The sequence below is a fragment of the Mycoplasma sp. 327 genome (assembly GCF_053851655.1).
In genome coordinates, this window is record NZ_JBSQBA010000001.1 from 57,672 (window position 1) to 115,342 (window position 57,671).

Below are 57,671 nucleotides of genomic sequence, written 5' to 3' on the forward strand. Positions count from 1 at the left end.
CAGGATAGATCTTTTTATTTTGATAACCCATTTGTACTAATGAATATTTTATTTCCTTGATGCTTATGCCCATTCCGACATAAATATTTAATAAATATTTCTTGTACTCATGTGGATTAAAAGCGCCATAAATTGCTGCAACAGATGCGACAACAATAGTGTCCCTTCTATTGAGTAATGAATTAAAAGCTGAAATTCTCATTGATTCAATTTCCTTATTAATTGTAGATGACTTTTCAATAAACAAATTATCTTTAGGCAAATAAGATTCAGGACGATAATAATCAAAATATGAAACAAAGTACTCAACTTTATTTTCGGGAAATAGTTCTTTAAGTTCGTTATATAATTGGCTAGCTAAAGTTTTATTATGACTAATCACTAAAGCGGGTCTATTGCTATTTTGAATAACATTGGCCAAGGTGAATGTTTTACCAGACCCTGTAACGCCTAATAAAACTTGATGTTTTTTGCCCTCTTTTAACCCCTGAATTAATTTATCAATTGCTTGGGGTTGGTCGCCAGATGGCTTATAGTCAGAAACAAGTTTAAAATTCTTCATAATTTAAATTATATACTAAGCATATTTATCTATCAGAAACATCCCTTCTATATAAAATTATGATACAATTAGTTAATTATGAAGATAGCAAAAAAAATATTATTAACATTAACAAGTATTTCTGTTCCTTGCATCTCTACTGCTCTTGTTGTTTCGTGTTCGAGAGGCGAATCATTGAATGATTTTGCGAAAGCCTTCGTTTTAGGAACGGCTGGTAGAGAAAACTATAAAAAAGATACTAAAACACTAGATTTAAGCAAAACTAATCTAAAGGTTATTCCAGCTGGAGCCTTCTCAGGAAATTCATTGCATGGTTTGTTTTTAAACACTAATGAACAATCGCATGCAGCTCCTGAATTTCTTGCTGCACCAGGAATCTTTGATATTAAAAAAAATGAGATTAATATAGAAAAAATTATTCTTCCTAGCAGTTTAGAAATTATTGAAAAAGGTGCTTTTGCCAATTTAGGATTAAAAGAAATTCAATTTGATATTTCTTCAAATAACCTAACAAAAATTGAAGAGGAAGCTTTTGCAAACAACAGATTAACTAAAGTAGAACTACCATCATCAATTGCAGAAATAAATGAAAAAGCATTCTATAACAATCAAATAACTTCAATCAATATCGAAGCCGCGACAAGACTAAAAAAACTAAGTTTTGGTGTTCTCGCTAAAAATAAATTAACTCAAATAAATTTAAAGAACATCAACACTATTGAAGACTCGGCATTGGCGCTAAATGAATTTACAATGCTTAACTTACCAAAAAATGTTACTCGTGTTTCAGAAAAAATGTTTTTCTTCTTTGGAAAAAATAGTGATGCTCATAGCGTAGAATTAACCATTGAAAATGATGCTGTTAAAAAACAACTAACTAACGCGCTTAAAGAAAACAATGATCTTCACTATTCAATCAAATAATTTTTGATCAGCTAAATGGCTGATTTTTTTATTTATTTTTTTGTTTTTTTGGATTAAAAACTATTTAATTATTCTGATTTTAAGCTAAAACCTAATTATCCAAAATTAATTAGGAATAACTTTATTAAATATTTGATTTATTTGATCATAAGCATTAAAATTTTTAATCTTAAAGATTGTTTTATTAAACGATATGATTTCGTAATTAAACATTAAGAAACAATATAAAAATATCCTTGCTTTATTTGCCTATTAATTCTTAAAAATTATTCATTAATCTCTATTATCTATCGCATAACAAAGAAGGCACATATATTATGCTGTTCCCCAAAAAGGTGAGGAAATATCCACGAAAAATAACATTTGCACATTATATATTTTTAAAAAAATAGTGCATCGCCATTATATTAACGCTTATTTTATACTATGAACATAACATAATAATTCTTTTTTTAAAAAATCAATAATTTAATTTTAGATATTTGCTGCTTTAAAGTTTTTTTGCAAATTTCTTCCAGGCATCTGTATTTCAGCGTAACAAATATAATAAAGTCCTAAATAGTGGATCAATTATTGCAATAGAACTTAAACTTATTAAAAATATTTCTTGACTTATATTATTGCTTCCAAAAAGAATTAGAATATATACAAAACTAGTTTGTAATCCAATCATTGTGAATATAGAAATTAAATTAGGCATTCAAACATCATTGGCTCCCCACAAAGATCTTAATGTTGTTAATGGCCCTACATCCATCAATGATTTAATTGCAAAAACGCTCATTAAAATGTAACAATATTGGTTTATTAATTTTGTCTCTATTGAATATATTTTAAACAAGGGGTAAGTTAAAATAATTCCCAAAATGCCGAATAATAGCTGAACTATAAAACCAGTTTTATAAGCCAAATTACCAATTTTTTTAGCCTTATCAAGTTTATTTTTTCCGATTTGTGTTGCCACAACAGATGAGGTAACATAACTTAACGCTAGCAAATAAGCAGCGAATAAATCATAGATATTATTCAGAGCCCTTCAAAGACCAATAAACCTATCATTTAATTTAGCGTCCGGAATAGCCTTGGATAATAAATATTGCGAAACAAATCAAATCCCTGTTTCTAGTGAGATCGGGAAACCAATTTTAAGAATTTCCTTAATATATTTATTATTCCATGTTTCTTTAAACTTAATTTTATGATTCTTGACAACATATTTTTTCACTAAGATACTAGATATCACAATATTAATTAATGAACCTATGATAATTTCAAGTGAGGCTAGGAATGCATTTTTTATTACAAATAGAATCATAAAAATTCAAATTGTTCTAACAATTGTTCCAACAATTACGCCAATTATAGCAAGTTTATTTTTCTTTATTGCTTGCAATGAAGAATTCATTATAAAGGCAATGGAAGTTATAAAAATATCAATAGTACCAATTCTTAAAAATTTTATAGCAAAACTATGTTCATTTTTAACTTCTACTTCAACATTAGTTGGAATATAATTGATCCCATCAGCAAATCCACCAACAAATATTTTATGATTTAAATCAAGTTGATAAACCTGCTCTAATTTTAAGTTAGATTTCTTTAAATTACTTATAAAATTGTTATAGTCAACTTCCTTTTTTCAACCAATAATAAAAGTATTTTTAGCACCTGAAAGTGATAAAAGTTTAGGAGCACTAAAAAATACAATTAAATATATTACGCCATTCAAAATTAGTGATAAATAAAAAGCTGATCAAAGAAGTTTTGCAATTTCTTTTTGCTTTCCTTGACCATAAAGATTGGATGCTACAACTAAAACACCAAGTTGGAATAATAAGGGTAAGAAAGTTATTATTTTATATACAACAAATATCTTTGCAAAAGTATAAAAATAATAGCCATTGTAAGACCCATCAGCATGATAAACACGATTATAAAAACTGACAGCTAATGATCCCGCAATGGTGACTGTGGCAAAAAATAATGTCTGAATAAAAATGGGAAAAGATAACCTTAAAAGATATTTGAAGTTATATTTTTGTTTAAAATACTTGTCGTTTTCAATTGCTTTAATATTCATAGTTTATCTATTAATTTTACTAAAAACATAATTATAATTTTTATAATAAAATATATAGATAAAATCATATCAAAACATATAGGAGAAATTATGGGTTTCTGGTCAAAACTAAAAGATAAACTTTTTGGAACAAAAGAGGAAAGAATTGCAAAAAAACAAGCTAAAATAGAAAGTAAGGAAAAGAAAAATCTTGCAAAAGAATTAAACAAAAAAAATAAATTAGAAAATTACATAGCAGGTTTATCTAAATCAAATTCCTCATTCATTGAAAGCATTAAACAAATACAAAATAGGCATAATAAAATTGATGATAATTTCTTTGATGAACTCGAAGAATTACTTATTATGTCAGATATTTCAATAAAATTAGTTCAAATAATAATTAATGAATGTAAAAAAGAAGTTAAAAACGAAAACATTCAAGACCCTAAATTGATTAATGAAATTATTGCAGACAAATTATTCACTTTCTATGCCTCTAATTCAATTATTGATACAAGTCTTAATGTTCAAGACAACCGAATTAATGTAATTTTGGTTGTTGGTGTTAATGGCTCTGGTAAAACTACTTCAATATCTAAAATCGCTCACAAGTTAATTCAAGAACAAAAAAAAGTTTTAATTGCTGCTGCGGATACATTTAGAGCTGCAGCCGTTGAACAGTTAGAAATATGGGCTAATAAAGTTGGCGCAGATATAGTAAAACCGCTTAACAATGAAACAGATCCTGCGGCAGTTGTTTATCGCGCAATTGATAAAGTTAAAAACGATAATTATGATGTTCTAATAATTGATACTGCAGGAAGATTGCAAAACAAAATTAACCTTATGCATGAATTAGCTAAAATTAATAAAGTACTGCAATCCAAAATACCAGGCGCTCCTCATGAAAGTTTATTAGTTTTAGATGCTACAACTGGCCAAAACGGTATTTCACAAGCAAAAGCTTTTGGCGAAGCGACAAATCTAACTGGAATTATTTTGACAAAAATGGACGGAACCTCAAAGGGGGGGATTGTATTAACAATTAAAGATGAAATTGATCTAGCCGTAAAATTCATAGGCTTAGGGGAAGGGATAGACGATTTAGCCGAATTTGATCTTGATTCATATATTTATGGTTTAATGAAGGGTATAAATGAATAATGGAAGATATTGAAGAAAGAGAAAAAATTATTAAATTGTTTGATAAATATGGGCAATTATTACCACAATCACAAAAGCAAGCCCTATATCTCCATTTAATTGAAGATTTATCTTTTACTGAAATTGCTGATGAGTTGGCAATGTCAAGACCGGGCGCATTTGATGCTGTTAAAAAAGCAAGGCAAAAACTTATATTGCTTGATAAGAAACTGGGTTAAAAGTACTTATTTTGTTGAGTTAAAATAGTTATATTAATTTTAAAAAATATATAATTTTAAAAATAGTAAAACTTTTTAGAGGAGTTATTTAATGTCTTATAAATATAAAAGGGTTTTAATAAAACTTTCAGGAGAAGGATTAGCAAATAAAGAAAAACATTTAGCTATTGACTATGAGCTAGTTGAAAAATTTGCTAAACAACTTAAAGTTATTATTGCCAATAATGTCGAGGTTGCAATTGTTGTTGGCGGCGGTAATTTTTGAAGGGGAACAAGCGCTGCGAAAAATGGTATTCAAAGAGTTAGAGCTGATTACATTGGTATGCTAGCAACGACTATGAATGCACTTGCCTTACAATCAGGTTTTGAACATAACGGACTACAAACTAGAGTATTATCTTCATTAACACTAGATCCCAAGGTTTGCGAGGTTTATATAAATGAAAAGGCTAAAAAATACCTAAAAAGTGGCGAGGTAGTAATTTTTGCTGGCGGAACTGGTAGACCTTTTTTTACAACAGACACCGCTTCAACATTATATGCTTCCGAAATAGAAGCTGATGCAATATTAATGGGTAAAAACAATATTGATGGTGTGTATGATAGTGACCCTAAATTCAATAAAAATGCAATTAAATTCAATACATTAACTTATGATGAATTGCTTGAAAAAGACCTGAAGGTTATTGATCAAACCGCTGCATCAATGGCAAAAGAAAATAATATTGATATAATAGTTTTTGATATTAATGAAAATGAAGCATTATTAAGAGCTATTGAAAATAAGATACCAAATACAATCATTGCTAATAAAAAATAGAGGAATTATGGAGTTAAGTTTTTATATAGAAGATTTAAAAAAGAATATTAAAAAAACAATCGACAATTTTGAAGTGCAATCATTAAAAGTTGCTGTCGGAAAAGCAAACCCCGCTTTGATTAATAAAATTAAAATTAATTACTATGAATCGTGAATGAATTTAGATGAATTAGCTTCAATAAGTTCAAATGGACCATTAGAATTATTAGTTAAACCTTATGATATGGCAATTCTAAAAATAGTTGAAAAAACTCTTATAGACCAAAAACTAAATATTACTATTATTAATATGGGACATCAATTAAGATTGATTTATCCGCAAATGACAACAGAAAAACGTATGGAAATGACTAAGTTATTAAATCAAATCGCTGAACAAGCAAAGGTGGGGATAAGACAAATCCGCCAGGATATTAATAAACACATCAAAGCAGATAAAGAACTGTCAGAAGATCTACAAAAGAATTATTTGGACCAAATCCAAAAAGAGATAGACAAATCAATTGAAAACATAAATTCACTAACTAAAATAAAAGAAAAAGATTTAATGACAATTTAATAAAATCAAAATAGTTCATCGGAATTACTGAGAATAAAAAAATAAGTAAATTTATAAGAAGTATACTTGTGCAAAAAGGCAAAACTATAATAAAAGATTAATGCATCTCATTAAAACTAAAAAAGTTTTGTGTAAATCTATTAGACCTTTCTTAAGAAATTTTATTAAGAAAGGTCTTTTAATTATAAAAAATAAAGAAAGAATAATTAAACCTAAATTATTAATAAATTTACAAACGGTTTTTAACAAATTGCCTCTTTTAATAAAGAATCGTTGTGCAAAATTCTAAAGGTAGTGTAAAAAAATGTGTAAGTTAATCTCTAGCTTACTTTTTAGTAAGTGATTTGAGATTAGCAATTACACAAATGTAAATTTATTATACAAAAACAGGTCCTCAATTAAAAACAACTTTATTTCATTTTTCTAACTGATTTTGGATTGCAAAATAAACTATCTTTATTAAAGAGCCATCAGTAGGAAATGAAGTTTTGTTTCTTGATATTTTTCTAATATTTCTATTTAAATTTTCGATGACATTTGTTATATAAATTAGCTTTCTAATTTCAGTTAGAAAATTAAAAAAAGCAATTAGTTCATTGATGTTTTTTTGTCAACTTTTAAGCCCATAGTGATATTTAGAATCTCTTCTTTCTTCAAAAATATCTGGGAATCTCTAGATACTTCATCTTAGGGACTATAGATATTTTTGTTTTGTTTACAATTAATGTTTTATATAGTGCATTTTCTATTAATATTACTTTAATTTATTTGCTTTATCGCTAAACATAATATAAATATAAGCTTCAATAATTTGATTTGTACGTTCATCAATAGATTTCTTTCGATTTTTAAAATCCTCAAGACATTTAATAGGTTCTCCAACTATTGGGCTAAAAGATATTTTAGTAAAATTGCCTTCTTTATCAGGTAGCAAGGACATTATTGGTGTGTTTAATGCAAAATTTGTTTTTGATACCATATTATATTTACTTGGATCTTTAACCATTTCATTACTTAATCTTGAGTTATCCGGCTTAAACATTAAATCACCATTACCAATCTTGTAAACTAATGTCATATAGTCTGTATTAAAATCGATATTCATATTTTTTAAATCTTTGCAATCTTCTGGCGAGGGGGTTTGCGGCAATATGTGTTCATAACTTAAATTTAAATAGCTTAAATCATTTTGACGTTCATCTTCACTTCTAAACTTTTCATATCAAAACGGCTGTTCGCGCTTATTTTTGAAACCGCTAAATACACGTGCAATAATTAATTTATACAGTTTATTTGACACTGGTTTAAATGATGAATTCTCATCAGTTATTTCATAATTAAATTTATTATTAAGATGTTCGCGCAATAATTTAATATTTTTATCGTCTTCATCATTTAATGATAGCATCTTAATAAGTTCTTTATAAATTTGATTAGCAAATTCAACATCTACAGGCTTATTATCTTTGAATAACAATTTATTTGTTTTATTAATTATTGATGTACTTAGGGATTGTCCTTTAAAATCAAGTTCCCATAATGTGTCAAACTTTTCAATTTTGTATAGTACTTTAGACAAAATAATAAGATTTTCTTCATTTAAATCAACATTTGGAAAAAAGTTTAATTTGTTTAGGATTGATATGATTAAAGGAACATAAATAGATTTAGAACCACCCGATGTTATATTATTGATTTGCAAATTAATAAAATTAATATATTTAATTTTTTGTATTTCATCTCTCGGACTAAAAAGGTGTGTTTTAATTTTGTAATTAAATATATTTATAACTTTAATATCATCTATTACAAAATCTACTATAAAAAAATATAAATATAAAACTTTTTTTACATCATTAATAAACTGTTAGTGTCTATAATTATTAAATATGAAAAATATTAAGCTAAGAATAAAGTCAGCAATGATTTTAGCATTAATTTTATTGCCTTTTTTATTTATAACATATTTTGGAAAAATACCAGGAAAAGTTATTGGCTTCTCCTTCTTTGCTATCATTTCTGCATGAGCAACTTATGAGGTTCTTTCTCATAACATTTTAAAAAGATGGGAAAATATTCTTATAGCTATTTTAACAGTATTAGTTTGGGCTTTTCCGTTGGATTGGTTCTCAGCGCAACCAGAACATAGTAATTTTATAGGTCTTGCAAAAACAACTGGTTCAAATATATTGATAGTGACAAAACAGATAAAAAAATCAATTTTTTTTGGATATGATAGTCTATCTAAATTTAGAGCATTACAGCTATTGCTAATAATTCTCTTTATAACTTGCATATTCCTAGTAAATCTTTTCATTACTAAAACCATAAAAAGAGACTTTATTTTTTCTTATTTTATTGCTATTTTTTCAACATGATTTATTCCACTTGCTTTTAAAAGCTTGTTTATATATAACGCTGCAAATTTATATTTTGTCTTCGCCATTATTATAATACCAGTTATCACTGATACGATGGCCTATGTCGGGGGTTCTTTATTTGGAAAAAAATTAATTAAGCGAGGGATGGCTCCTAAAATAAGTCCAAAGAAGTCATGAGAGGGCGCTTTTGTAGGTTTTATATTTGGATCGATTTTTGTATTTATAACAATGTATTTAGGCCATATAACACAAAACAAAACATTTTCTATTTTTACTAATTGAAAACAATTGATAGCTGGCATATTCCTTTTACCATTTATATCTATTCTAGGCGATCTTGTTTTTTCGCTAGTCAAAAGATTATATAGAATAAAAGATTTTTCAAATTTAATACCAGGGCATGGTGGTTTTATGGATCGTTTTGATTCAACTTCATTTGTTGTAATCATGACTTCAATAATATTATTTATCAATTAGATTTGGAGGTAATTCATATGATGGATGAATATTTTAAACAACTATGTAAAGAGGTAAAATTTGAGCCATCTAATGAATTTGATGGTGCTAAACTTTTATTAGTACATCCCGCTATTAAAGAGGGATTTGAAAACTGAGTTTTTGATGTACAATTTGATCAACATATTAACATCAATGAATATAAGAAATTTCATAAAGCTGTCGAGTCTCGATTTCCAAAATGCCGCATTAATTTAATTATTCAAAATGTTATTTTAGATAAAAAAAACATTGCTGACTATCTAAAATATGTTATTGATAAAAGTTTTCCATCATTGAATGACATTTCTGGTTTTATAAATTCGGCTCATATAGAAGTGACTGACAATGAAATAAATTTTCTTATTCCATTAAAAACTGCATATGAAAAATTCAAACAAAATAATAACCTAATTGTTCAAGGACTAGAAAAAATAGGATTTGAATTTCTTAAACCTATTTATAAATTAGCTGATAATTCAAATAATAGTAAGAAAAAAACCATAAACAATTTAATAAACTCCTACTCAATTCAGCAAAAAGAGGAATTAAGTTTTTCGCAAAAAAATCCAGATAAAAATACAACAAATAGTAACGGTCAAAAATATTACGCAAAACCTAAGGCTAAATTAGTTGAAATGGATATTGCTACCGCCTTAACAACATTTGAAGAACTAAGAGTTATTGTAAAAGGGGAAATTTATTTTTTAGAATGGAAATCGTTAAAAAATAACAAACGCCTTTTAACATTAAAAATTTCAGATTATAACGAAGCTATTTCTGTCATTTTTATTCAAAACGAATCAGAAGAAAAACCTTCTATCAATGAAGGCGATACGATTTATGTAACGGGTATGCTAACTGATGACAAATTTACACAAGCTAAGGTTATAATGGCATACGGTGCGCAAGCGTTTACCAAAACAGAGCCAATAACTTCATTAGCCGAAGATAATGAGGTTGAAAAAAGAATAGATTTAGCCACAAGAACACACATGAGTGTTCAAGACGGAATTTCTTCCCCTAATGAATATATAAAAGCTGCCATAAAATATGGCCATGAATTTATCGCAATTACGGATTTAGATAATGTACAAAGTTTCCCATCTTTCTATAATGCCTTAAAAAAAGAAAAAAGAATTAAACCTATATACGGAGCAACACTATCTACAATTTCAAAGAAAAATTTAATTTTTAAAGGATATGAAAAATTTAAGGATTTTGATTTAAAAGAAGCTGAGTACGTTGTTTTTGACCTCGAAACTACAGGACTATCATGCCGCTTTGACGATATTATTGAGTTTGGAGCTACAATAATTAAAAATGGCATAATAGTAGAAAAAATTCAGTTTTTTATCAAAACAAAAAAGACACTAAGCCAAAAAATCAAAGAACTAACCAAAATAAATGAACAACTTTTAGAAGGGGGGCTATCCCCTGAAGAGGGAATTAAAAAAATCCATTCTATTTTAAACGGGCGCATTGGTGTAGCGCACAATGCTGCGTTTGATATAAATATGTGTATGGAAAAATTTAGACAATTAGGTCTTGATACAAGCAATCTAATTTGTGTTGACTCCTTGTGGGTTTCATATTTTTTAGATAAAAGTGAAGCAAGGCATAAAATGAATTATGTATGTAAGAGACATAATGTTATTTATACATTTAGCGACGCTCATAGGGCTGATTATGATGCTCATGCTTTGGCTCAAGTCTGATTAAAAATGATCACAAGATTAGCCATTGAAAAAAACATCTTTAGTGCATCCGAGCTGTTAAATGTTGATGCTACACAATGATCAAACAGAATAATGTCTTCCGAAATAAGAGTATTAGCAAAAAACCAAAGAGGACTTAAAGAATTATTCAATATCCTATCTTCATCACTAACAAAAAATTATAATGACGGTCCAAAGTTTTACATTGAGGATAAAATAAAATACAATAATATTTTGTTTGGTTCAGGGACACATCGCTCAAAATTGTGGGACAAAATAATCCTGGGTACAAATGAATCAATAGAAAAAGAAATCATTAACTTTGATTATATTGAATTGCCACCGATTTCATCTTTTGTGTATTTAGTAGAGGGCGAGGAACTTATCTCATGAGAAAACCTTAAATTCGCATATCATGACTTAATCGAAAAATGCAAAAAGCTTAACAAAATGTGTGTCGCAACATCTGACTCAAGATATGTTTATGATTTTCAAAAAACTATTCATGCCATTTACATTAACGCTCCTTCGCTTGGTGGTGGGGTACATTGATTAAAAAGAAAAACACAACCAAAGTTGCAATATCTAACAACTAGACAAATGTTAGATGAGTTCGCTTTTTTAGGCGATGAAAAATTAATTAAAGATATTGTTATTTATAATCCCAAAAAAATTGCTAATCAAATTGAGAACATACAAGTTATTAAAGATAAATTATATGTTCCAACCTTTGATGATTCACCAACTAAATTGCGTAATTTAGTATATGAAAATCTTTATAAAAAATATGGAAAAAGTCCTGATCCAATAATCATTGAAAGAATAGAAAAAGAGTTAAACCCTATTATTAAGTATGGTTACTCAGTAATTTATTGAATTAGCCATAAATTAGTTAAACGTTCAAATGAAGATGGTTATCAAGTGGGTAGTCGTGGCTCAGTAGGTTCCTCGATAGTAGCTAACCTATCAGAAATATCGGAAGTTAATCCACTTGAACCACATTATTTATGTTTGGAATGCAAATATTTTGAATGAAATAATGATCCTAATATATATTCAGGATGGGATCTCCCTAATAAGAATTGTCCAAATTGCAATAAAAAACTCTCAAAAGATGGGCATAATATACCTTTCGAAACCTTTTTAGGTTTTGAAGCTAACAAAGTTCCGGACATTGATTTAAATTTCAGTGGTGATTATCAACCAAAAATTCACAATTTAGTTAAGGAATTATTTGGTGAAAATCATTCATTCAGGGCCGGAACTATATCTAAAATTGCCTTAAAAACCGCATATGGTTTTTGCCGAAAATATATGGAAGAAGTGCGATTAAGTGAAACGCCGTGATCAAGAACTTTTCTTGATTTCTTAGCAAATAAATCGGCCGGGGTTAAAAGAACAACAGGACAACACCCGGGAGGAATTATTATTATTCCCAAGGAATTTGATGTTGAGGACTTTACACCTGTTAATTATCCTGCAAATGATGTTAATAGTTCATGAAAAACTACACACCTTAATTTTGAATCCATTCATGATAATGTTTTAAAACTTGATTTACTAGGTCATGATGATCCAACAACAATAAAAATGCTTGAAGATTTAACAAAAACAAATGCCAAAGACATACCAAAATCTGACCCAGAAGTTATGAAGTTATTCTATACAACTGAATCACTAAAAATCGATCCAAAAATGATTGATGGTGAAACTACAGGTGCTTATGGTTTGCCAGAGTTTGGAACGGGTTTTGTTAGAAACATGTTAAGAGAAGCGCAACCACGCACATTTAATGATTTAATCTTATTAAGTGGTCTAAGTCACGGAACTAATGTGTGGGCCGGAAATGCTGAAGAGTTAGTCAAAAAAGGGTTTAAATTAAAAGATTGTGTATGCTGTCGTGATGATATTATGCAAGAATTAATAAGAAAAAATATCGAGCCATTAAAAGCCTTTGAAATAATGGAAAAAGTCCGTAAGGGTAAGGGCTTATCCGCAGAGCAAGAAGAACTATTAATAAAAAATAATGTTCCAGACTGATACATTAATTCACTAAAAAAAATTGAGTATATGTTTCCTAAGGCTCATGCAACGGCTTATGTTATTATGGCCTGAAGAATTGCTTGGTATAAACTTTATTATCCTCTACAATTTTACGCTTCATATTTTTCAATAAGACCAGATGCAATTGATATTGAAACAATGTCAAAAGGGTATACTAGCGTTGATATAAAACTAATGAATTTAAAAAAGAGAAAGAACGATATAAGTAATGCGCTTTCAACAAAAGAGTCAGCATTAATTACCACATTTGAAATAACAAAGGAAATGTATGCTCGAGGGTTTAAAATTCAAAACGTTTCTTTATCAATATCTCATTCCAAGGATTGAATTGTTGATGAAAAAACCAAATCCTTAATACCGCCATTTATTGTTGTTGATGGACTAGGTGATACCGTTGCAGAACAAATAGTTAATGCTCGAAATCAGCAAGAATTTTTATCTATCGAAGATCTTTGCCAGAGAGGAAAAGTAAATTCTAAGATTTGTTCCGAACTAAAAAAGCTAGGTATATTAGATAATTTAAATGATACAAATCAAGTTGAATTATTTTAACAAAATAACATTAATTATAATTAAAAAACGTCTTGTATGTATTCAACATAAAAGACGTTTTTATTTATTTTCTTCTTAATTTTTTCAACGCATTAATTGCAGCATTGGTTTCAGCTTCTTTTTTAGATTTACCATAACCCTCGCCATATCTTTGAGATTCATGCAATACAATAGAACCAAATTCATTGTTAGGAAGCATTTCGGTAACATACTCAATTCTAGAATGACTAAATTGTTGTAATAATTCTTGCAACTCGCTTTTAGGATGCACATGGGTCTTGTTACATTGCAAATTAAATGATTCTCATAATGTTAGGTCAGTAATTTTCTTTACCCCCTCAATACCATAAACCAAATATATAGCACCTATAAATGCTTCATAAAGATTAGATTTCGTTTTGATATTAGTTCCATTAGAAAATGCAGAATTACCATATCTTAATCATTTAAATAATGAGTACTTTTCAACAATTTTGGCAAGGTTATTTTTATCTACTATACTACTTCTTAATTTACTTGCTAAACCTGCCTCATATTGCGGAAATTTATTGGCAATTCAACTTGTTACAACAAATTGTAATACACCATCTCCAATGAATTCAAGATATTCATTATGAGGTCTTGTCTTATGTTCATTCGTAAAAGATTTATGTGTAAATGCAGTTATTAAAATAAACAAATGTTCATCACTTAATTCTTTTGTTTTTACTCCTAATTGTTTTAAAAAGGGCAAGACATTATCTAGGATTTTTAAATCACTACCATTAAATTTCATTATTTTCAATATCCCCCAATTGCTTTGAAAGGTTCTTTATAAAATCTTCCTTTTCTAGCAAAAGCTTAATTTGGTTTAATGCGTTTTCAAATGCTAATTCATCAGAACCACCGTGAGCTTTAACAACAATTTTTTCTAAACCAATTATATATGCGCCGCCAATATTTCGGTAGTCAAATTTTTCTTTAAATTTTTTCAAATCATTTTTTAAAAAAAGACCCGCTATCTTTGTTTTTATATTTTTATAAATTATTTTCTTGAGAAGTTTCCCAAAATTAATAAATGAAGATTCAAGAGTTTTTAGAAATATATTTCCTTGTTGTCCTTCAGCTAAAATAATATCAACCTTTCCGGCAATAGCATCGTTAGGCTCAATAAATCCATAAAAATTAATTTTCTTATTTTCCTTTAATAGCATGTAAGCGTTTTTGATATTTTGGCTACCCTTATATTCTTCAGTGCCAACATTTAACAATCCAATACTTGGGTTAAATTTTTTAAAAATTAATTCAAAATATTTACTAGCTACAATAGCTCAGTTGTTAATATATTGAGCTGGTGTATCAATATTTGCGCCGGCATCTAATAACAGGGAAAAATGGTCAGACATTGTAGGCAATATGGGCATAAAAGCAGGTCTAAAAACGTTTGGTAATCTTTTTGTTTTTAGGGTTGCTAATGAAATAAAAGAACCGCTATCACCGCTGCTCAAGATTGCATCAAAATCATTCTCATTTAAATAATTAAAAGCATCCAACATTGATGATGGCTTTTTTAAAACGTCTCTTATCGAAGAATTGATGGTTGCTAAATTGGGCGAATCAATAATTATAAAATCTTCTTTTTTTATTAAATAAGTATTGTTTTTAATTTCTTTTTCAATAAGTTTTTTATCGCCAACTAAGGCAATTTGATAATCCTTATTTTTACTCATAAAGGCCAATGCGCCTTGGATTGCTTCTTTATAGCCATTATCATTATTCATTACATCGAAAACTATTTTTTTCATTTCAATTCTCCTATTCCGCTGAAATTAAATAAGGATAAATACTTTGACCACCATTGTGTATTTCGATATCTACATCAAAATTTATTTCAATATAATTTTGTAATTCATCTATATCTGACTCAGTAACATCTTGGCCATAAAAAATGTTAACTAATTGCGTTTCGGGAGTAATTAATTCATGAAGCAATTTTATTGCTGCACCATTAAATGTTGGATCTGTATCTTTCAGTTTTCCTTCTTTTATAGCCATAAAATCACCGGCTTTAACCTTAATACCGTTGAGTTTAGTAGTTTTAATTGAAGGAGAAACCTCACCATAATGAATATTTAAAAGAGCATCATTCATTAGTTGTTGATTATCAGAAACACTATTTTCCTCACTATAGTTAAATAAAATGCTTAGTGTTTGGGCTTGCGATTTTGTTGGAATTACTATAATTTCTTTATCTTGCACGATAGTTGAGGCTTGTTGGGCTGAGAGGATAATATTTTTATTATTTGGAAGAATAAAAATAGTTTCAGCTCTTACGGCGTTAATAGCGGATACAATGTCATTTATTGATGGGTTGTTAGTTTGCCCGCCTTCAACAATATACGAGACACCATTTTCTTTCAAAAGATCAATAATGCCAGTTCCAGAATTGCACGAGATTACAGCGGTCTTTTTTATTGGACCGCAATCATGTTGATTATCGTCACAACATTGATCATTACTATTATTATCATTTTTATTTCTTTTACTATCATTAGCCTGCAAGGTCATATTTTCAATCTTAATTTTTATAAATTGTCCCAAGCTGTTGGCAATATTTAAAACATCACCAGGTCTAGTGACATGAATATGAACCTTTAAAAATGAGTCATCCTGCACAAGAACCATTGAACTACCATGTTTCTCTAATTTCGAAATTAATAAATCCTTTTTGAATTTTTTCTTATTTTTTAATTCGACAATAAACTCGGTGCAATAACCAAACTCACCATCAAAAACTTCATTATCAGATATAAATTTATTTACCTCAGTTTGTTTTTCCAAAAGCGTAATAGGTTGACCTTGAAAGTATAAATGCATTCCCTCAAGAATAGCATACAAACCTTCACCGCCTGAATCAGTAACCTCAACTTCTTTTAAAACCGGTAATAGATCAGGTGTATGATCGCAACTTATTCTAGCAAGTTCCACGGCGACACGTGAAACGTCAGTAATATCACTATCAATAAGAATTTTTTCTTTCAACCCTTCTGATGTTTGTCTGATAACAGTTAATATTGTCCCCTCAACAGGTTTTAAAACAGCTTTGTAAGCGTATTTATAAGCTTCCTCAAACCCTTTTACCAAATCATAAGAATTTATCTCTTTTTTATCCTTAAAAGCAACTGCGAAACCTTTAAAAATTTGGCTCAAAATTACCCCAGAGTTACCTCTGGCGGAAAATAATAATGATTGACCTATTTGACTGGAAATATCAGAAATATTGCTAAATTCATCTGCCTTAATATTTTCAACTGCAATAATTGTTGATGTCATATTCGACCCTGTATCACCATCAGGCACAGGGAAAACATTCAATGCATTAATAAGATTTTGTTTGTTGCTTAAATTATAAGCACCAGACAAAATAGCGCCCAGCCATTGTTTTCCGTTAATTTTTTTCATTACTTATTCCTTTTATAAAAACACAAAGTTTTGATAATTTTATATTTTCGCTTTTTAGTTTATAGGTTAAGATTTGGTATATTTCTTCCACTAGGTTTTTTGCATTTAAGTTTATCAAAATTATTAATCCAATAGTTACAGAAATTCCGTTTTTTTGTTTCGGCATCTTTTCCACAACTATTCCAGTATTAGCAAAATTAACCATATTTGTTTCATCCAAAGCCTTAAAATCAACTACACCAGCAATTGAACCAATTCAGTTCTTAATATCTGTTTCTAATTTTTCTAACATTGAAACCTCTAACATTAATTTTTGATGTAACTTCTTTTTATTGGAAACATATTAGTTAGTTTAGCTACTTCTTTTTTAATAACTGTTTTTAAATTCTCATTATTTGGATCTCTTAACAACTTATCCATTAGGTTAGCTAAAATGATAAATTCATCTTCGCCAAAACCACGAGAAGTCATGGCGGCTGATCCCAATCTAATGCCACTAGATACTAATGGTGTTTCTGTATCGTTCGGTATTGAATTCTTATTAACGGTGATATTGCATTCTTGTAATACTCTTGATGCTTCTTTGCCAGTTAAACCATATGTACTTTTAACATCAATCATAAAAAGATGATTTGCTGTTAAACCAGAAATAACTTTCGCCCCTTTATTCATAAAAGTTTGACAAAAAACTTTTGAATTAATCAATAACTGTTTTTGATAATCAATAAATTCAGGTTGAAGCGCTTCATAAAAAGAAACAGCTTTACCAGCAATTTGATGAAACAAGGCTCCCCCTTGGCAACCAGGAAAAACTGCCTTATCAATCTTTTTAGCCAATTCTTCATCATTTGTTAGAATAATTGCACCTCTTGTCCCTCTTAGTGTTTTATGAGTTGTTGTCATAATCACATCGGCATAACCTACTGGTGATGGATGCAATTTTGCTATCACTAACCCCGAGATATGCGATATGTCTGCAAATAAATATGCACCTACTTCATCTGCAATATCTCGAAATCTATCAAATTCTACAATTTGCGAATAGGCTGAGTATCCGCATATAATCATCTTAGGTTTAACCTTTTTAGCTATTTTTAAGACTTCATCAAAGTCTATTACTCCATTTTCGTCAACCGAATAAGTATATGATTCATAAAAAATTCCGCTAAAAGAGATTTTGTAACCATGAGTCAAATGACCTCCTGAATCAAGAGAAAGACCTAATACTCTATCGCCCGGTTTTAACAAGGCCATATAAACAGCGGCGTTAGCAACTGATCCTGAATATGGTTGAACATTTGCAAATTTAGTACCAAAGAGTTTTTTTGCCCTTTCCTGTGCTAATGTTTCAATTTGGTCAATAAATTCGCAACCTCCATAGTATCTTTTATTAGGGTATCCTTCACCATATTTATTTGTCAAACACGATCCAACAGCATTTAGTACTTGCTCAGAAACGTAATTTTCTGAGGCAATTAATTCAATATGGTCAGTTTGTCTCTTTGCTTCATTATTGATTATTTCTGCAACTTCTTTATCAATTAGCGAAATTTTTTTATACATATAATCTCCTTGGAAAGTAAATATTTTATTTTGGCTTAATTTAAAACTAATTTAGATATAAAATAAAAAACTAAACTTAATTTAGTCTAGTAATGTTCTTTTTGCTCTTTCTTCTTGTTCAAACTGTAATTTTTGTTTTTCTTTTTTCTTTTTTTCAATATGTTTAAACACAAGCAATATTGGTAACGATAAAAATGCAAGACCAACAGCTGGCATGACTCTGTAAGGCCACTCTTCAACGCCTGATGAAACTAAGAACGAAGCCATAGCAATTGCGAATGGAACTAAAAAAACGAATGAACTACTGCTATAAACCTTAAATTTAAAAACTATTAAAGAAACAACTGCAGTTTGAATAATAACAATACCAATAGCAATAGGCAAAAGCATAGACCATCTTTCCATTTTTTTTGTTATTTCAAATGCCCATCCATCTCGGCCGAGCAAAATAAATAAAATAAATGAAGGAATTGCTACTAGGAATAAACCAGTTAAAGCTATCTTTCAAGAGCTAGATAATGCTTTTCTTTGCTTTTGAACCTCAAGTGTTCTATAGTTATTAATGTTAATTTTTTTATTTTTTCATTTTTTATTATTGGACATATTGGTACCTCAATACTAATAAAGCTTTATTTTTATTAATTTTATCAAAATTAAAAAAATATTTAACTATAAGGCTTTTTACAATAAACTTACACTTCTTTTAAAAAGTTATTTTATATGTTTTAATGATTAATTTTTATTCTTATTTTTACTCTTAAAACTTTAATAAAAATTACTAACAAACTTGTATTGTAAAATGAATAATCGTGCTTAAAATAAAATGAAAACAATTTATTAATTCATTATAAGTTTATTATCAAAAATGGCTTTTATAACAACAACATTGAAAAAAATATTTTTTGCTAAGCCTTTTTAAAAATAGTTATTATAATAATTTATATTATTATTTTTAAGTCTTCATTGAAAAACGGAAAGGAAAATAATGAAATTAATTCAAGTTGAATCACATGGTTTTAAATCCTTTGCTGATAAGGTTACATTAAAATTCGACGGCGGTGTTGTTGCAATTATTGGACCAAATGGCTCAGGTAAATCAAACATTAATGATGCTATCAGATGAGTTTTAGGTGAAACTAGTTCAAAAGTTTTACGTGGTGATAATATGGAGGACGTAATTTTTGCGGGCTCAAAAACAGAAAAGGAAATGAATCGCGCAGAAGTCATACTTACTTTTGATAATCGTGATCGTGCCGCTAATATTCCCCATGATTTTTTTACAATTTCTCGTGTCTTAAATAGAGGAAAAGGTGCCAATGAGTACTATATAAATGGCGAAGTAGCAAGACAAAAGGACATTAAAGAAATTGCTATGCAAAGTGGCATTTCAAAATCATCATTAGCAATTATAGGGCAAGGAACTATTTCTGATATCGCTGAGGCAACACCTGAAAGAAGAAGAGAAATTTTTGAGGAAGCATCTGGAACATCGATGTATCGCTCAAAAAAACAAGAAGCATTGCGCAAATTAGAAAGAACGCAAGAAGCCTTAGATCAAATAGCAATTGTTGTACAGGAATTAGAAAAACAAATAAAACCATTACAAAAACAGGCTGAGAAAGCAAAGAAATATAAAATAATGAGCGAACAACTTAAAGAAGTTGAAGTCTCATTGTTAGTTCACGATTTTATGGCTCATTCAGAAAAGTTAGATGAACTAAACGCTAATTCAATGATTTATAGTCAAAAAAAAGAGGATCTTGAAATAAAAATCAAACTTTACAATGATATAACAAAGCAAAAAAACGATCTTATGATCGAACTCGATGCTGCGATTATTAATCTAACTTCTCGCATTGATGAAATAAGTAGAGAAATTAATGATTTAGAAATAAGATCTGCTAGGGAATCAAAACAACGTGAAATGCTTATTAGTGGAAGTATTGAAGCAAACGTAGAGCAAAAAAGAGAAGCCCTAAAAGACGAATTAAGTAGCCTAAATACAAAAATTTCACTTTCTAAAAATTTTATTAAACAACAAAAAGAAAAAATCAACACCATTAATCAATCTATCTTAAATATTTCAGCTCAAAAAAATGACCTTAAAAGAGAACTGGATAACGACAAAGAAAAGCTACAAAAAATAAATTCAAAATTAGATTATATTCATGAAGTAAAGCAAAGCAAAAGCAATTTACAAAAAGGGACAAAAAATATTGTTGAAAACTCACATTTATTTAAAGGATATAAGGCTCTAGTTTCAGAAATTATAAGCGTTGATGCTAAATTTGGCCTTGCTATTGAAACAATTCTAGCAGGAGCCTTACAACATATAGTTGTTGATAATTCTGAAACAGCTGTTAAGGCTATTGAATTCCTAAAAGAAAATAATGGTGGTAGAGCAACTTTCATTCCATTAGCGTCCATAAATCCTAAATACGTTTCAGAACACCATATTGTTGTAGCCCAAACTCAAAAAGGATTTTTAGGTATTGCATCAGAGTTGGTTTATACTGAACGTGAGTTTGATATTTTAAGAAAATTTTTATTAGGCAATATCTTAATTGCGGATAATATTGAAAATGCTAATAGATTATCACAGCTACTTGAAAAACGCTATATGGTTGTCACTCTCGAAGGAGACATAATTAGAGTTGGTGGTGTTTTAAGTGGGGGGCAAAAAAGCGACAACATATCAGCATTTGGCCTTGATGAGCAAATAAAAAAGATTGAATCACTGAAACCAGAACTATTAAAAATAATTTCTGAACGACAAACAAAATTAAATGATCTAGAACAAGAAATTCAAAAATTACTTAGTTTATTCTCAAACTTAAGCCTTAATCTATCAAAACAAGAGCTTATACAAAACGATGATTTGGCAAAATTTGATGAATTAAGAATTCAATATGAAAATATATCAAAAGAAAAAATAAAAGAGTTAGAGACTGTTAACATTGCATATGAAATTCAAAAACTAGTACTTGAAAGAAGCCATCTTTTAACAAACAAAACTTCTCAAAATGAATTATTACAAGTTGCTAAAAAAGAGTTTGCAGAAGCAAACGCAAAACAAAGCGCGGCTAATAATGATTTAAATAAACTCATTAGTGAAAATGCTATCCAAATAGCAGAAAAAGCAAAATCAGAAGCAGCTATTAATTATGCAAAACAAAGACTTTCAGAACAATATAATATGCTTTTTGAGACAGCAAAAGAGTTTTATATAGCAGATTTAGATTTCGAAATAGCAAGAAAAATTGTTTCTGATTTAAAAAATGATATAAAAGATCTTGGCCATGTAAGTTTAGACTCAATCGAACAACTCAAAGAAACAGAGGATAGATACGATGAAGTCAAAAAGCAAGAAAAAGATATTGTTGAAGCAAAAACAACAATTGAAGAAGTTATTAGCGAAATGGATAAGATAATAATTGAAAGAATAACCAACACCGTTGATCTTGCGAATAAGGAAATAAAGTTTGTTTTCTCAAAAATGTTCGGTGGTGGAATGGCAGAAATTAGATACACAGATCCAGAGAATCTTCTAGATAGTGGAATTGATGTTGTGGCACAGCCACCTGGCAAATCTATCAAAAATTTAAAACTTTTTTCTGGCGGTGAGAAAGCACTTATTGCAATTTCTCTATTGTTCTCGCTATTAAAAGCAAAGCCATTGCCATTATGTATATTAGATGAAGTAGAAGCTGCACTTGATGAAGCAAATGTAATCCGTTTTGCAGAATTCTTACAAAATCTTAAAGAAAAAACACAATTTATCGTTATCACCCATCGTCAAGGCACAATGGAAAGGGTGGATAAACTTTATGGTGCAACAATGCAAAAAAGAGGTGTTACAACTTTCTTTAGCGTAAACTTAGCTGAAGCATCAAGATTAATTGAAAAGAATTAAATTAAAGCAATTAAAAAGATGCAATATAGATTTGTTATGTACAAAAATAGCAAGATAAAAAAGTAGACATTCCTCCTATGAGGGTGTCTACTTTTTCCTATGTTTTCTAATTAAATCTTAAACTTTTTGTGGTTTTTTAACTAAAACAAGTTTATATTGATTTTTCGGTACCGTAGATAATTTTTATTTATTTTTATTTTGCGTTTTAGGTGTTTTTAGAAATCCAAGATGACCAACACCTGTTCGATGAAGAAATGTATATTTTATTAAAAATTCATCTGTTTCTTTATTGTCAAACGTTATTTTGGTTAAAAGAAAAATTCCTGGTTTAGTTTGGTTTTTGTATTTATGAACTCAAGCCTTAAATTCCAAAATATAATTTTTATTTCTATCTCATCTTGTATTTTTTTCTTTTGGGTCAAAAATATTTGTAAAATGTTTATCTTTATATTGAGCATAAAAGGCAGCTTCTGTTTGTTTTTTTGTTTCAGGTTTTTTTAGCATTTCAATAACTTGATCTTCAGTGTACATGGTTGTTTCTAATTTTGTTTTATCTATTTTTATTAGATTAGCACCATTTTTTAATTCATCAATAAATGTTCACAATTGTGTTAATGCAATATTGTAATCGTGCATTTTATGAATATCTAAATTTGTTGACAAGGTATAGTAAGCATCATTTTGGTTTTGTAACCAAGTTTTATATGTGATTTTTTCTCCTAATTTTTTAATAGCGTTTTTACGATATTGAATTAATTTGTCAAAATCTCCGTGGGTGATTTTTCTTTCATTTATTTGTTGCTTAGTTATAAATTTATTTTGTTGAAAAAGTGGAAATTTTTCCCCAAATTCTTTAAGATCTGCAAAACTAAATAGCAAAATGTTTAACGTTCTAAAATAGTTATTAACATCTTTTTTGTCTTGTAATAATTGTCTTATCGTTCTTTTTGATGGATCAATTTGTTTATAATAGTTATTTATGCTATTTTTAATGTCATTAGCAGCGACACCGTTAGACGTAAATAAAGACTCATCATAAATATTATTCATCTTTTGTCATTCTTTATTTATATATTCTTCAAAAGTATCTAGGATTTGTTTTTGCTTTTGTTTTTCAAATGAAGATATTAAAACCTTACTATATTTTTCACTTAAATATGTTTTACTGTTATTTTTCAAAGCAAAAACTATCTCGTCCGCTAATGAGTTTAAATGTTTTTGTTTGTTTTCGTCTACCTTAATCTTTTTGACATTAATATCTTTATTAAAGATGTATTCCTGTCCTTCTAATGAAAAAGAAAATCTAATTCCTTTTTCCTCTTTTGAGGGGTCATATTTTTGATATAGATATTGATTATAATAATTATTAACTATCTTTTGAATTTGTTCATTTGAAGGCTCATTATAATCAAAAATAATATCTGGAGCAATGTTTTTGAAAGCATTCTCGTCTAACTTTATAGATGGTTTATGAGGTTTTTTATCATCTGTTGAAGGATTCGTTTGTTTTTGTGAATTTTGTTTTCCTATTTGTCTATTAAAATCTTCTTCTGTAATCGATTTATCGATAGAAGGCTTATTTAATTCTTCTTTATCAAAACCTAACAGTTCAATTGATGAAGGTGTTTGGGGTGTCTTTTTTGGTTTTTGAGAATCTTGCGGATTAACTGGATTTGATGGGTTATTTGGTTTATTTGGTTCTTTTTTTGTAGCGCAAGATATTGTCATAATAGGAACTAATAATGCAGATGAAGTTCCTAAAAGAAAAAGTTTAGATTTTTTTGTCATCTTATTACTCCTTAATATAAAAAATATTTATTGTAATATTATATATATATATATATATATATATATATGTTGCATTTTTATGCAATTTTGATACGTAAGACATAACAAATAAAAACAATTCATTTTTTAAAAAGATTTTAAAGTCAATAATCAATTATTAAAAATATATTCTTATCTATATTTTTGTAACAAAAACCAATATTTATTGAAGCTATTTCTATGATTTACTTTGCGTTAATATTTTTTTAAAAATTAATAAAAATAAAAAAGACTTGAATTCAATAAAACTTTCAAGTCTTTTGTTTCATCAGGTTTTTTAATTTTCTTATTAATTTTTAAATTTAATAAGAAGTAACTACTTTTTTAAGGGTATATTTTTAAGGGTAATGGTGGTATAATTAAATATATATTTTTTACATTATAGAGGTATATATGTACGGTCTTGTTTTTTATCTAAAAAAAGAATTATTAATTAGAGAATATGGAGTCGGCGAGGAAAATTATAAACAAGCATATGAAGAAATAAGGGATATTTTAAGACACTATGGTTTTCACTGATTGTCAAACAGCTTTTATTTCTCGCGTTCAATAAATAATTTATTACAAATTACAAAAGCCTTACAACATATAAAAACTATTCCTTGATTTAAAAAATCACTAGTTTCGCTTCATGTTTTTAAAATGGAAGACTTATCAAACTTTACTGAATATATAATTGATGAAAAGTAAGTTTTTGACTTACTTTTTTAAATTTAAATTTTATTAAGATTTCTTTTCTAGTAAAACTAGAGTTTCAATATGTTGAGTTTGTGGAAACATATCGTAAGGCTGTACTTCTATTAATTCATATCCGAAACTTGTTATATTCTGTAGATCACGAACTAATGTTTTAGGCTCGCAACTTAAATATATTATTTTCTTAATATCAGAATCCTTAATTGATTTAATAGTTTCTGAATCTAAACCTTCTCGAGGCGGATCAAAAATCACTAGATCAATTTTTTCTTTATTTAAAATAAGCCACTTATTTGCATCATCATTTATTACTTCGATATTAGAAATTTTATTTTCTTTAATATTTTCAATAGCCATTAATGATGATTTTTTGTTTATCTCAACCGAATAAACCTTACGACATTTATGCGCAATAAAGCAAGCGATTGTACCAACTCCACCAAAAGCATCCAAAACGTTCAATTCATTACTAGGTATTCAATCACTTATCTTTTTATATATATTATTCATAACTGTTTCGTTTATTTGATAAAAAGTATCATTAACAACATTAAACACTAATTTTCCAAGTTCATATTTTATACCATTATGATTTAGCAAATTAATCCACTTATTAGAAGTTGTATTAAAGAAAGTTACTTTATAGCTTAGATTGTCCTTTAATAAGGCTTCAAATAATTTTATATTTTCAGGACTTAAATCTTCCTTAATATGAAGAATTATTTCAATACAACAAAATGAGCTTTTTGGCGATCTTAAAGTAATTTTAAATGGTTTAACCTGAAATATAAGATTTTTAAAATCTTTTTCAAAATCTGTTTTTGGACTAATTAGCACTTTTTTATAAAATTCCCTAATTGCAACAACCGCAAGTTCCATTTCTGTTTGCTCAACTAGATCATGGCTATATTTTTTAAAAAAACCTATTTTTGGACCTTTTTCATCATATTTTATTTGCAACGAAATTTTATTGCGGTAAAACCATTGGCAATTTGATTCAAGTATAGGTAAAACTTTTGTGTAATTTAAATTTCTTTCAAATAAATTCTTAATAATATATTGTTTAAATTTTAACTGGTTTTCATAATTAATCCCAGCTAGTGGAGTAGAACCTGTTTCATATAATAAAACTCTTGAAGGTTCCATTTTTTCTCTCAATAATGAACAAGTTCTATATTTTTTTACTTTTGCAAAACAACATTTTTTAGAGCAATATGTTATTTCGATATCGACTTCTTCATCAGGCAGTAAATTATAAACAAATATAGGAATTTTAAAATCTCTTATTATCCCTAAACCTTCATATGAAAGGCCTAAATAAAAGGGTTTTGATTCATTTTTAACCCATTTCAATATTTGGCCTTCTTTTAGTTCGACTTTTCTACTATAACCCATTTTTCACCTTTTTTTACTTTCCTAAACAAAATTTATTAAACATATTATCCAATAGAGATTCGTTATCATGCTCTTTGTTTAAAATTTCTCTAAGTAGTGACCACGCTTTATTAATATCTAGTATTACAATCTCAGGGCCGAAACCTTTATCCATGCTTAAAATCGCATTATTTAATTCAATATAGCATTGCTTTAACAAACCTAATCTTCTAGTATTATAAATTAATTCCCTGTCATTATAATCAAGATTTAAATAGTTTTTTACCAAACTATTCTTTAATTCTCAAATATTTTTATTTTTTGCTGATGTTAATATATAATCAGATGAAACTTTATCATTTAATAAATCACTTTTATTCAATACTGGAATATATATTTTTCCTTTTGACATTTCTTTTATTAATTCATCTTCTTTGTTTTCTTTTTGACCTGGGTTAAATAAATGGACAATAATTTTTGCTTCTTTAATTGCATTTAATGAACGATCTATTCCGATTGATTCTATTTTATCTTGAGTTTTTCTAATTCCTGCAGTATCTATTATTTTAAAAGGAATTCCATTTATTTCATAATCGCCTTCAATAATATCTCTTGTTGTTCCTTCGATATCTGTAACAATTGCTTTTTCTTTATTTAATAATAAATTTAAAATTGAAGATTTCCCGGTATTAGGTCTTCCGACGATAGCCACTTTTATTCCATTATATACATCAGTTGCAAATTCTGATTTTTTTATTATTATTTCAATATATTGTTTTAAATTTGTTATTAACTTTAAAAGTTTTGTTTTATCCATTTGCTCAATATCATTATATTCTGAGTAGTCAATGTTTATTTCTATAATTGAAATAATATTAATTAGTTGTTCTTCTAATTTATTAATTAATTCATTATCTTTATCTTCAAATTGATTAATAGCAATTTCTGCTTGTATATTAGTTTTTGCATGTATTAGAGAATTTATTGCTTCTGCTTTTTCAAGACTAATTTTGCCATTTATAAATGCTCGTCTTGTAAACTCACCGCGAGTTGCTAATCTTGCTCCATTTGAAATTATTAAATTTAAAATTTTATTCGTAACAATTATTCCACCATGAGCATTTATTTCGATTGTATCTTCTCCTACATAGTTTTTATTACCGATAAAAAAACTAACTAATACTTCATCTATTTTTTTGTTAGTTATTGGGTCTATTATAAATCCATAAGTTATTGTTTTATCTTTTCCGATTTTTCCTGTATAAATTTTTTTAATTATACTTATTGCCTCAGGTCCTGATATTCTTATAATTGATATCGCTTGATTAATATTGCCAGAAGAAATAGCTGCTATAGTATCATTGTAATAATTAATATTCATAGAATTTTAATTATATTAAAATTATTAGAAAATAATTTAAAATAAAAAAGAAAAATATATGTTTATTCTTTTGTTTAATTAATAATAAAGATAATAAATGTCGATAAGTCGAAAAAAATAAAAAAACCTTAATTTTAAAAGAAAAAAAGTTTTTTTAGTGTCAATTGTTTTGTTTTTTATTTGCTATTTAATAACATTTCTATTCTTTGTTACTTTATTGCTAAAAACAGAATTATTTTTTTAAAAAGCATTTTGTTAATTAATGCTATACTAATATAAGCAATGTGAAAAAAATGTAAATATTTTTTGTATGTTTTTTTGATAATAAGTATTATGCTATTTATCTTAAGTTTTTCGATTATGTTGCCAATAGTTATTAAACCTTTTTACTATTATCATTTATCTAATCTGGATTACAAAAATATCAAATTTAATAATGGTGAGCTAAATTATGATCAACTTAAATTAGCATATAACGAACTTTTTGATTATTTAGTCTTATTTAAGAAATTTGGGACTGGGAAATTAGATTATTCATCTTTAGGGATGGCGCATTTCGCAGATGTCAAAAGACTGATTTTAATAGATTTTATTATTTTAGGTTTTTCTTTATTTACAATTCTTTTAGTTTTTTTAATATCAAAATTTACAAAAATAAGAATAAAAATTATTAAATCTTGTTTTATTGCTTCGACAATTTTACTAGGGGTGCTGATTATTGTTATAGGGTTGGTAATTAGTAATTATGATGTTGCTTTCCGTAAGTTTCATGAATTATTTTTTGCTGGTAAAACAAATTGAATATTTGAACCTTCAAAAGATGAAATTATTAAAATTTTACCTTCTACTTTTTTTAAGAACAGTGCTATTTTTATAGCATCAGTAATTATTTTTTGAATTTCTCTTTTTATTTTTTTACAATTAATTTTATTTTTAAAACGAAGGAGAAAACAATCTGTTTTGTTACATTAAAAAAACCTCCTTCTTTTTTAAAATACAAGAAGGAGGTTTTAATTATCAAATTTTTACTCTTTTTTTCGGGCTTAGGAACATTTGGTCAGACTCTGATATTTTAAAAGTCTTATAAAAATCGTCAGAGTTTTGTACCTGAATGTTTGTTCTCAATATAGCAGGAGCATGAACATCAGAAGCTAATAGTAATTTTTGAAGTTCAGGTCTTTGTTTAGATCTTCAGGTGATAGCATAGTTTATGTAAAAATGTTTTGGGTTGTAATCTTTTTCGCTTTTTGCTGCTTCAAGGGCACATGATAACCCACCTGCATCTGCGATGTTTTCGGATACTGTTAGTCTTCCGTCACATTTACCAACTTCTGTTTTTTTATTATCAAATAATTTAACCATTTTTTCAGCTCTTTTGTTAAATTCTTTTTTATCATCTTCGGTTCACCAATTTACCATATTACCTACTTCATCAAAGTTAGCCCCATTATTATCAAAGGCATGTGATATTTCATGAGCAATAACTGCCCCTATACCACCGTAGTTTGAAGAAGAGGATTGTTTTGAACTATAAAATGGAGATTGTAAAATGCCTGCTGGGAAAACTATTTTATTACTTGAAGGGTTATAATAAGCATTAATTATAGCCGGAGACATTGACCAAAGATTAATATCTTTCTTTTTACCATATTCAGCAAATTTCGCTTTTTGAACAGCCATTGTGAAATTAAGGGCATTTGTTATTAGATCATCATAGCCATTATACTTTTGAACAATAAATTCCTTATAAAAATCTTCAATAATTTCTGGGTAGCCTACATAAACGCCGATTTTAGAAAGTTTTAATATAGCTTTGTCTTTTGTTTGTTTTGATAGTCAGGTGTTTTCTTTTAGGCGGTCCTCGTATATTTTGACCATTTTATGAATCATTTGCTCGACATTCTTTTTGTTTTGAGGACCAAAATATGTTTCGCCGTAATATTTACCAAAAGGCATAGAAAAAACGTTATCAACAACAAATTTTACGGCTATTTTTTTCTTGCTAAAAGGTTTTCTTTGACCACTTAAAGCTCTTGAAAATTCCCCGGAAATTACTAAGCTTTCATAATCTAATAAGCGAGATAATTCAATTAATGATGAAATGTATAGAAAAGCTTTATAAAGTTCAAAATTTTCTTTTGTTAATAATTTCGAATAATTGTCAACTAAATCTTTCGAAACGCAAATAACTTCACTAATGCTATCATTGATTAATGAATTCAAAATATTAGATAAATTTATTTCTTTTATTTTTTTATTGAAATCATCAACTTTTCTAGGGTGATAAATGTTAGTTATAATTGCTCATTCTTGTGCTGAAAGAATATATTTTGATGCCTCGTTATCTCATAGGAGAGCTTTGTTAACTAAATCATTTGCTCATTTTTCATCATTATTTACTTTTAACAGCATTTTTTTAACCATATTAACTCAAATTCTATAAAATGAGTTCTTTTTTTCTTCATCACTATAATAACTTTTTTCTGGAAGGATAACAGAAGGGGTCGAAACAAAAAGGGTTTGTTTTTCATGGTTTTTAAAATCTGTGTGTATAAAAAAAGGAATAGGAACTTCAAAATTTCTTAAGCATAAGCTAGTATAGTTATTTTCAATATCATTTCATGATTGATATGACTCTATTTCTTTTAGTATTGGAATAATAGGTTTTATTGAGTGTTTTTTTCTATCATTTCAATTATTAACTAAATTATAAAATTTAACCATTTCTAGAAGAATTTTATTTTCAGTTATTTCGGATGAGTCGATTGATCATTTTGTTATAAGTTTAGTTTTTAATCTTGTTAAACTTTCATCTAATCTTTCAAACGTGCCGACTGAGGTTTTGTTATCAGCAATTTTATGCTTATTTAATCATTCTCCATTAATTGCCTCAAAAAAATTTTCTTTAATTTTAGCTTTATTCATAATTTACCTTTCAAAATTAATGTTATTTTTTTCTTTCGCTTGAGTAAAACATTTTAATTTTTTTGTTAAATAAAACTTTTTTATAGTTTTTGAAATCTAAATTCTCAAAAACAATTGAGATTTTTAAATGCTCTGCCTTTTTGAGTATAAGACCAATATATAACATTGTTTCTGGGTTATTAAGCATTTTGGTAAGCGACTTATCAAATCATATAATTCCCACTCATTTACCAATTAGTGAAATAATATCATTATTGATTTCGGTTAATTTTATTCCTATAGCCGCCTTTGGATAGTTTTCTTTAATTTGTTCTATTTTTTTCTTAACTCTTAACATACTTTTTTTTGAATTAAGTGAAACTAATTGGACAAAGGAACGATCAATTTTAATAGAATTTTCAATACTTTTATTATCAATATAATTAAAAATAAAATCTTGTATATTTAAAACTTTTCCATGAATATCTTGTGATTTGATGTTTTCATATATTTGCATAAAAAAATTTTTATAAATGTCTAAGGAAGCTATGATATTCTCATCTTTTATATTTAAAATTTCAAATTTTCTTTTAATTAATAATAAATTGAGTTTAGTATTTTCATCGCCAAAATTATTTATAGACACAGTTTTAAAATCAATATTATTACTTTGTTTTATTTCATCAAGTGTATATTCATATTTTTCTTTAAAAATTTTAAAATCTTTGTTATCTTCTATGTTATTTGGAATTCAATAATCAACCATAGGTGTAAGTGTTTTGACAAAGTCAAAGACCGTTTCATAATACAATTGATTTTTGTTGGTTAAAAGCTCATTGTTAAATGAAAAAAAGGTAGAGTAAAGATTTTTGTAAAGAGTAGCAGTGTTTGCAAAGATTTTAGTTGCATAGTAAGAATGCCCGCTTTGAAATCTATCAGAGGGAAAGACGAAAAAGATCTTATTTCAATCAAGAAAAACCTTGACGCCTTTTATTTGATTATAAACGCAACTATCTTGGAAAAGTTTTATAAAGTTATTAATACTATTAATATTTTTTATATTTAAAATAAAACCACATGCTATATATTTGCTGTTTGGCGAAAAAAGGTAAGAAATGTTGGTGTTTAAAGCTTCGAAAACTTCATTTTTAATAGTATCGTTTCTGTTTCAATTAACTGTCATAAAAGCTTTTTGATCATTTATAAAATTTATTTCAAAACTAACCTTTGTTTTGTATGTTGAATGCTTGTTATGTGTTGTTTCAAAACTAATAATCGTATTTTCTTTATTTTTTAAAGCACTTAAAAAAAGAAGTTTATATTTTTTTTCTAAAATCTCACATAAGTCATCTAATTTCCTTCATTTATTATTTAGAAGGTTTAATTTTTTTATAAATGTGGGTTCATTTGAAATGTTAGGAATACCATTCAGATGTTTAATTCTATTTTGTTTCAAATCGATTTCTAAACAGAGGAAACCACTTTCGTTTTTAATATTATTTTGTGTTCTTATTAAAAATAAAATAAATCAAAAAGAAAAAATGAATATTATGGAAGAGAATGCAATAATTCAGATTAGCAAATTAAATTAACTCCTTAGTCATTAAGGTCACCATCTCATTTTTTAATTGAGTGATGCGATTTTTCAAATTGTTTTGTGGTTTTTTGTTGTGGAAAGGTTACAGTAATTATTGAGTCAACCATATCAATAATTTCGCCGCGTCCATAGATTTTATGCATTATATAATCTCCGACAACTAAATGGCTGTTGTTTTGGTGATTTTCTTCAGCAATAGAAAAATCATTTGCAAGTGTTACAGAACCATTTTGTTCTTTTATACCTGCCTCTGATAAAAACCTGCTACGTTTAGTAAAACCAGATCTATTAATTGCAAATGAAAGGAAAAGCTTTTTCTTAGCTCTTGTAATTGCAACGTATGCAAGCCGTCTTTCTTCTTCAAGACCTTCAATATTTTCTTCATGTGTATTTGAATTAGTTAAAAATGTAAAATCTTTACTTGGTGAAATAGAAATTGCTCTTTTTAGAGGGAATAAACCTTCAGCAAGCCCACAAATAAAAACATAATCAAATTCTAATCCCTTAGCATTGTGCACTGTCATCAATGAAACAAAACTTGTTGCATCGTTTTCGACGTCTCTATCTGTTATTAGTGTAATTTCTTGTAGATATTCATCTATAGTACCGTGGGAATTGTTTTTTTCCCATAACTCAATAGCATTTATTAAACTTTGAAAATTTTCTTGTTTTGATTCATAATCTTCTTCGGAAATTTTAAATGTATCAAAATAGTTTATTTTTTTATACATAAACTCTTTGAGCGTGCTGCTTATTGAATTAGTTTTTAAGGCTGCTCTTGCTCACCGAATATCATTAATTAGTGAAGCTAATTTTTGAAGTGTAGTTGTTGAAATACTTAAAGTTTCTTGCAGTTCATCAATATGCGCTTCAATTGCATTGAATAATGTTGTACCTTTATTTCTTGCAAATTCAATTAACTTATCAACGGTTACCTCTCCAATTTTTCTTGAAGGTTTATTTATGATACGTAGAAGCATAATTTCACTACCATCATGAATAACTCTTAAGTATGCTAAAGCATCTTTAATTTCTTCACGTTGATAAAATTTGATTGAGCCAAAAAGCTTGTATATTGTACTTTCTCTAATCAAAGCTTCTTCAATTGCTCTTGAGTAGCTATTGGTTCTAAATAAAATAGCAATATTTTTTAATTGCACTCTCGAACGTTTTAATTCTGAAATTTTTCGTGCTATTCACCGGGCTTCAGCTTCTTCGCTATGACCACAGTAAAATTCAACATCTTCTCCTTCTTCATTTTCTGTGTATAAGTTTTTTTCTAGTCTTAATTTATTTTTAATGATTAATTTATTTGCGTGATAAAGAATTTTTTTAGTTGATCGATAATTTTCTTCAAGTTTAATTGTGATAGCATCTGGATAATCCTTGTGAAAATTAATAATTATATTGATATCAGCATTTCTTCAACTATAGATTGTTTGGTCGGGATCTCCTACAATTGTTAATTTATTTGTTGAACAAAGTTTTTGTAGTATTTTGTATTGAATAATGCTTGTGTCTTGAAATTCATCAATTAATAAATAGTCATATCGTTTAGCCCATTTGTTGGCTATATGCTCATATTTTGGATCATAAAAAAGTTTGTAAACAAAAACTAGTAAGTCATCAAAATCAAGCGCTTTTGATCGTTGCAATCTTTCTTGATAATGCTTGTAAATCAATTCCTTTGTTTCGATAGCTTTTCTTTCTTGTAGAGATAAAGATGTATCAATATTTTCGTTTTCAATATTTAAAAATTCAAATAATGAATTCTTTTTGTTTTGAATGAATGAAATGATTGAACTATAACTGAATTCATTATTAGATATTTCCAATTCATTATAGACTGATTTAAGGATTGCTTTTTGGTCTATTTCGTCAATAATTTGGAAATCATTTTCATAACCTAGCAAATGAATTTCATATCTTAATATTTTTGCACAAATAGCATGGAAAGTACTTATGACAGGAAGTTGTTCAGGATTATTCACCATTGTGATAACGCGTTGTTTCATTTCATTTGCTGCTTTGTTTGAAAAAGTTAGAGCTAAAACGCGTGAAGGTTTTATTCCCAATTCATCAATTAAATATGATATTTTATATGTTAAAACTCTTGTTTTTCCTGAACCGGCACCAGCAATTATACGAAGTGGTCCGTCATTGTATTCTACTGCTTCTCGTTGTTGTTTATTTAGTTTTTCTAGTTCTATCATCTTCACCCCTTATAATTAAATATACTTTATAATTATAACCTAATTAAACCTATTAATATTTAGTAATAAAAAATAGCCTTAATTTTTGGCTATTTTGTGATATTGATTTTAGGAAGTTCACGTTTTTTTGGTTTAATTTTAAACGTTAAATTTTCATCTTCAATAATATCTTCATATCTATTTTTTCAAACGGTTTTTGTTCGCGATAATTTATCATTTCAACTTAGTCTTGTTGATGAAATACCAGAAATAATTAGCAGTATTTGAAGATTTATAGAAATCGTAGCTAGTGCTGTTGGTAATATAACAACAAGCTTTTCAACATTATTTAATTTTCCACCGCGAGCAGCTTTTAAAAATGCATCAGTAGACATTAACATGAAACTCATAAAAACAAAAATTCATAAGAATGCAAATAGTCTTTGCCGATCAAAAATAAATTTGGAAGTTCTTCTTTTTTCTTCATCGGAAAGAATTTTGATTTTACATATTAACATTCCAATTGTTTGGCCTTTTAGTATTGTTGGAATAACAATGTATTCAAATATACATAAAAAAATCATCAATAATAACCAAAGGCGAAAGTATATTTCTTTTAGTGTGGTACTTTGTGTGCGAAATTCAGCTTTTTTGTAATTGAATATTATAAAAGAAGTCGCTACAATTAAAACTATGAAAATAAGAAGATCAATTAATGTAGCTAATAATCTTATTCAAAAATTAGCCTTAACATTTTGCTTTATGGTCATATAAATTTTTTAATAATGTGGTCTCATTTTTTACTAAAACCAGACGTTAAATCATAAAGTTTTTGAATATTAAATTCTTTAAAAAAATGATTTGCTTGGAGTTGCTCTACTCAAAAGGGTCTTAGTATTGAAATTTCTTGAATAAGAGAGTTTTTAATGCTAATTAGTGTTTTTTCATCTAATGGATTCTTATTATGTTTTAATGAGCCGACAATTGCAGCAATATAATAGCAATAATTTAGACATTTAGCCAATTCAAGAGCATTTTTAGTTTCAATATCTATTGTATTAAAGGAATTGAATATATTATTTCAATTGCGAGTCAAGGATTTAGGGTTAAAAATTAATGGATTATCATTATTATTAATGATTCATGTGTCTTCAAAAAAAGCATATGTTTTTGAATAAAGAAGGCTTTGAAAAACAGGATTAGGTGAATATTCTAGATTGAGATCCTTTGTTTTAGGTAAGAAAAAAACTTTCTTTAAAATATTTGTCTTAACAATTGAATTGAACATAAAAGGGCTAGTTAATATAAAAGGTAGTTTATTGGTTTCTAAATTGACTAAACCTAACATTGATAAGTGGGCTGACTTGAATAATAATTTGTTTATTACTTGGTTATATCCGGGAACTTGTATGAAATCTGCTTTTTTGGGCGAAGATTTAATAAAATTATCAAATCTTTGAATAAACTCATTTTTTAAATTGGCATATGAGTAAAGAATGAACGTATAAGGGGTTTCAATAAGATCTAAAGCTTGTTTTATTACAACATCGAAATGTTGATGACCCGAATTAAAGATAATTTTTAACCTTTCGCCTAGCTTTGATTGTAGTTTATCAATTTCTATATAATCCTTTTCTTTCGGTCTATCAAAGGTCAAAATGATATTAAAATTTTGTGATTTTTGTTTATAGATATTGTAAAAAATTTCATTTAGAGGTATTTTTACGTTGTAAATAGGAATAATTATAGTTAGATTTTTTTTCATTAATATCCTTGTTACATTTTAATTTGTCCAGCAACTCTTGGGAAGGGGATGACATCCTTAATGTTAGCAATACCTGTCACATACATCACTAGTCTTTCAAAACCAATGCCAAAACCACTTGATGGTGCATATCCAAATCTACGCAAGTCTATGTATCATTGCAAGGGTTCTTGTGAAATTTTTAAGTCATGCATTCTTTGAACAAGTTTGCTATATCTTGATTCTCTTTGACTACCGCCAATTAATTCCCCTATCCCTGGAACTAATAAATCAAAAGCTGCAACAGTTTTGTTGTCATCATTTTGGTACATATAAAAAGCTTTAATATCTTTTGGATAATTTGTAACAGCGACTGGCCCATTTACAATTTTTTCAGAAAGGAATTTTTCATGTTCTGAAGCTAGATCCATACCAAAAAAAATGTTTTTTTCTTCAAATTGGTCGCTAAAAGGTTTAAGTTTTTCAACCACATCTTTATAATCAATAACTGTTAGTTTGTTATCAAGAAATCTATTTAATGTTTCCAGTAGATCAGGATTGTAAGATTGCAATACCTTCATTTCATCTAAATGTTTGCTTATAGTGTTTTTAATGACAGTTTTTAATAAATCATCTGCAAGGTTAATAATATCCTTTAATTCATAAAAAGCAACCTCAGGTTCAATCATTCAAAACTCAGCTAAATGGCGTGATGTGTGCGAATTTTCGGCTCGAAATGTAGGCCCAAAGGTATAGACCTTCTTAAAACTAGCCGCATATGCTTCAGCATGAAGTTGCCCCGTAACTCCTAGGAATGCTTTTTGCTTGAAAAAGTACTCTTTTGTTTCATCATCAACCAACAAAGTTTCGCCAGCTCCTTCACCATCATTTGAAGTGATAATCGGTGATGCCATGTAAAGAAATTCGTGTTCTTGAAAATATTTGTGGATTTCAAAAGAAAGAGTATTTCTTATTAACATTATACTTTTGAATAAGCTTGTTCTATTTCTTAAGTGAGGAATTTCTCTTAAAAAATCAAGTGAAGTTTCTTTTTTTTGTATAGGAAAATCGTTGTCAACTTGATTGATAACAATTAATGTTTCTAAAATAAGTTCAAGCGGTTGTTGGGCATCTGGTGTGAGGTGAATAATTCCTCTAGCAATTAATGAGGTTCCTAGTGAAATTTGCGCGACATTGAGTTTTTGAATCATTTCTCCTTTAACTACTATTTGTAATGTTGCAACAGTACTACCATCATTAATAGTTAAGAATCTAATTTTTTCATTTCCTCTGTTAGAAACTAATCAACCTTTAACCTCAAACTTTTCATTTTCTCTTATTGTTTCAATGTTTTGTAATAACTTTTTAATTGTCATAACATTGCTCCTAACCAATTCTTTTAATCTAATTTATAATTTATAATTATACTTAAATTTTGTTACTATTTAATTTTTGATAACATTATTAAATGTTTAAATGTTTTTATTCTTAAATTTAAAAGAAAAAATAGGATTAACCTATTTATGATTTTGTTGCTTCGAAATAGTAGGCTGCAATCTTTGTTCGCAGGTTGTTTTCGATAATTGGATATGTGAATAAATGATAATTCTCATTTGTCGAGGGTTGCTTGAAAATAGATTTGGCAATTTCATCATTTCCAAAATACCATTCATCTAAAAATTTATATGTTAAAAGATCTGTTGGTGTATATGAAATATATTCAAAGTTTATTAGTTCACCTAAGTCGCTTTTAGTAAAAACTTCTTCAAAACTATCTGAAAAAATATCTGTTCCCTTATCAGAATTATTTCTTATAATTCGTAAAAATTCAATATTATCCTCAGTAATTTCACTTTTAAAACTTCTTAAGAATTTTTTTCAATTTTCTAGATTGTTTCAATCAATACTTTTTAATTTTTGAGATTTTGAAAGAAGTTTGATGATTTCTTGTCTGCTATCACTGTTGAAAATTAACGTTAAAGTATCGATGGAACTATTTATGTCTTCATTGGTCAGGAATTTTTTTAATGTTTCAAAGAAACGCTTTTCTAGTAATTTCAATCTTTTTTCAATGCTCTCGGCCGATCTGATAATAACGTTGTTGTTATTATATATCAAAGAGCTAATGCTATCTAAAAATTTGGAAGTGTCTTCATCACTTAGCTTATGGGATATAATTCAACCATCAACAAGGTAATAATTGTTTTTAGGGCGCACAAACCTAATTGTTCCTTCTTCAACTGAAGCAAAATTATCTTCTGAATAATAAGCGTCTAAGGCATCGCCATTATAAATAACTGATGAATCTGAGCGTCCTTGTTTTGGTTCAATAAGGTAGTTAAGCAATTCTAATCCATCGCCACTTAGGTGATTATATGCTGTGTTTTTAATATCATAACCAGAAGAATTTTTGACAAATTCTACGAAAGAATCAATTGCTAGCTTGTAATTATTCTCGTTAAAGTCAAAGAGTTTTCCCTCTCCATTGAAGGTAAATAATTGTTTTCAATTTTTATTATCTCGCGATTTATAATTAATGGCCCCAATCATTAAGTTATCAACAAACGCATTAGTTCAACCAATGTGTTGATATTTATTTTCTTTTAGGGTATCAAAAATTTGATTTCAATCGAGTTGCATGGATTTGTTTTCTAATTCTTGAATTGAGGAATTGTTTAGTGTTAAATTAGGTCTACTATTTTTATTAACATTATATGCAACTCCTTTGTCTTGCGCATAATACGGTATAAAGAAGTCATAAAAATGTTCTCATTGGGCGCTAGTATTACTTTTTCAAAGTTTTTTATTTTTGTCTAAAATAAAACCTTTTGAATCTAATTCTCGTTTAGGCAGGTTTACTAGCTTATTGTATATTAGATTATCAAAGTTTTCAAGGTGTTTTCTAACATTTTCTGTGTAAAAAAACTTTCTAACATTTCAGTCATTGGCATCACTTTTTCCGTATAATCTAGCAAAATCAACTTTTCTGACTTTTTTTTCTATAATGAGTTGTGCTGTTTGAAAATCACTTCCAACACCAGCAATCGCTTTGTCTTGGGTTAATGCTTGGGTAAATTCGTTGATTTCCTTGAATTCTTTATAGTTGTAGTCTTTTTTTAGTTTTTCTTTTATAGAAGGCGCTAAATAAGATTCGTAATTATAAATACTTGGCCGGTACTTATTTGAAAGTTTAATTGAGATTGCAAAAATAAAAATTATGGTTATAACAAAAAAGGAAAGTATAAATATTAAGACCTTAAAAATTCTTTTGTTCAATTTATAAGACCTCCTTATAAAAATCCTTTTGTGCTTGTTTTTTACTTAAAACTAGGGATTTTTTAGCTAATTTATTTTGTGTTCCTTTAAAAATAATATATAGTGTATTTATAAATATTACTATTAGAAGTGATATTGCACCAATAGCCAGCGATCATGCCTGAAATTGACCTTCATACAATTGTGTTCCTAACGTTTCTGTATTAGAAACAATTCTTGTAATAATAAAATCATCAAATGACAAAGTCATAGTCATAACAAATGTAAAAATTATAGATCCTAGCATATAAATAAAATATGTTTTAAATCATGTTCTGAATTTTGAATATCCTAAATCCTGACTTGCTTCAAAAATATTTTTGGAAAATTTATCACTTTTAGGTAGCATTATTAAAATTCCGTATGGAAGACACATAACAGTATGTCCAATAATAGATCTAAAAAAACCTTCACTCGTTGCTTTTAGGGTTCCAAAAAATAAGAAGTTTAGAACAATAGCAAGTGTCAATCCTGTAATAACATCAGGATTTATCATAGGCACATTTGAGGTTGCTTGCACAAAAGATCTTGCCCCTTTATTCTTGTGTCTTCATAGAGCAAAAACAGTTAGTAAGGAGATACTAATAACAAGGACAGAAGTTGCGATTCCAAGAAGAAATGAGTTAACAAATGCTAGACTATGTGATTTAGAAAACAATTCCTTGTATGCATCAAAAGAAGTTCTATTTCAAGTTGTTACTGAAAAAATTCCTTTATCTGAAGGAGAATTAAAACTGTAAATCGTTCCAAAAATTATTGGTATATAAAGAAAAGCAAGAATCGCAAAAACATATGAATATTTTAAAAAGTTTTTAAATTTAGTCATAATTTCCTCCTTGTCTTTTTTTTCTAATTAAGAATGGTATTCCATAAATGATTGCATATATTGATAATAGGACTGCAAGAGTGATAATAACTAATGTTGAAGAATTTGCTAAATCAAACGGGTTGGCTGTGTTGGCAAACTGGTTTATTAGGTTACCAATTAGTTGTTTTTGACTGCCATTTGGTAAGAGTTTGTCTGAAATAATAATAGAGGTTGCAGATATCATTAAAACAATTCCGAAACCACTTAATATTGCTTTGGATGTGTAAGGAATTATAACTTTAAAAACTGTTTTAAATTTTGAATACCCTAAATCCTCCGAGGCTTCCAAAATGTTATTTGGCATATCTTTAATAACCTGGTACAATGGTAGAACCATGAATGGTAGATAAAGATAAACCATACCAAAAACAATAAAGAAATTGTTATTTAACTGATTTTCATCGAAAATTGCCGAGAATAAACCTCTAACTGCTAAAGCTTTTGATATTGTAAAAATAGCTAAGGGACTAAGAATTAGAGTTAAACCCAATATTTTAATAATCTTATATTTAGATCTTGAAACAATATATGCATACGGGAAACCGATTATTAGTGATACAGCTGCAGCAAATAATCCAGTCAGCAGAGACCTTCCTATTATTACCCATGTTGAAGGTTTTAGAGCAATTTCTCAATTTTCTAGTTTTGTTTGTCCTTCTAACGGTTTAAATGCATAAATGCATACAAACACCATAGGTAGGATAATAAATAAAACCGCAAAAACAACATATGGAACTATAAATGTAAATTGCAATTTTGACATCGGTGAAGAAAGTTTTTTGATTTTTTTTACATTTCTTGTACTAGACTTCATTTGTTTGACCTAATTCATTTTCTAATAATTCAAGTTTTTTATCTTTCTTCATTAGGTGGATAGCATCAATATCCCAATCTAAAAATACCTCTTTGCCGACAGCGTATTTTGAAGAAGTTTCTACATAAATAATTTTATCCTTACATTGAATCTCATAATTATAGTAGCTGCCTCCGTAGGTTGATTTTATAATTTCTCCCGTTAGCTTAGCTTTTGATTTTACTCTTGTTATAATAATATCTTCTGGTCTTATTAGGGCATCCAAACTTTCCCCGGGCTCAAATTCGTCATGAATAGTGTCAAAAGTCCTTGACATAAATTTTACCTTGTTTGCTTTTATGAAAGTAGCGTTAAAAAAGTTTGAATCTCCAATAAAGTTTGCTACTCATTTATTAACTGGAAAATCATAAAGTTCCTTCGGAGTGGTAAATTGTTCTACTTTTCCATCACGAATAACAGCAATTCTATCGCTCAGTTGCAGTGCTTCATTTCGGTCATGAGTTACAAAAATAAAAGTAAGTTTCAGCTTTTGTTGAATGTCCCTTAAAAGAGTTTGCATTTTTTCTCTTATTTTAGCATCAAGAGCACTTAATGGTTCGTCTAATAAGAGAATTTCAGGTTCAATAACTAGTGATCTTGCGAGCGCTACTCTTTGTTTCATACCACCCGATAAAAAGTTAACGTTTTTCTTTTCGTTGCCGCTTAAGCCAACGAGATCCATAATTTGTTTAACTTCTTTGTCCATTTCTTCATTAGTAATTTTTCTAGTTAGGTATCTTTTTTCAAATGCCTCAGTTTTTAAGTCGACATAGTTTTCTCAATATGAATATTTAAAATCCATATCATCAATTCATTGCTGGTATTTTTGTTTCTTTCTTTTTGAAAGCGATGAATTATTATTTAATTCTCTTTCATATAATTCGAATTCTTTGTCGAGATTTTTCATTTTTTGATCGGCAAATTTTCTTCATTTTCTTCTTTGTAGTGTTAATTTATTATGAAATGATTTTGGAAGATTTTCTTTGTTAATTCTCTTAAGTCTTAGACCATATTTAATATTGTTTTCAACATTTAAGTGTGGAAATAGGGCATAGTCTTGGAATATAGTAGAAACATCCCTTTTATGTGGGGAAAGATCCTTAATATCCTTGCCATGAAGTTTAACTTCTCCACGAGTAACCCATTCAAAACCACCAATAATTCTTAAAATAGTAGTTTTGCCAGATCCAGAAGGTCCTAAAAGAGTAATAAATTCACCTTTTTCGATACTAAGATTGACATTGTCTAAAACTAGTTTGTCTTCAAACTCTTTGACAACATCAACAAGTTCAATGATTGCTGAGTTTGTCTTTTTAACTTTCTTTTTTTCCATAATTATTCCTTTCACCATTATGATTTGGTTATTTGATAATAGTAATCAATCATTTTTGTTCTCAATTCAGGATTGAGCGGCTGATATGGTCTAAAATTTATGTCTTTGTTTTCTTTTATATCAAAAATAGAAATTGCTTTTTGATCTTGATTTTTATTGCTATCAATGAAATAAGTTTCTAATAAAAAGAACTTTATAGTCTTAAAACTAGGTGTGTAATTTATTACATCAAAGTTTGCAACATTTTGTAAATTTTCGTTTGAAAAGGCATTTCTAAAAAATCTATAGTATTTTTTATAAAATGATAAATCAATGTCTTTTAATGATTTGGCAATTTTATTTTTATCTTTTTTGTTAAAAAGATTTTTTTCTATTTCTTCTTCTGAAATCCCACTATTTTTAATTTCTTTATAAACATTATTTATGTATTTATTATATATTTGTTGGTAGCTTAAACTAACATCCCCAAAAACAAGGTTTTTTAGTGTTTCTAGAAGAGCGTCTGATTCTTTATCATCTGTGTCTTGTGAAATGATTCATGCATCAATATTTTTATATGTATTTTTAGGCCGAACAAACGATATATTATTACTTTGATTTAAATTTGCAAAGTTATCCTTTCCATAATAAGCATCAAGTGCATCGCCATTATACATTATTGCAACATCAGCTTTTCCATGTGCTGGCTCAATTATGCCCGATACAATTTCCTGTCCATCAGTTATAAGTTTATTTCTTTTTGTGTCTTTTATATTATTGCCAGTTGAAACATTGACAAATTTTGCAAAGTGATCAATAATATTTTTGTAGTTCTCTTTGTTTAAATCTTTTCATTTTCCGAATGAGTTTTTTTGGCTTCCATTGTCAATTAGATTTTTATAAAATTGACCAATCATGGCATTGTCAAGAAATCAATCAGTTCAGTAAAATTTTGGATTTTTATATTTTTTTGATAATGAATTTATTAGATCAAATCAATTTTTTCCGTCTTTAATATCACTAAAATCAGCATTTTCCTTAATATTATTTCTTGTATATTTTGAAATTTCTGAATTTTCAGGATTATAGGCTATACCTTTGTCAAGAGTAAAATAAGGAATTAAAAATTCATAAAAATGGTCCATACCTTCTTTATTATCTGCTTCAAAGCCAATAACTTCCTTATCTTTATAATAAAGAAAAGGTTTAAAGTTTAACTTGTCAATTTTATTATTTGGATTAATTCTCTTTATTTCCTGTATTATTCAACTATCAAAAAAATCAAATTGTTTTTTTACGTCATTAGTATAAAGATTTAATATGATCTCTTTTTTATTTTTTGCATCATAATTAACATCAAAAACTTTTTTAAAATTAATCTTTTTTAATTTGTTTTCTACGATAAGTTGAGCTATTTGATAATCAGAATTTACCCCTGCTACAGCTTTTTTATTTTTTATTGCTCTTGTAAATTCATCAAGATTCTTAAATGTATGATATGAATAGTTTTTTTTGATCTTGTTAATAGTATTTTTATTAAGGTATGATTCATAGTTATAAATACTTATTTTATAAGGGTTGCTTATTTTTAAAAAAAGTATAATAATAAAAACTACAAAAATAATGCTGATTAAAATAAAGAGGAGTGAAAGCTTTAATTTATGAGTTATTTGAATTTTCATTTTAATATCCAGCTTTCTTAATTTTTTCCTCTTTATCCACTCAATCCTCATCAACTTTAACTCTTAAAAACAAATTAATAGGATGTTTTAAAACACTGGCAATTTTTTCTCTTGAAGACATTGAAATTGTTTTTATTTTTTGTGCCCCTTTACCAATTACAATACCTTTTTGTGATTCGCTTTTTACATAAATAGTAGCTGAAATTGTATATGGAATTGTTTCGCTATCATTTTCTTTAAATTCATCAATTAGCACAGCGATTGAATGCGGCACTTCATGATATAAATTTTTAATTGCATATTCTCTAATAATTTCTTTAGCTATAAATCTAAGAGAGACATCGCTTAATTGATCTTCCTCAAAAGGCAAATCATCTTCATAAGAATATTTTTTAATTTCATCAATTAAATCAATATAGGATTGCTTATAATCTTTGCCAATACCCAAAACGGTATTAATTCCCAAACTTTTTAATTCATGAGCTTTTTTATCTAATTTTATTTTGTTATCAATTAAATCAATTTTAGTTATTATTGCTATTATTTCGCTATCTGTTGTTTCCTTAATTTTGTTAATAATAAATTTATCGCCTTTTCCTATTTCTTCATTAGCTGGCGTTAAAAATAAGACAATATCAACAGCCTTCATTGTTTCATAACTTTTTTGATTTAGCTTTTCTGATAATAAGAATTCTGCCTTGTGGACTCCAGGGGTATCAATAAAAATTATTTGGACTTCATCATCATTGTATATACCTTTAATATTATCTCTTGTTGTTTGGGCAACATTGGAAACTATTGCTAACTCAAAATCTAAAATGTTATTTATTAGCGTACTTTTTCCTACATTTGGTCTTCCTACTAAACCAACATAACAAATTTTTTTCATTTATAAACCTCATAAAAATTTTTATTAATATCTAGTGATGTTTAAACGTTTCATAATGTTTTCTACATGTGTATTCATAACTAAAGTTTCTGCTTCTGTTTGGTGGTCAAAACCAAAAAGGTGTGCAACTCCATGGGCAAAAATATAGCAATATTCTCTTTTTAAACTATGATTAAATTTTTTTGCTTGTTTTTTAATTTTTCATGGCGAAATAATTATTTGACCAAGCTCTAAATTTTCAAGAAAATCTAACTCATTAGCTGCTTCTAGTGGGAAGCTTAAAATATCAGTTGTATAGTTTTTGTTTCTATGCAAATTATTAAGTTTTTTCATTTTGAATCTATTAACAAAAAGAAGGTCAACAGACAAATCTTTTGTACTATTAAACTCTACCTTTGCTTCATTGAGTATATTGCAAAAATCTTTCTCAAATTTAAACGTGCTAAAACTGTTATTTTTAATGGTTAATTTATTCATAAAAATAATTATAAATTAACACAAAAAAAATGAAAAAAATTGAATTTTATTTTTTTAGAAAAATAGTTGGGGAATTTTTTAGTAAAAATCTTTTATTATGGCTTGTTTCAATAATAATAGAATTTTCTTGTTTTTTACATATTAATCTAGATATAAGTTCAAACATTTGCTGTGATAAAAATTCAAAACTTTCATCAAGCAAAACCAATTGATATTTTTTTATTAATAGAGGCAATAATTTTATAATTTGTTTTTGTCCCACAGAAAACTTATTTGAGTTTAAAAGTAGATTAGAAAATATATTTATATTTAGCGAATTTATAACACTGATGAAATCTGTATCTTTTAATATTTTTTCTTTTTCCTTATTATTAACATCTGAAAATAAATATGTATATAAATCTATGTTTGGCATATTAAATTCATTGCCTGAAAAATAAATTTTTTCCTTAAATCAAGACTCATTTATCTCTTTGATTTCAATATTATTAAAAATAATTGACCCTTTGTAATTTAAATAAAAACCACTTAATAATTTAAACAAAGTACTTTTTCCGGAACCGTTTGGGCCTTGCAATTTCGCACCTTTATCAATAATAAAATTTAAATCATTAATTATATTGCGACGTTCAAATCCAAAGCAAAGCCCTTTGAATTTAATTGTTTTTAAATCTATTATATTATTAATAGAATTTCTTAATCTTGATTGTGGAATATTGATTATAAAATTTAATCTAGTTGAACCGTTCTTAAAAATTTTTCATCCTATAAAAAATTCTTGAAGATTATTGCTTGGTTCAGAAATAATTGTTTGTATTTGCAAAATAAAAAATAATTGGCCTAGGTTAGATGTTTTTTGTAATAAAAAAAAGCAATAAATTATTATTGTGGTTATCAAATTTAAAAACCTTAAAATTAAATTTTTTATTGAACTTAATTTATTAATATTAAGATCAACATTTCTATAACTTTTTATATTGCTTAAAAAACTTTGTTTTTCAAAATTTTCTCACAGCATTAGTCCATAAGAATCTTCATTTTTTACTACAAACGAAAGTTCATTTATTTCTTCAATGCTTTTTTGCGTTAGTTTTTTTGATAAATGGCTAATTTTATTGTTTATAAAATAACTAACCAAGGCCTTGATTATATTAACAAGTATTACTATTAATATGAATTTTATTTTTATAAAAAATAATAAAGGTATAACTAAGATAATAGAAAATAAAAAGGAAGAGATAAAAGAAATCATAAACGATAAAAAACCGGCTATTGATTCAATTGATAGATATCTTAAGAGAATTTCATTCTTGCTAATTTTTAAAATTTGTTTGTATTCCGCTCCCTCAACGCTATTTATAAATCGTTCTTTTATTGTTGTTGATATTAAATTTTTTAATCTTGTTAATAAAAAATTATTTAATAAGGAAACAACCAGCAAAACCATTGAAATTCAAAAGAAAAACATTATTGTTTTTTGTCCTTCTGATATTTTTATTTGTTGAATACTTGCAAATATATTTTTATTAATAAATGAAAGTAAAAAATTTAAAAAGATAGTAATGAAACTAAATAGGACACCAATGACTAAGGACTTTAAATTAAGTTTAAATTTAAAAGAAAAAAACTTTTCATAAATATTTTTTTGATTACATTCTTGCTGTTTTTTAACTATTATAATTAGACCAGTAAATTGTTTTTTAAATTGCTTAATCTCTATTTTTCTTTTTCCTTTTGTTGAATCTAAAGTAAATACAAAATTATCACTTATGTTTTCAATAATTACATAATGTAGAAAATTGTCTATCTTTGAAATAGCAATTAATGGAAAAGAAGTTTTGAGTTTTAATATTTCTTCTCATTCAATTTTAAATGCTTCTGTATGGAGGCCAATTTTACTAGCTAACAAACAAAGATTGGTAATATTAATCCCATCCTCAGAATAGGTTGATTCATATTTTAAAAAATTTATATCAACTCATTTTTTTCAATAAAATTTGTGTAATGATTGTAATACATAAAGTCCACAATCTTTAATATCTTCTTGGAACCGAATTTTCATATATTCAATTGTTTCATTATTTAATTTTAACTATGTCTAAATAAAGAAAAAAAAGAGAAATTCTAATTACTTAACAACATTAAAATTTTAAATTTTAGTAAAATTAATAATTATGAAAAAATCTAAAATTAAAAGAAAAATGTTAATTTTTTCTTTATTAGGATCATTGGGCGCGGTCTTAGCTCCCTCTGTTTTATCAGCGGCTTGCACGTTTGATTTACCGGTTATATCAATTGTTGATGATCCAAATTTTGTTAGCATAAATGAAAAAGGAGAAAAAATAATTAAAAAACGTAGTGCTAGTTCATTTTACGAATTAAATTCAAAACGTTTATTTAATCCAATTAGCCAGTTTGATGATAAATATAGGCTATTCACAAATGATAGGAAATTAAATAATACACACGATACATCCCATGTTTATAAGATTAAACCTGATTTTCAGTTTTTAAAATTTGCTAATTTATCAGGTCAATATGATTATCGCCTTTTTTCATTTAAATATGATGAATTAGTCGCAAACATTCCTGGCGCTGCTATTCCCAAATATTCTCAATATAAACATAACCCTAAGGCAGTTTTTATTATGTTATATTGAATTAGAAAAAATGTTGAAGCAGCACCTAATTTTATTAATGATGTTATTAGTCCATCAAAATCTCGATTTCCAGAATCTCGCCCTGAAATCGAAGAAGCACCATGAGCTTTTGTTAGAAATACTTCACCTTCGTTAAAAGGTTTTTGACAAGATGTTACTGAACCATTAGTTTTACTTTTTGAAGAGGAATAATTATGAAAACAATAAGAACAAGATACGCTCCAAGTCCAACAGGTTATTTACATATTGGCGGTGCTAGAACCGCTCTATTTAATTATTTATTTGCAAAACATTTTAATGGAACTTTTATTTTTAGATTAGAAGATACTGATGTTGCTAGAAATGTCGAGGGTGGGGAAGAGAGTCAACTTGAAAACCTTGCTTGACTGGGTATAATACCAGATGAAAGCCCGCTAAAACCTAATAAAAAATACGGCAACTATCGACAATCTGAAAAATTAGCAATCTATAGAGACATTGCTAATAAGTTAATTGCCAAAGGCTTCGCGTATAAGGCATATGATAATTCGCAGGAATTAGAGCAACAGCATAAAGAACAAGAGGAAGCTAAAATTGCTTCATTTAGATATGACCCTAATTGATTGAAAATTTCTGATGAAGAAAAGAAACGCAGGGATGAGAATAATGAATATTCAATAAGGCTAAGATTGAAAAAAAATACTATTTATGGATGAAGCGATTTAGTTAGAGGTTGAATAGAAGTTAATAGCGATGATATTGGTGATTTTGTTATTATTAAGAGCGATGGTTATCCGACATACAACTTTGCTGTTGTCGTTGATGATCACCAAATGGAAATTAGCCATGTTCTAAGAGGCGAAGAACATATAACAAATACGCCTAAGCAATTAGCAATATATGAGTCTTTAAATTGAACTCCTCCTGTATTCGGACACTTAACCATTATTACTAATATGGAAGGTAAAAAACTTTCAAAAAGAGATAAAACTTTGAAGCAATTTATTGAAGATTACAAGAATGAGGGATATAACAGCCATGCAATTTTTAACTTTTTATCTTTATTGGGTTGAACTTCAAAAGATAGCCAAGAAATAATGAGTCATGAGGAATTAATTGAAAAATTTGATCCAGAAAGGTTATCTAAATCACCTTCTAAATTTGATATAGTTAAGATGGATTGATTTTCAAAACAATATATGAAAAAAGTGGAAAACCAAGAAATTATAAAATTAATTAATTCACCATTTTCTGACGAATGAAACAATTTATTTGTTGAAACTTACAAGCAATCAGCGTCAACAATCAACGAGATCAAAAATAATTTAAAAATATATACCAAGCCAAAAGATAATACTACATTGGTGATATCCAATATAGATGTTGTAAAAACATTTAGTAAATTATTGCATCAAAATGATTTTGATATTCAAAACATTCAAATGTGTATTGAACACACAAAGCAGGAATTAAATGTAAAAGGTAAGGATTTATTTATGCCTATTAGAATTGCTGCAACATATGAGGAGCATGGACCAGAATTAGCTAAGGCTATCTATCTTTTTGGTAAAGACATTGTATTTGAAAGACTAAAAAAATGAAGCTAAAATATATTTTAATTTCAGAACAAGAAGGCGAAATATTAAGCAAAGTGGAGACTGATTTTGTCGATTTTAAAGAAAGTAATAGCACTGAATTTACACATATTGAATTTACTGATGAAAAAGTTATGGACTGTATTTTAGATATTAAAAATGATGAAGTAAGAATCTCATATGCCGGTCAATATTTAGAAATGAAGCAGAATGAATTTGTGCCCAATAAACTTATTGTTTCATTTGATCCAAAGAATAAGACAAATAACATTCAGCAAATTCATATTGATATATATTTAATTGAAACAAAAATATCTAATAAAGAAATATCATTTATGTATGACATTTTACAATCAAAAAAAATTCTTGTAAGAAACACTGTTAAACTAGTCTTTGAATAAACAAAAATCTAATCGATAATTCCGATTAGATTTTTATTTTTTTAATTTTTTGCCTAAATTAATTTTCAAAGAAAAAACATTTTTAAAATATTGAAAACTTGCTAAAATAATATTTATTATTTAGAATTTTATATAAGGCCCAGTATATGCAAAAAAAAGAAATTAAACCATTTGTAAAATGAGTCGGAGGGAAAGGCCAACTTATAGATGAAATTAAAAAACGAATGCCCAAATATTTCAACGATTATTATGAACCTTTCGTTGGCGGTGGCGCGGTTTTGTTTTATCTTAAACCGCAAAAAGCCCACATAAATGATATTAATAGAGTTCTTATTAATGCATATAATATGATAAAAAATAAACCACAACAAATGATAGAAATTCTTAATGTATTAGATCAAAAGGAATGCAAAAAAGAAGAATATTATGAGTTAAGGACCAAATTTAATAATAAATTAAAATTAAATGAGTATGATCTAGAATTAGCCGCATTATTTATTTTTTTAAATAAAAGATGTTTCAATGGACTATATAGAGTAAATTCAAATGGTTTTTTTAATGTTCCATTTAATAATAAAATTAAATGTGATTCCTATAATAGGGATAATATTTTAGAGATTTCACAATACCTTAAGAATGTGGAAATTGAAAACCTTGATTTTGAAGAGAGTTTAAAAAAAGCTAACAAAGGGGATTTTGTATTTATCGATAGTCCTTATGTACCATTAAATCCAACTTCCTTCGAATCCTACACAAAGGAAAAATTTGGTGAAGATTGTCATATTAGACTTGCTAAGGTGTTTAGAATTTTAGATAAAAAAGGATGTTTCCTAATGTTAACTAACCACGACACAGATTTAATTAGAGATTTATATTCTAAATTTAATATTAAGGTTGTTAATGTAAAACGAAATATAAATAGCAACGGTAATAAAAGAGTCGGCAAAGAAGTGATTATAACTAATTATTAAATCATTAAAATTTGTTTAGAGCTTTGCTGTGGAAAGAGGATGAAAAATATAATGAACGTAAAAAATGAACTATTAGAAATTTTTATTGATAGATTACTAGTTACTAATCGAGGATATGACTTTTTTGTGGATTGAGAAAATATTAGTGAAATTGAGAAATATGCAGTTGAATTGCATGCAATGGATTCATTAATTAAAAGCCATAATTTTAAGGAAAGATTTTTTGATTTACTAGATAAAGTCCCTTCTATAATTACTACATTTCCGCTACTTATTGCAGTTAGTAAAATAGAAAGGGAAAAGTTAAAAAAAGGAAAAACAAGTTTATTAATAAATAATTATTTAAAAAACAAAATTGAAAGCTTTTCTTTTTGCATTAAAGAAAATAATGAAAAAATAAGTGATGTGGAAAAAGAACAATATTATAGTTTTTTTGTAAATACTGGTTTAAAAAAACTATTTGACAATTTTATTGAAAAAAGTTGCAACGATTATATTGTGGGCGTTTTAGTTGGTCTAGATTCTAACGGCAGAAAAAATAGAAGTGGTAGCTCTTTTGAAAAAATTTGTGAGAGGTTAGTTGCTTCAGTTTGCAAGAATTATGGTATTACGCTTTTATTACAAAAACAATTTAATGTATTAAAAGAATACGGTTTTAATATAGGTGATGATATTGCTAATCGAAGGGCTGATTTTATATTAGTCAAGGATAAAAAAGCTTTGAATATTGAAACAAATTATTTTTATGGTCCTGGTTCAAAACCCGAGGAAATTATTGATAGCTATATTAATAGGCAAAAAGATTTAAATATTAATAATATTGATTTTATATTAATTACTGACGGCAACTGTTGGAAAGATGAAAATAAGAGTCAATTAAATAAAGCTTTTAGATATATTAAACTAATAAATTATAAGATGGCAAGTGAGGGCTATTTAATTGATATGATTAAGAAAATTTTTGAATTGGATTAATTATTATAAAAACTTTTAAAATAAAAACCAAACATAAAAGCTATGATTGGTTTTTTAGTCTTTATAAGAAACTATACACCGTTTTCAAATAAAACCGTTTTATTAAAACCTTTAAAGAAATCATCTTGTTCAGATAAAATTTTAAGATTTTGTCTGAAAGATTTTTCTTGGTTTGGATATAACTCTTTATTACTTCCATCTATTAAATTATGTTTTGGTCCATAGAATAAATCATTTGAATTTTGAACTAAGAAAGTAAAGGCGCCTCATTTTGTTGTATCTTTAATGTTGGGGGTTAGTGCTGAAAGAGATGAATATATTCCAACAGGCATTCCAAATTCATTTACAGCAAGAGAACCACTTGCCCCATAATATAAACTGCTATTTAGAACTTGTGCCTGTACACCGATGCCATATGATATGGTTTTTTCAGATAATAGATTTTCAACTGGCGCACTGCTTAAGAAGCTTTTATTTGTGAAAGTGTAATCTTCGATTTTTATGTTCTTAGGATAGTTTTTTCAGAAGTATTGATTATTTCCACTATCATTATCAGAAGGGAAGCCTGCTATATATATTCTTTTTGCATTTGGACTTAAAATTTCATTTTCGCTATCAAAGTTTTTATATTGTTCCTTGTGAAGATAGGCTGAGTAGTAGTCATATGCAATATAGGGAACTTTTGATTTATCATGGTTAGGATATTGCTTTGATGAAAATAATGTTACATCATTATTAATGCTGTTGATGCCTTTATTAATATGTTCTAGTAATTTCTTTAAATCTTGATTTGTTTCGGCTTGTTTTTTAAGTTCGTTGAATTTAATTTTTATAGCAAATACAGCAAAGTCTTTTCCAATTCTTTGGGTTTTATTGATATTAGGTTGATAGTTTGGATGCTTCTTTAATATTTCTTCATTTGTTTTCTTATCAAAGAAGTCCGTTGCGACAAAAACAGTTTTTGGATTTGAAAAAATTTGATCTCCAACAAGTTTTACATCTCTTACATCTTTTTTATATTTTTGATCATTTGAATTTATAAAATAGCTAACAATATTTTCATTGCCTTCGTATTTTCCTGACTCGATAGGTTCTAAATTAGCATCACCCAAAGGTATGCCAATACCAAATGAAACAACTCTAGCATCTTTTTGTTCTTCGCCAGTAAAATATTCCGGAAACGTTTCTTTTAATTTATTGTCTAATGCATTGTATGCATATTGATATACATGAGCATTTGTTGCTATATATAACATTAGTTCTTCAGAATTTTCAACTCCATTTTTTCAAGCATAATCAAGTATTCAACCAGTTCCAGTTGATAAGAAAGGAATTTCATCTTTATCTCTTTTTCCATCATCAAGGCTTTGTGTAATGGTATTAAATGAAATAGCAAAAGATCTGTCTAATATTTTTCTATATGCTTCAGTTTGTTTTATCTCTAACTCCGGTTTATTAATTGCTGGTTTTGGTTTTTGCAATCCTGGAAAGTTTGGCGGTATTATAGGGAATTGAGGTATTTGCGGGGCGCTATTGTCTTTTTTACTATGCGGATTTAATGGATTTTCCGGCGAAGATTGCTCTTTAGAAATTTCGGGTTGCTTAGGTGTTGGCAACGGTAACGGAATTGGTTCTTGGTTTTCTGACTTTTTGTTTGAATTTATAGAATCAGTATTTGTATTATCATTTTTTTCTTTTTTATTATCATCTTCAGACTTCGGTTCATGGTTTGGTTGTTTAGTTTCGATACATGAAGTGGTTAACAGTGCTAATGTAGGAATTCAACTAAGTAATAATAATTTCTTTTTCATATTGCTCCTATTTTTACTTATTATTTTTTACAATAATTTTATATTATTTTTTCTAATAAAATAATTTAGGTTTCTTTAATTTGGTCAATCTTGTTTTTTGTACAATAATTAATAAAAATATTTTAGTATTTAAAAATTATTTAAATAAAAACATAAGTATGCTCTTTTTTAAAAAAATAAAACATAATTTTTTGTTGTATTAAAATATGTGTTATGAAATCAATAATAAGAAAATCTTTATTTAATAAAAAATTAAGTTTTTTATCGATCGGGTTATGCATAGCAATTAGTCCTGTTTTGATATCATGTGCTAATTCTAATAAAATAGATGATAGTCAGCGACAAAAACCTATGTTACTTAATGCTTCGCAACTATCAAGCATTAGAAATGAATTTGTTTTTAAGTTATCTGATGAAGCACAAAAGGAATATAATGCCGAGCAAGATAATGCAATGGCGAGATTTATTCAAGTAATAGAAAAGCTTAACAAAAAATACAATAATAAGAAACATGATGATGGCGATAAGATTGCTAATGATGTTGAATTTAAAAAGTATTTTTTTCTTCATAAACCCGATATAACAAAAGTTAGCAAATCTCATCGGATTGATATTAGATTTAAGGTTGATACTATTACGAGACAGATCGATTTATTTTATGATGTAATTTGTTTTGATTTACGTGTTAACGAGGAAGTTAATGCCAAAATCCCAATGGAAATTGATTAAGTTTTTTCTCTTAAGTTTTTTATTTATTTTAATAGCTTGTAGTCAATTGGACTACAAGCTATATTTAATAAATTTTTTTAAACCTATAGTAGAAGTTAAAAGAATTCTTGTTGGTTGTTTTCCTCAAGATTAGAAACTATTAAATCAATATTAACGTCAAGATTTACATGGTTGATATTGTCATAGATGAAAATTTTTGCCTTGTGATATTCATTTAAGAAGTTTTTAAGTTCTTGTTTCTTTATCATGGTTGATATTTGCGCTAGTTTTTCTTTTAAGGCAATCATTAAATTTTTAATTGGTATTTTTTTAGCTGTGTAAATGTTATCAGCAAAATCCTTGTTATAGATATATTGTTTAAAATCGTTATCTAGTTTGCTAGTATATTGGTCTTTTGTTAGTTTTTTTAAGTTATCATTATCAAATTTGAATTGTTCCAAATAAAAATTAAGATTTGATAGAGATTTAATAGCTGAATTAAAAAGATTGTAAAAATCATCAAGTAGCTTTGAAAAATCATTGAGTAATTCAGGTTTTTTGTTATGTCAAAAAGAATTGTAATATTTTGTTAGCCCATCCTTATTTTGACTTATGCTTTGCTCTTCAATTAATTCTTTTAGTTTATCTTTGACTATATCATAGTTTTCAAAAAAGGTATAGTAAGCATAATTAAAAGTCCGCATTGTTTTTTTTATTTCTAAAGCAGTTTTTGTTATTTTTTTATCAAATTGCATTTCTAAGGGATTGAGATCTTCATTTGCCTTAAAACCTTGTACATTTTTTGATGATTTTATTTCGATGCTGCTTGTTGCGTTGCATGAGATAGTTAGTAACCCGATTGAAGGAATTAAAAGGGAAGCTAAAATATTATATTTTTTCATTATAGTGTCCTTTAGAAACAATTGTAAAAACTGGTGTTTCGTTACTAAACTCAAATAAATTTTTTACTTTTATATCTATATAATAAAAAGGTTTCTCGCCCTTGTTTTTGTAAAGAAAATCTTTTTCTGAGTTAAATTTGTAAAAATAAAATTTTAAAGTAGTTTCATCTCCAACGGTTTCATTTTTGGCTAATTCTATCTTTTTGATTCCGCTATTAAGATTTGAATTTTGAATTTCGAGAGCATATGCAAGAAGGTAATTGTTTAAATAAGCAGTTAAGAGTTTTAATTGATCCTGTGTATTGCTATTCGGATTAACAATGTGTTTTTTTCAATTTATTAAGGCATAATTTATTAGCAAATTAAATAAGGGGTTATTAACAAAATCATCTAGTTTTATGCCGTTGAAGGTTGGTTTTTTTTCTTTTCTATATATTGCATAGTCGCTACTTTCTAATTTATCAACAGCTGCCAGCTTAGTTGATATAGCCTTTAAAAAGTGTCCATGGTCGTCAAAGTTTGAACTTAATAATACATAGTCTTTTGTTGTTTTATCTTTTTTAAAAACTCTAATAATCATTTTGATTAATTGGCTAGTTTCATAGTAATTTGTAAATTGAATATCTATTACTTTATATTTTTCATCAATATTTTTATATATGTCTGGAATATCGAATTCTAGGTAATCTTTAAAATTAGAAAATAAATATACCAAACCTCTCGAGTTTCAATAATCGATGCTATTATAGCCTTTGATAAATGAATTTATATCCTTTCCAAAGTTTATGTTTTCATTTTGTTTTATGATTAAAAATGGATTTTTTACATAATCATTAAATAAAGGTAGTGTTTCGCTAAGACCATTATTGCCAACACCGAACTTTTGTTCAGTGGCATAATTTCTAAAACCATTAATATAAAAGGTTTTATTTTTAATTGCATTATCTATAATGCTTTTATCATCAAAATCAATAATGTCTTCAATTTGAAAACTAATAAAACTTTGGTTTGAAAAATCATTTTCCTGAACTCTTGCCTTTGTTCAATCTATGTTAATTTTTTTAATATTAAGATCAAATTTATTTAAATATAAAATAAGAAAATTAATAAATGTATTTCTAAAAATTTCATTTTCAGGCCTTAATCAAGAACTGGCTTGAATGAATTCATTGTTAAAAATATTACGCGTAATAAAGGCTTCACCTGCTTTGTTTAGAAGGGAATTTTTATTCATTAATCCACTGTTTGTTTTTATATCGTTAACAAGACGAAATATTACTGTTTGAAAATCAAAAAAATATGGATCATAAACGCGGTAATAATCTGTATCTTTGTTTTTGTTAGCAAGGTAATAAAATCAAAGGTTAGAATATCCTCCTGCTTTTCTTATTTCCTTAAAGTCATATTGAGTAAATAAGTCATCAAAATTTTTAAAAGTAGAGTTATTTGTCCGTTCTATTTTGTAATTATCATATTTGGTTCTTATTTGTTTTCACGATTTTTGCAATTTGAATTCTGGTTTAAATTTGAGAGTGGGGTTAAATTCTAATTCATTGTTATTTGTAACCTTTTTAACTTGACCCAAATATTTTAAATAAGTTTTGCTAGATTGATTTTGATTAATAAAAATGGGTTCAAAATTGTGTAATGATGCTAGTTGTTGAGCATTTAGTTTTGTTAAGTATTTAGTGTTAATTTTTGATTCATCAATTAGAATTTTTTGTTGTCTTGCGCATGATATAGAAATAATTGGAAGCGCTAAACTTCCAATTATTCCAGCAAGTATTAATTTACTTGTTTTCATATTATTTATCAATAGGTAGTGTTAAATCTACAAAACCATGCCCTTCAGTTTGCTTTCCATCCAAACATTTAATTTTAAAGAAGTAAAAAATATTTCTTTTTTCGCTATTATAACCGAAGTAGCATTTTACATTATGGTTTCCAGCAAAATATTCTAAATTAGGAATATAAACTTTTATGTATTCATTAAAATCTGCATTGCGTAAGTCTTCAGGTGTAAAAAAGAATTTATCTTTATCATCTGAATCTTGATTTTTAGAGAATCATTTTATAATTTTTTCTCATAAACCATTAATATATTCATCTCTTGCAATATCAT

At 27.3% G+C, this 57,671-nt stretch carries 47 protein-coding genes (2 of these 47 cut by a window edge); 16 read left to right on the forward strand and 31 right to left on the reverse strand.

Features of this window, described 5'->3' with window-relative positions; genetic code table 4:
- A protein-coding gene (gene uvrB, locus ACWXVS_RS00170; RefSeq protein ID WP_455994430.1) for an excinuclease ABC subunit UvrB crosses the window boundary here: on the reverse strand, positions 1–562 show its 5' portion. The gene continues 1,415 nt to the left of window position 1, outside the view; only the first 562 of its 1,977 coding nucleotides appear in the window; it begins with the start codon at positions 560–562; the stop codon falls past the left edge of the window.
- A 78-nt stretch (positions 563–640) separates the two neighbouring features.
- On the opposite strand from uvrB, the gene ACWXVS_RS00175 reads away from it, so the two are divergent.
- Entirely contained in the window at positions 641–1,486 is an 846-nt protein-coding gene (locus ACWXVS_RS00175; RefSeq protein ID WP_455994432.1) for a leucine-rich repeat protein, read from the forward strand.
- Between the two features lie 490 nt (positions 1,487–1,976).
- On the opposite strand, the gene ACWXVS_RS00180 is transcribed toward ACWXVS_RS00175, so the two are convergent.
- Positions 1,977–3,566, reverse strand: coding sequence for an MATE family efflux transporter (locus ACWXVS_RS00180; RefSeq protein WP_455994434.1), 1,590 nt, complete (start codon positions 3,564–3,566; stop codon positions 1,977–1,979).
- Positions 3,567–3,656: 90 nt separating this feature from the next.
- Here ACWXVS_RS00180 and ftsY point away from each other — a divergent pair, with 90 nt between their 5' ends.
- From ftsY to ACWXVS_RS00200, 4 genes are all read left to right on the forward strand, one after another.
- Entirely contained in the window at positions 3,657–4,712 is a 1,056-nt protein-coding gene (gene ftsY, locus ACWXVS_RS00185) for a signal recognition particle-docking protein FtsY (RefSeq protein ID WP_455994436.1), read from the forward strand.
- Positions 4,712–4,930, forward strand: a complete 219-nt coding sequence (locus tag ACWXVS_RS00190) for a sigma factor-like helix-turn-helix DNA-binding protein (protein ID WP_455994438.1) — start codon at positions 4,712–4,714, stop codon at positions 4,928–4,930. The genes ftsY and ACWXVS_RS00190 overlap by 1 nt, the downstream gene beginning before the upstream one ends.
- Positions 4,931–5,021: 91 nt before the next feature.
- Positions 5,022–5,750, forward strand: coding sequence for a UMP kinase (pyrH, locus tag ACWXVS_RS00195; RefSeq protein ID WP_438340512.1), 729 nt, complete (start codon positions 5,022–5,024; stop codon positions 5,748–5,750).
- A gap of 7 nt (positions 5,751–5,757) precedes the next feature.
- On the forward strand, positions 5,758–6,309 hold the full coding sequence (locus ACWXVS_RS00200) for a ribosome recycling factor (RefSeq protein WP_438340511.1): 552 nt from the start codon (positions 5,758–5,760) through the stop codon (positions 6,307–6,309).
- Between the two features lie 376 nt (positions 6,310–6,685).
- On the opposite strand, the gene ACWXVS_RS00205 is transcribed toward ACWXVS_RS00200, so the two are convergent.
- Both ACWXVS_RS00205 and ACWXVS_RS00210 read right to left on the reverse strand, forming a co-directional pair.
- Complete coding sequence (locus ACWXVS_RS00205; protein WP_455994523.1) at positions 6,686–6,970, reverse strand: transposase; 285 nt, start codon at positions 6,968–6,970, stop codon at positions 6,686–6,688.
- A 93-nt stretch (positions 6,971–7,063) separates the two neighbouring features.
- On the reverse strand, positions 7,064–8,011 hold the full coding sequence (locus ACWXVS_RS00210; RefSeq protein ID WP_455994440.1) for a hypothetical protein: 948 nt from the start codon (positions 8,009–8,011) through the stop codon (positions 7,064–7,066).
- A gap of 187 nt (positions 8,012–8,198) precedes the next feature.
- On the opposite strand from ACWXVS_RS00210, the gene ACWXVS_RS00215 reads away from it, so the two are divergent.
- Complete coding sequence (locus ACWXVS_RS00215; protein WP_455994442.1) at positions 8,199–9,167, forward strand: phosphatidate cytidylyltransferase; 969 nt, start codon at positions 8,199–8,201, stop codon at positions 9,165–9,167.
- 17 nt (positions 9,168–9,184) lie between these two features.
- Positions 9,185–13,519: a PolC-type DNA polymerase III gene (locus ACWXVS_RS00220; RefSeq protein ID WP_455994444.1), complete on the forward strand. Its 4,335-nt coding sequence runs from the start codon at positions 9,185–9,187 to the stop codon at positions 13,517–13,519.
- A 64-nt stretch (positions 13,520–13,583) separates the two neighbouring features.
- On the opposite strand, the gene rnc is transcribed toward ACWXVS_RS00220, so the two are convergent.
- The 6 genes from rnc to ACWXVS_RS00250 form a co-directional block, all read right to left on the reverse strand.
- On the reverse strand, positions 13,584–14,294 hold the full coding sequence (rnc, locus tag ACWXVS_RS00225; protein WP_438340505.1) for a ribonuclease III: 711 nt from the start codon (positions 14,292–14,294) through the stop codon (positions 13,584–13,586).
- Positions 14,284–15,303, reverse strand: coding sequence for a phosphate acyltransferase PlsX (gene plsX, locus ACWXVS_RS00230; RefSeq protein ID WP_438340504.1), 1,020 nt, complete (start codon positions 15,301–15,303; stop codon positions 14,284–14,286). The genes rnc and plsX overlap by 11 nt, the downstream gene beginning before the upstream one ends.
- Before the next feature lie 10 nt (positions 15,304–15,313).
- A complete protein-coding gene (locus ACWXVS_RS00235; protein ID WP_438340503.1) occupies positions 15,314–16,960 on the reverse strand; it encodes a DAK2 domain-containing protein in 1,647 nt (548 codons plus the stop codon).
- Positions 16,947–17,252: a hypothetical protein gene (locus tag ACWXVS_RS00240; RefSeq protein WP_438340502.1), complete on the reverse strand. Its 306-nt coding sequence runs from the start codon at positions 17,250–17,252 to the stop codon at positions 16,947–16,949. Before ACWXVS_RS00240 ends, ACWXVS_RS00235 begins: the two co-directional genes overlap by 14 nt.
- Positions 17,253–17,266: 14 nt before the next feature.
- On the reverse strand, positions 17,267–18,523 hold the full coding sequence (gene glyA, locus ACWXVS_RS00245; RefSeq protein ID WP_438340501.1) for a serine hydroxymethyltransferase: 1,257 nt from the start codon (positions 18,521–18,523) through the stop codon (positions 17,267–17,269).
- Positions 18,524–18,604: 81 nt separating this feature from the next.
- On the reverse strand, positions 18,605–19,126 hold the full coding sequence (locus ACWXVS_RS00250) for a hypothetical protein (protein WP_438340500.1): 522 nt from the start codon (positions 19,124–19,126) through the stop codon (positions 18,605–18,607).
- Between the two features lie 382 nt (positions 19,127–19,508).
- Between ACWXVS_RS00250 and ACWXVS_RS00255 the strand changes: the two genes are divergently transcribed.
- Entirely contained in the window at positions 19,509–22,436 is a 2,928-nt protein-coding gene (locus ACWXVS_RS00255) for an AAA family ATPase (protein WP_438340499.1), read from the forward strand.
- 183 nt (positions 22,437–22,619) lie between these two features.
- Here the strand turns inward: ACWXVS_RS00255 and ACWXVS_RS00260 are convergent, their stop codons facing one another.
- A complete protein-coding gene (locus ACWXVS_RS00260; RefSeq protein WP_455994446.1) occupies positions 22,620–24,224 on the reverse strand; it encodes a hypothetical protein in 1,605 nt (534 codons plus the stop codon).
- A gap of 432 nt (positions 24,225–24,656) precedes the next feature.
- On the opposite strand from ACWXVS_RS00260, the gene ACWXVS_RS00265 reads away from it, so the two are divergent.
- The gene (locus tag ACWXVS_RS00265; RefSeq protein WP_438340497.1) at positions 24,657–24,953 is read left to right on the forward strand and encodes a hypothetical protein; all 297 of its coding nucleotides are present in this window, start codon (positions 24,657–24,659) and stop codon (positions 24,951–24,953) included.
- Positions 24,954–24,986: 33 nt separating this feature from the next.
- Here ACWXVS_RS00265 and rlmD read toward each other — a convergent pair whose 3' ends face one another.
- Together rlmD and mnmE are read right to left on the reverse strand one after the other, a co-directional pair.
- On the reverse strand, positions 24,987–26,354 hold the full coding sequence (rlmD, locus tag ACWXVS_RS00270) for a 23S rRNA (uracil(1939)-C(5))-methyltransferase RlmD (RefSeq protein WP_455994448.1): 1,368 nt from the start codon (positions 26,352–26,354) through the stop codon (positions 24,987–24,989).
- A gap of 13 nt (positions 26,355–26,367) precedes the next feature.
- Positions 26,368–27,714 carry a tRNA uridine-5-carboxymethylaminomethyl(34) synthesis GTPase MnmE gene (gene mnmE, locus ACWXVS_RS00275; RefSeq protein WP_444704892.1) on the reverse strand — a complete coding sequence of 449 codons (1,347 nt, stop codon included), beginning with the start codon at positions 27,712–27,714 and terminating at the stop codon, positions 26,368–26,370.
- A 282-nt stretch (positions 27,715–27,996) separates the two neighbouring features.
- Between mnmE and ACWXVS_RS00280 the strand changes: the two genes are divergently transcribed.
- On the forward strand, positions 27,997–28,686 hold the full coding sequence (locus ACWXVS_RS00280; RefSeq protein ID WP_455994449.1) for a TIGR01906 family membrane protein: 690 nt from the start codon (positions 27,997–27,999) through the stop codon (positions 28,684–28,686).
- 42 nt (positions 28,687–28,728) lie between these two features.
- Here ACWXVS_RS00280 and ACWXVS_RS00285 read toward each other — a convergent pair whose 3' ends face one another.
- From ACWXVS_RS00285 to ACWXVS_RS00350, 14 genes are all read right to left on the reverse strand, one after another.
- Positions 28,729–30,639, reverse strand: coding sequence for a M13 family metallopeptidase (locus tag ACWXVS_RS00285; RefSeq protein WP_455994451.1), 1,911 nt, complete (start codon positions 30,637–30,639; stop codon positions 28,729–28,731).
- 22 nt (positions 30,640–30,661) lie between these two features.
- Positions 30,662–32,200 carry an MHO_4530 family protein gene (locus ACWXVS_RS00290; protein ID WP_455994453.1) on the reverse strand — a complete coding sequence of 513 codons (1,539 nt, stop codon included), beginning with the start codon at positions 32,198–32,200 and terminating at the stop codon, positions 30,662–30,664.
- 14 nt (positions 32,201–32,214) lie between these two features.
- On the reverse strand, positions 32,215–34,428 hold the full coding sequence (locus ACWXVS_RS00295; RefSeq protein WP_438340491.1) for a UvrD-helicase domain-containing protein: 2,214 nt from the start codon (positions 34,426–34,428) through the stop codon (positions 32,215–32,217).
- Positions 34,429–34,517: 89 nt separating this feature from the next.
- On the reverse strand, positions 34,518–35,177 hold the full coding sequence (locus ACWXVS_RS00300) for an RDD family protein (RefSeq protein WP_438340490.1): 660 nt from the start codon (positions 35,175–35,177) through the stop codon (positions 34,518–34,520).
- The gene (locus ACWXVS_RS00305) at positions 35,168–36,172 is read right to left on the reverse strand and encodes a hypothetical protein (RefSeq protein WP_438340489.1); all 1,005 of its coding nucleotides are present in this window, start codon (positions 36,170–36,172) and stop codon (positions 35,168–35,170) included. The genes ACWXVS_RS00300 and ACWXVS_RS00305 overlap by 10 nt, the downstream gene beginning before the upstream one ends.
- An 11-nt stretch (positions 36,173–36,183) precedes the next feature.
- Positions 36,184–37,527 (reverse strand): asparagine--tRNA ligase, encoded by a 1,344-nt coding sequence (gene asnS, locus ACWXVS_RS00310; RefSeq protein WP_444704885.1) that lies wholly within the window; start codon positions 37,525–37,527, stop codon positions 36,184–36,186.
- A gap of 145 nt (positions 37,528–37,672) precedes the next feature.
- Entirely contained in the window at positions 37,673–39,427 is a 1,755-nt protein-coding gene (locus tag ACWXVS_RS00315; protein ID WP_455994455.1) for a hypothetical protein, read from the reverse strand.
- A 1-nt stretch (position 39,428) separates the two neighbouring features.
- On the reverse strand, positions 39,429–40,292 hold the full coding sequence (locus ACWXVS_RS00320) for an ABC transporter permease (protein ID WP_455994457.1): 864 nt from the start codon (positions 40,290–40,292) through the stop codon (positions 39,429–39,431).
- A complete protein-coding gene (locus ACWXVS_RS00325) occupies positions 40,285–41,148 on the reverse strand; it encodes an ABC transporter permease (protein ID WP_455994459.1) in 864 nt (287 codons plus the stop codon). Before ACWXVS_RS00325 ends, ACWXVS_RS00320 begins: the two co-directional genes overlap by 8 nt.
- Complete coding sequence (locus tag ACWXVS_RS00330) at positions 41,138–42,520, reverse strand: ABC transporter ATP-binding protein (protein ID WP_455994461.1); 1,383 nt, start codon at positions 42,518–42,520, stop codon at positions 41,138–41,140. Before ACWXVS_RS00330 ends, ACWXVS_RS00325 begins: the two co-directional genes overlap by 11 nt.
- Before the next feature lie 17 nt (positions 42,521–42,537).
- Complete coding sequence (locus tag ACWXVS_RS00335; RefSeq protein WP_455994463.1) at positions 42,538–44,181, reverse strand: hypothetical protein; 1,644 nt, start codon at positions 44,179–44,181, stop codon at positions 42,538–42,540.
- A gap of 1 nt (position 44,182) precedes the next feature.
- Positions 44,183–45,070, reverse strand: a complete 888-nt coding sequence (gene era, locus ACWXVS_RS00340; protein WP_455994465.1) for a GTPase Era — start codon at positions 45,068–45,070, stop codon at positions 44,183–44,185.
- A gap of 24 nt (positions 45,071–45,094) precedes the next feature.
- Positions 45,095–45,547, reverse strand: a complete 453-nt coding sequence (ybeY, locus tag ACWXVS_RS00345) for an rRNA maturation RNase YbeY (protein WP_438340481.1) — start codon at positions 45,545–45,547, stop codon at positions 45,095–45,097.
- A 46-nt stretch (positions 45,548–45,593) separates the two neighbouring features.
- On the reverse strand, positions 45,594–47,609 hold the full coding sequence (locus ACWXVS_RS00350) for an Mbov_0121 family peptidase domain-containing ABC transporter (RefSeq protein ID WP_455994467.1): 2,016 nt from the start codon (positions 47,607–47,609) through the stop codon (positions 45,594–45,596).
- Positions 47,610–47,721: 112 nt separating this feature from the next.
- Between ACWXVS_RS00350 and ACWXVS_RS00355 the strand changes: the two genes are divergently transcribed.
- The 5 genes from ACWXVS_RS00355 to ACWXVS_RS00375 all read left to right on the forward strand — a co-directional run bounded on the left by ACWXVS_RS00355 (position 47,722) and on the right by ACWXVS_RS00375 (position 52,128).
- Positions 47,722–48,399 carry a hypothetical protein gene (locus tag ACWXVS_RS00355; protein ID WP_455994469.1) on the forward strand — a complete coding sequence of 226 codons (678 nt, stop codon included), beginning with the start codon at positions 47,722–47,724 and terminating at the stop codon, positions 48,397–48,399.
- Between the two features lie 2 nt (positions 48,400–48,401).
- Positions 48,402–49,793 (forward strand): glutamate--tRNA ligase, encoded by a 1,392-nt coding sequence (gene gltX, locus ACWXVS_RS00360; protein WP_455965914.1) that lies wholly within the window; start codon positions 48,402–48,404, stop codon positions 49,791–49,793.
- The gene (locus ACWXVS_RS00365) at positions 49,784–50,182 is read left to right on the forward strand and encodes a hypothetical protein (RefSeq protein WP_438340477.1); all 399 of its coding nucleotides are present in this window, start codon (positions 49,784–49,786) and stop codon (positions 50,180–50,182) included. Before gltX ends, ACWXVS_RS00365 begins: the two co-directional genes overlap by 10 nt.
- A gap of 146 nt (positions 50,183–50,328) precedes the next feature.
- Positions 50,329–51,153, forward strand: coding sequence for a DNA adenine methylase (locus ACWXVS_RS00370; protein ID WP_444704876.1), 825 nt, complete (start codon positions 50,329–50,331; stop codon positions 51,151–51,153).
- 51 nt (positions 51,154–51,204) lie between these two features.
- Positions 51,205–52,128: a DpnII family type II restriction endonuclease gene (locus ACWXVS_RS00375; protein WP_455994471.1), complete on the forward strand. Its 924-nt coding sequence runs from the start codon at positions 51,205–51,207 to the stop codon at positions 52,126–52,128.
- A gap of 71 nt (positions 52,129–52,199) precedes the next feature.
- Here the strand turns inward: ACWXVS_RS00375 and ACWXVS_RS00380 are convergent, their stop codons facing one another.
- Positions 52,200–53,939, reverse strand: coding sequence for an MIP family Ig-specific serine endopeptidase (locus ACWXVS_RS00380; protein ID WP_455994473.1), 1,740 nt, complete (start codon positions 53,937–53,939; stop codon positions 52,200–52,202).
- Between the two features lie 213 nt (positions 53,940–54,152).
- Between ACWXVS_RS00380 and ACWXVS_RS00385 the strand changes: the two genes are divergently transcribed.
- A complete protein-coding gene (locus tag ACWXVS_RS00385) occupies positions 54,153–54,668 on the forward strand; it encodes a hypothetical protein (protein WP_444704873.1) in 516 nt (171 codons plus the stop codon).
- Between the two features lie 95 nt (positions 54,669–54,763).
- Here ACWXVS_RS00385 and ACWXVS_RS00390 read toward each other — a convergent pair whose 3' ends face one another.
- The 3 genes in view from ACWXVS_RS00390 to ACWXVS_RS00400 are tightly spaced (at most 1 nt apart) and all read right to left on the reverse strand, a layout consistent with a single transcriptional unit that may run on beyond the window.
- Positions 54,764–55,549: a hypothetical protein gene (locus ACWXVS_RS00390; protein WP_455994475.1), complete on the reverse strand. Its 786-nt coding sequence runs from the start codon at positions 55,547–55,549 to the stop codon at positions 54,764–54,766.
- Positions 55,536–57,353, reverse strand: coding sequence for an MAG3240 family lipoprotein (locus ACWXVS_RS00395; protein WP_455994477.1), 1,818 nt, complete (start codon positions 57,351–57,353; stop codon positions 55,536–55,538). Before ACWXVS_RS00395 ends, ACWXVS_RS00390 begins: the two co-directional genes overlap by 14 nt.
- A 1-nt stretch (position 57,354) precedes the next feature.
- Positions 57,355–57,671 carry the 3' portion of a hypothetical protein gene (locus ACWXVS_RS00400; RefSeq protein WP_455994479.1) on the reverse strand. Its footprint extends 274 nt past the window's final position, so only the last 317 of its 591 coding nucleotides appear in the window; its start codon lies beyond the right edge, outside the window; it ends in the stop codon at positions 57,355–57,357.